We start from the raw sequence: 56,583 nt of genomic DNA, 5'->3' as shown, positions 1-56,583 counted from the left end.
GGTCGACCGCGGAGAACGGCTCGTCCATCAGCAGGACCGGCGGGTCGGCGGCCAGCGCCCGGGCCACACCGACGCGCTGCTGCTGACCACCGGACATGTCCTTGGGCAGGCGGTCGGCGAATGCCGCGGCGTCCAGGCCGACCAGATCCAGCAGGTAATCGGTGCGGTCGGCGATCTTCTTCTTGTCCCAGCCGAGTACGCGCGGGATGGCTCCGATGTTCTTGCGGACCGACCAGTGCGGGAACAGGCCGCCGGACTGGATGACGTAGCCGACGGACTGGCGCAGCTTGTCGGGGTCCTCGTTGGTGACGTCGCGGTCGCCGATGAAGACCTTGCCCTCGGTGGGCTCGATCAGCCGGTTGATCATCTTCAGCGTGGTGGTCTTGCCACAGCCCGACGGTCCGACGAACGCGACGATGTCGCCGGCGTCGATCTCGAGGTCGAGCTTCTTCACCGCCGGCTTGGTGGTCCCGCGGTACTTCTTGACCACGCCCTCGAGACGGATGGGCGCGCCGGTGACCGTCCGGTCACCAGGAGCAGCGGCGGGGGTGGTCGTGGATTCGGTCATGACAGTCCCTTGGAGATCGTGACGCGTCCCAGCAGTGCCAGGAGCGCATCGAAGACGAGGGCGATGAGGACGATGAGGATGGTTCCGGTGAGCGCCATCTCCAACGCGTTCGCGCCGCCCAGACGCGAGAGTCCGTTGAAGATCAGCGATCCCAGGCCGGGCCCGAGGACGTAGGCGACGATCGCGGCGACGCCGACGATCATCTGCGTCGAGACGCGGATGCCCGTCAGGATCACCGGCCACGCGATCGGCAGTTCCACCGAGACCAGGGTCTTCCAGCGCGACAAGCCGATTCCGCGTGCCGACTCGATCACCGACGGTGGCACCGACCGCAGCCCGACGATCGCGTTGCCGATGACCGGTAGCGCGGCGAAGAACGCCAGCATGATGAACGAGGGCACCACGCCCAACCCGAACGGGACGATCAGCAGCGCCAACAGCGCCAGCGACGGGATCGTCAGGGCCACTCGACTCGTCGTCAGCGTCAGCGCCGATCCCAACGGGAGCCGGTACACCAGGACCGCCACGATCAGCGCGACGACCGTTCCCACGAGGACGGTCTGAAACGCCAGCGACGCATGCTGATACGTCAGGAACGAAAGGAACCCGACGCGACCGTCGATGTAGTTCCACAGATTCACAGGTACTTCCCCCTGTCGTCATGACCGCAGGCGGCCAGTCCCCGAGAACCTCGCCCCGGCGACACAGATCAAAACCCTAACCGCAGACCACGTCACCAGTGCGGGTTACGCGAATCCCCGAGACGCTCGAGCCCACCGTCCGCGGACGCCACCCATCCGGTCACGGACCGTCGGCCACCAGCGCCGACGGTGCCGCCCGGGCTGCGTAACACCTGTACAGGACAGTTATCGATCACCGTGATTTCAAGTCCGGTCACGCTCCGGGCGTGCGCCCGGAGCCGCCGACGAACTGCCTCGGCCCCGGCCGCGCACCTTCGGCCCCCGCTGATCGACGCGGGCGTGTCAGCCGGCGTCCGACCTCACTGCCGCGGCTGCCGGCGCCGCGCCGTGCAGATGCGCGCGCTCACCCTCGAGGTCGAAGATCGACACGATCTCGGTCGGCTCGTCGTGGGCCTCGATGGCGTGCGGGACCATCGTCGAGAACTCGGCGGCGTGGCCGGGCGGCACGATGATCGTCCGTTCCCCCAGTCGGAGCCGGATCGCGCCAGACAGCACTGTGAACCACTCGCGCCCGGGATGGACGCCGAGTTCGTGCGGTTCGGAGTTCCGGCCTTCCGGCTCGATCCGCATCTTGGCGACCGTGACCCCCTGCGGCGCACCCTCGCGCGAGAGCATCCACACCGTCCGGCCGGCCGAGGCCTGCGGTTCCGGGCGGATCACCACATCCTCGTCGCCGGCCGGCTCGACGAGCTGGTCGAGAGTGGTGCCCAACGCACGGGCGATGGGCACCAGCTGATCGAGCGCGACGCGTCGGTGACCGGTTTCGATCCGGCTCAGGGTCGACGGACTGAGGAAACATCGCGTCGCCAGGTTGTCGAGGGTCCACCCGCGGGCCAACCGGAGTCCACGGATCCGCTGTCGGACCACGACGTCGAGTTCTTGCGTCATACGCAAGAGCATATGCCATATGCGCATCGCGCGGCTAGGCTCGCCGACATGCAGCAACACAGCGACCACGGTGACGGGCACGGCTACGGGCATGGCCACGGACAGGGGCACGGCCATGACGGACACGCCGCCGAACATGCCGACTGGGGACGGATGCTGGACCTCGACGCCGAAGTTCTCGGCGGCTACCGGGACGTGGTGCTCGACCTGGCCGACCGCTACCTGGCGACACCGCCGCGGACCATCGCCGACCTGGGTGCCGGTACCGGCACCGGCACACTCGCGCTGGCCGCGCGTCACCCCGACGCCGAGATCCTGTCGCTCGACGACTCGGCGCCGATGATCGAACATCTCACGCAGCGCGCAAAGACACTGTCAGTCAAAGGAATTCGCGGCATCGTCTGTAACCTGGACAACGGATGGCCCGACCCCGCGACGCTGGGCACCGACGCGCCGATCGATCTGGCCTGGGCCGCCTCGTCACTCCACCATCTCGCCGACGTGCCGCTGCTCCTGCGCGGCCTCGCCGACGCACTCTCACCGACCGGCGTCGCGGTCGTGTTGGAGATCGACGCCCTACCCCGCTTCTTGCCCGACGACATCGGCATCGGGACACCGGGTCTCGAGGATCGGCTGATCGACGCGCGCGAGCGCAACGGGTGGAATCACCACCCGGACTGGACATCGACGCTGATCGAGGCCGGCCTGACGGCGGTGGACCGCGAGACGGTGACGACGACCGCCTCCGCCGGAGACCGCACCACCGAGTACGCCATCGAGTGGCTCGGCCGCTCCCGTAGCGGCCTCGCCGACGACCTGTCCGACGAGGACCGTGCGACCCTGGACGCCCTCCTCGATCCGGACCATCCGGCCTCGCTGCGTCACCGCGACGATGTCACGGCGAGCGTCGGCCGGACCGTTTGGTTCGCGCGCCGCGAAGAGAACCGACCGTGAGCACCTCTTCCCCGAAACCCTTTCTGCACGAGGAGATTCCATGAGCACCGAACTGACCTGCGATGTCGTTGTCATCGGCGGCGGACCGGGCGGCCTGGCCGCTGCGACCGCGCTCGCCCGTTCCCGACGTTCCGTGATCGTCGTCGACGCCGGGCAACCGCGGAACGCCCCCGCCGCGGGAGCGCACAACGTACTCGGCCACGACGGGGTCCCGCCGCTGGAGATCTTGGCCGCCGGCCGTCGCGAAGCGGAGGGCTACGGGGCGCGGGTGATCCCCGGCCGCGCGGTGTCGGCTCGCCGGACCACCGACGGGACGACTCCGGACCCATCTGCCGGCCTCGGATTCGTCATCGAACTCGCCGACGGCACAATTGTGCGGGCGCGTCGACTGATCCTGGCAACCGGACTCACCGACGTCCTGCCCGACATCCCCGGCGTAGCCGACCTGTGGGGGACCCACGTGCTGCACTGCCCGTACTGCCACGGCTGGGAGGTGCGCGACCAGCGCATCGTCGTCCTTGCGACCGGCCCGCTGAGTGCGCATCAGGCTCTTCTGTTCCGGCAGCTCTCCGACGACGTGACCGTCGTCGAACACACCGAGTCGGTGATCGACCCGGATGCCCGCACGCAGTTGGACGCGCGTGGTGTGACTCTCGTCGACGCACGCGTCGACCGGGTGGACACCGACGGCACCGACCTCCGCGGGGTGATCCTCACCGACGGCCGGACACTCGAGGCCGACGCCGTGGTGATCGGTCCCCGCTTCGTCGCGAATGCCGACCTGTTCGAGCAACTCGGCGGGACCGTGACCGACCATCCGAACGGCACCTACGTCGCAACCGGCCTGATGGGCGCCACCGACCTGCCCGGCGTCTGGGCCGTCGGCAACACCGCCGACTTGTCGGCGATGGTCGGCTCGGCCGCCGGCGCAGGTACCGGCGCCGGCGCTGCCGTCAATGCCGACCTCGTGGCCGAGGAGGCTCGAGCGGCGGCGGCACTCGTGTGACCTGGACACTTTCCGAGCGTTTGCCGCGCCGCCATGCCTTCGGCATTGATTTTACTGTGCAGCCGGGTAACACTAAGCCGCATGAATCTGTCCTACGAGATCGTCGGTGACGGCCCCACGCTCGTGCTGTTGCACGGCGTCGTCCATCGGCGTGAGGCATGGGATCCGGTGCTGGCCGAGCTGAGCCGACATCGGCGAGTCGTGACCGTCGACCTGCCGGGGCACGGTCGGTCGCCGGCCATGCCCGAGGGGGATGATCCGCTGCAGCTCGGGATGGAGATCCTGCGGGAGTTCCTCGACGAGATCAGCGATGGCGGTCCGATACACGTGGCCGGGAACTCGTTGGGAGGCTGGTTCGCATTGGAACTGGCGGCAACCGGGGCGGTCGCGTCGGCGACCGCACTCTCGCCGGCCGGCTTCTTCGTCAACTCGCTGGATCAGCGTCGGGCCGTGACTACGTTCCTCTTCTTACGTCGCGCCGCCCGCCTGATGGGCCGACATCGGGATCAGATACTCGACACGAAGATCGGCCGCACGATCGCGCTCGCCGTCTTCTTCGCCAAGCCATGGCTCATCGACGCCGAGGTCGCCAAGATCGACAGCCGCTCATTGCTGACCAACGAGATCATCGATCGCGGGCTCCAAGCCGACTTCGGCTTCACGACGCCACCGGCGGACGCCCGCGTCACCGTTGCCTGGGGCGGCCGCGATCTCGTGCTGCCGGCGTACGAGGCGCGCATGGTCCACCGCGTCTTCCCGCAGGCGACGGTCCGGGTCTATCCGGGCGTGGGACACGTGCCCATGACCGACGACCCCGAGCTCGTCGCGGCGATCCTGCTCGACGGGTCGAGGTCCGTCGGACATCTCGACAGCGACGCCGCCTAGATCGCCGCCGCGCCAACGCTGTCCGCCGATCGGAGGACACGCGTCGGTGTCGGCGAGATCGGTGCAGACGGTCGGTGATAGGACGGCGCCGTGCACCCGGACCCACATGTCGTGCCGCAGCCCGCACCCCGGCCCGTGCGTCGTGCGCCACTGACCTTCTCGTGGTTCACGCTCGCGGTCGCCCTGGTGGCGACCGTCGTCGGCTACGGCGTCGGAGTGGCATCACTCCTCACCTTCTTCGCAGCGGCGTCCGGTGGGGTTGCCCTCCAACACTCACGATCACCACAAATGAGACTTGTGAAGCCACCGTCTTTTACTGCTGGCCAGTTGTGAACATCGTCCCTACGGTCGAGTGCACACGCAACACGACCTCAGGAGGACAGAGATGACAGACGACCTCACCGGCACGTCGGCCGTGGTGGCCGCGGGAGCGAAGAACCTCGGTGGACTGATCAGTCGTCAGTTGGCCCAGGCAGGGGCCGACGTCGCCGTGCACTACAACAGCGACGCGACCGAGGCCGACGCCGACGCGACGGTCGCGGCCATTGAGGAACTCGGTCGGCGGGCCGTCAAGATCCAGGGCGATCTCACCGAGCCGGCGAACGTGACGGCACTCTTCGACCAGGCCGAGCAGGCGCTGGGCGGGCTGGACATCGCGGTGAACACGGTCGGCAAGGTGTTGCGCAAGCCGATCGTCGAGACCACCGAGGACGACTACGACTCGATGTTCGCGATCAACTCGAAGGCCGCGTACTTCTTCATCAAGGAAGCCGGACTCCACCTGCGGGACAACGGAAAGATCATCACGATCGTGACCGCACTGCTGGGCGCTTTCACCGACGGATACTCCACCTATGCCGGCGGCAAGAGTCCCGTCGAGCACTTCACCCGCGCAGCGGCGAAAGAGTTCGGCGATCGGAAGATCTCGGTCAACAGCATTGCGCCGGGGCCGATGGACACGCCGTTCTTCTACCCGCAGGAAACCCCGGAGCGGGTGGAGTTCCACAAGAGCCAGGCCATCGGCAACCAGCTCACCCAGATCGAAGACATCGCGCCCATCGTGACCTTCTTGGCCACGCAGGGATGGTGGGTCACCGGGCAGACACTGTTCGCCAACGGCGGTTACACCACCCGATGAAGACGCCACCCCGGAAGATTCGACCCGAGAGGACTAGACCATGACGACCAGCCCAGAGCTCCCCGCACCGATCGACCGATTCATCGACGCGGTGAACCGGCATGACACCGCAGCCTTCCTCGACATGTTCACCTCCGAGGGGCGCGTCGACGATTGGGGACGCGTGTTCGCCACCCGAGACGAGATCGCCACCTGGAACGACCGGGAATTCATCGGGTCCGACGGCATTCTGACGCCGCAGTCCGTCACCGTGGGTGATGATGCGACCGTCACCGTGGTCGGCGACTGGCGCAGCACGCACGCGAACGGGCTGTCCGCCTTCACCTTCGAGGTCGACGGAGACCAGATCAGGTCGATGACCATCAGAGAGGGCTGACCTCACGGGGGCCACACGGCGACGCAGTCACGCTGCGCCGTCGTGTCGGTTCGCGCGATCGTGGACAGCGTTCGCCGACCTCGGCTCGGTACGCTCCGGACGATGTCGAGCGGATCGTCGACCGGAGGGTGAACGCGCATGACAGATGACCCGGACGTCAGCGGCCGCATCGAGCGCCCGCTGGATCTGTGGCGGTTGCAGCAGTTCGTCACGACGGCCCGCGCACCCAGCATCACCGCCGCGGCAGGCGAACTCTTCATCTCGCAGCAGGCGCTGTCGGCAGCTCTGCGAGGCCTCGAGCGCGACCTCGGCGTGGACCTCTTCGACCGGGGGCGGCGGGGCACACGACTGACCCCCGCGGGGCGAGAACTGCTCGCGTCGGCACCGGCATTGTTGTCCGCGGTGCGCACCGCGGCGCGCTCCACACGTCAGGCCGCCGTCGAGCCGCGGCCGCCCTTCGTCGTCGGGCACACCCCGGCGATCCCCAGCTCGGAGGTGTTCGACCTGGTCCGTCCACTGCTGGTCGAGGACGCCGACCTCGCGATCACCGTCCGCGCCGTCTTCCCGACGGCCATCGGTTCGGCACTGTTCGACGGTGAGATCGACCTCGCTCTCCGCCGGGGTATCACCACCCCGGCCGATCTCGCGACGTCGATCGTCGCCTATCACCCGCTGCGCGTGGCGGTGGCGGCCACTCACCCGCTCGCCGACCGCTCGTCGGTGTCCACCACCGAACTGGCACCGCACCCGCTGATCGTCTGGGCACCGCAACACCATTCCGCGTACACCGATTACCTCGTCGCGCACTGTCGCCGCTCCGGATTCGAACCGGAGCTGATCACCAATCGGATGCAGGGCACTGCTCCGTTGACAGCGCCGCTCGTCTACCCCGAGGGCTACGCATTCGTCACCGACGACCCGGGGCCGGCTCACCACCGGACCGTGCGCATCCTGGATCTCGACGATCCACCGATGGCACCGGTGCAAGCCGTATGGGCGCCCCACACCGTGCACCCGGTCCGGACCCGACTACTCGAGATCCATCCGCCGCCGAACCCGGGCGCCTCGTCCTCGACGCCGCCCCCGACGCCGACCGCAGGGTGACGCGGCGCTCCGGACAGCTCGACCGGCTCGAGCCGGCCGTGACACCGATCTCATCGCGTTTGCCCGCTGCGCACACGGGGTATCGGTCGAGTCATGTCGGCCGACCCCACAGCAGCAGCGTCATCCACGGCGCTGCCTGTCGCTTCCATCGAGACGTCGGTCATCGAGCACGCCCGAGCCGCCACGGTGATCGCCGTCCTGCTGTGCATCAGCTCCGCCGTCACCTTCATCGCGCTGTTCGCCTGATGTCGGCACGGTCGCGCGAGGGCGCCCGCTAGTCCGGGAAGCCGTCGAGCACAGCGCGTGACTTCGACAGTCCCAGTCGGGTCGCCCCGGCCGCGATGAGCGCGGCCGCATCGTCGGCGGTACGGATGCCGCCGCTCGCCTTGATCCCGACGGTGGGACCGACGGCTTCGCGGATCAGGGCGACGGCTTCGACGCTCGCTCCGCCGGCCGGATGGAAGCCGGTCGAGGTCTTCACGATCCCCGCACCTGCCTGGACCGCGCGGCGACTGACCTCGGTCACCGTGTCGGGCCCGGCCAGGGAGAGCAGCGCCGCCGACTCGATGATGACCTTCAACAGTGCAGCGTCCCCGATCGCCTCGCGGACGGTGAGGATGTCGGCGAAGACCTCGTCGAACCGACCGTCGACCGCCGCGCCGACGTCGATGACCATGTCGATCTCCTGGGCCCCCGAGTCCACGGCGAGCCGCGCCTCGGCCGCCTTCACCAGTGAATGATGCTTTCCCGACGGGAATCCGGCGACCACACAGATGCGCTGCTCACCGGTGTCGATCGGCAGCATCGACGGCGACAGGCACACCGCGAACACGCCGAGCTCGGCGGCTTCGGCGACGGCGGCCCCGGCATCGGCGCGGGTGGCCTCGGGGGCGAGGAGGGTGTGGTCGACGAGGGCCGCGACCTGACTGCGGGTGAGTTGGCTGTGGGTCACGGCAACGAGCTTGGCACACTGGCTGACGTGCCTTCCGCAGACGCCACCCCCGGCTCGCCCGACCACGTCCTCGCGTCGTCGGACGATCGCTTCGTTCTGACCCTCGGTTGCCCCGACCAGACCGGCATCGTCGCCCGGATCTCGACCTTCCTGGCCGAGATCGGCGGCTGGATCACCGAGGCCGCCTACCACTCCGATCCGGAGACCGGTTGGTTCTTCACCCGACAGGCCGTGCGCGCCGACTCGCTCCACATCGGCGTCGACGAATTGCGGACGCGGTTCGCTGCCGAGGTCGTCTCCGAGTTGGGTGGCGAGACCGAATGGCGTGTGACGGCGACCGCCGAACGGAAGTCGGTGGTGTTGCTGGTCAGCAAGGAGGCGCACTGCCTGACCGACCTGCTCGGACGAGCGCAGCGTGGCGAACTCCCCGCTGACGTCGCCGCCGTCATCGGCAACCACCGGGACCTGGGTGACCTGACCGAACGCTTCGGGGTGCCGTTCCACCACGTGCCGTTCACTCCCGACACCAAGGCGGAAGCCTTCGCCGAGGTCGCCCGACTGGTCGGCGAACACTCACCCGACGCCGTCGTGCTGGCCAGGTTCATGCAGATCCTGCCGCCCGACCTCTGCGACGCCTGGGCCGGCCGCGCAATCAACATCCACCACAGCTTCCTGCCCAGCTTCATCGGCGCCCGCCCGTATCACCAGGCGTTCGCGCGTGGGGTGAAGCTGATCGGCGCGACGTGCCACTACGTCACCGCCGACCTCGATGCCGGACCGATCATCGAGCAGGACGTGATCCGCGTCGACCACGGCGACAGCGTCGCCGACATGGTGCGGCAAGGCAGGGACATCGAGACGCTGGTGCTCTCCCGCGGTCTGCGCTGGCACCTCGAGGACCGCATCCTGGTCCACGGCCGGAAGACCGTCGTCTTCAACTGATCTCGGCCGCCACCGGGGCGAGGCCGCACGCCTGCGCCTGTGCTCCACGGCCCGGGCTCTACAGTGCAGGGGCCACAGGGGCCGGGTCGCTGAACGGGTGCGACCGACTCAGAAGTCGAAGCCGCCGAAGTCCATCCCGCCGCCGTCGCCACCGCCGAAGTCGAAGCCGCCGCCGTCTCCGCCACCACCGAAGTCGTCGCCACCTCCGCCGAAGTCGTCCCCGCCGCCACCGTCGGCACCCCCGCCGTCAGCACCACCGAAGTCGGAACCGTCACCGGCACCGCTCTCGAAGGCTTGCGCGTCGTACCCGACACCGGCCATGCCGGAGAACATCGCGGAGAACAGGAACATCGACCCGATGCCCCAGGCGCCGGCGACCAACGCAGGCTTCCACCATGGTTCGGAGTACCACCCGGCCGGCACCGGACGTCCGGCGACGCGACCGCCCGGGTAGTAGTTGGGGGTGCGATCCGACGGGTTGGGCGACGCCTCGATCTGACGTCCCTCGAAATCGACCTTGCGGTCCTCGGTGACCGCACCGGCGCTGTTCTGACCTTCCAGCTCCGCGATGGCGGGTCCGGGATCGAGATCCATGGCGGTGCGTGCCGCGCGGATGTAGTAGAGCCCCTCGATTGCGGTCTGCTTGGCCAGCTTGGCCTGCGCAACCGACTGTGCCTGCTCGATCTGCGAGCCTGCCGCGGTGTAACGCTCACCCGCGTCGGCCAGTGCCTGTTTGGATGCCGGGCCATCGCCGACCAGCATGAAGACCTGGCCACCGAGACGTTCGATGGACTGTCGGGCATCGGCCTTCGCGTCATCGAGGGCTCGCGCCTGAGACGCACCCGAGCGCTGTTGTGAGATCACCACCACTCCGACGACGATCACGACGATGATGGCGATCAGGATCAGTGCGCCCATGCTCTCCTCCTACTGGCGGACTCGGACCGTCCGTCGGTGAGGCGGGAGCCGCGGCCGACAAATCGGACACTTCCGAGCGTACCGGCGTCGGCGGAGTGGTGACGGTGCCCGACGCTCAGCTGCCGTGTGCGACCGGTTCTCGAGACCGTTCTCTAGGCACCCCAGCGTTCTTCCGCCCCGAACTTCTTCTTCCGTCAGTTGCAGTCGGCGGACGAAGAAGTTCGGGGCGGAGGAACGTGGACGAGCGTCGGGTGACAGTCGGCCGCCGACCTGTCAGAGCACCGAGCAGGTGGACCCCGACGAGTTCTGCGAGGTGCCGCTCGACAACTTGTCGAGCGCGATGTCGTCGCCGGCGACCGCGAAATCGATGCCCGAGTCGGTCACCGTCACGTCGTTGATGTCGATCTCGTCGTTGAGCGATCCGAACAGGTTCGTCGACACCTGGTCGACGACGGTCTGCGCGAAGTTCGGCGGGATGCCGAAGATGAAGGCGTTGGCCTTCTCGACCTCGAGCCGCACCTTGCCGTTCTCCGAGATCGGCTTCAGCGTCACCGACACCGGGATCGGCAGGATCGAGACCTGCACGGTGGTGTTCACGGTGATGGTCTGGTCGGCCGGATTACCGGTCACCGACTCGATCTGCGCGCCCTCGACCATCGCGCCCTGGGACGTGCCGCCCGACGACTGGCCCGCGGCGGCCTGCTTGCTCAACTCGACCACCCGTTGGAACGGGACGAACCCGGTTCCGGACAGCGACTTGATGGTCGATGAGTCACCCGAGGTGATGCCGTCGGCGCGCGCATGCAGGCGCATCGCACCGGCTGTGTCGTCGGTGTCGACCTGGACGAACGGGATCTGACCGTCGATGGCCTGCAGCAGGATCGGCTTCTTGCTGATGGACACGCTGGTGGTGGTCCCGGTCAGCTCACCGAAGGCGTCCTGGAGACAGTCCTTCGACTTGTTGCGCAGGTACAGCTCGCTGCCGACCGCGGCGATGACGACGACGAGGACGAGCGCCGCCGCGACGATCGCGATCAGCCGTCCGGTGCGCCGACGTCGGGCGGGTGAACTCGTCACCACTCCGCCGGTGGGTGGCGGCCCGGCCGGGTGGAAGTCGTCGGGACCTGCGGCCGGGGTCTGGCCGGTCGGGGACCACTGCTCGTCGAGGCGCGCCGTCTCGGTACGCGGCATCTGCGACCACGCCCGCGGCGACTCGTCGGTGCCCGGGGCGCCGAAACTGGTGGTGTCGTCGCTCTCGCCCGGAACCGGGGTCTGCTGCGGCACGCCGTGGTCGGGCGCGGGTGGTACCTCGCCACCCGGAACCGACGTCTGTCGCGTCTCCGCCTCCGATGCCCCCGGGCCCGCCGACTCAGGGCTGCCCTGCTCAGGGCTGCCCGGCTGGGGGCTCGGCGACTCCGGGCCGGCCGGCTCGGGGCTGCGGCGCTCGGGGCTGCGGTGCTCGGGATCGGGCTGCTGTGGACCCGAGGCGTCCGGGCCCGGGGTCGATGGGTCTTCGGGGGTGCGATCGGTCATTGTTCCGTCCTGCGGTCGATGGTCAGATCGGCGGCGTGATGTCGCGCTGGTTGGCCAGAACGGCCAGCGTCTCCTGCGCCCGACGTACGGTCCCGAGGTCGATGTCGTGCACGCCGACCTGCGGCGTCCCGTCGTATGCGGCCACGACCGTACCGAAGGGATCTGTGAGTTGGCTGTGTCCGACCCCGGTCGGTGCGGCAGCTGCGGCGACCTCGGGATCCGGTGGCGACGCCTGCCCGACCGCGGCGACATAGGTGGTCGCGTCGAGCGCCCGTGCGGTCGCCAGCACCTGCCACTGATGCACCTTGCCCTCGCCCGCACCCCACGAGGCCGGGACTACGATCAGCTGTGCGCCCGCGTCGGCGAGTGTGGTGAACAAGGACGGGAACCGGATGTCGTAACAGGTCGCGATGCCGACGGCGACATCACCGATGCGCGCCACCACCGGGGCCGTGCCTGCTTCGACCGTCGCCGACTCCGCGAAGCCGAAGGCGTCGTAGAGATGGATCTTGTCGTAGGACGACCGCTTGCCGTCGGCACCGGCCACCAGCACCGTGTTACGTACCCGACCGTCGTCGGCCGGGGTGAACATACCGACCACCACCGCGACCCCGGCCGCGCGCGCGATGTCCGACACGGCGGAGGCCCACGGCCCGTCGACCGGCTGGGCGTGCGGTCCGAGCGGCACACCGAAACGACACATCGTCGCCTCCGGGAAGACGACCAGTTCGGCTCCCCGCCCTGCGGCATCGGCCACCGCCGACTCGACCAGATGCAGGTTCGCCGACGGGTCGTCGCCGGACGAGATCTGTGCCATCGCCAGTCGCATGAGGGCAACCCTAGCCGGTTCGTGATGACCGTCGACCGCATCGCCCGCACGCGTCAGCCGTCGGGACATCCGCACCTCGAATGCCTCTGTACGCCTGTCCCGCCACGCGCATGACGACGACGGCGAGGGGTCGGAACGGATGAGCCCTCCGAGGTCGCGGCGACGGTCGAGTCGGCGGTCGAGCGGGGCGATCAGCCGGGCGCGACCACCGACCAGTCGACGGTCAGCACGTTGTCGGGGCTGCGGCGGCGCGGCACCGACACGTCGATCCCGTGGTCGGCGAGAAGCGACAGGGTGGCCCGCCATCGGTCCCGCGGCCCGAAGGTCGCGTGGCCGGCGGCGATGTCCCAACAGCGGTCGACCAGCGTGAGCAGACCGTGGATGCGCTCCCCCGGCACATTGCGATGGATCAGCGCCTTGGGCAGCCGCTCCGCGAGATCGGAGGGTCGGGCCGTGTGCTCGGGCGCCCAACTGAGGGTGAGGGTGCGCGGACCGTCGGCATCCAGCACCACCCAGCAGCATCGTCGGCCGATCTCGTCGCAGGTGCCTTCGACGATCAGTCCGCCGGGGGCGAGCGCGGCCCGCATACGTGCCCAGGCGTCGGCGACCTCGGACTCGTCGTACTGCCGCAGCACGTTGAAGGCCCGCACGAGATGCGGGGTCAGGCCGGCGAGCTCGAATCCGCCGAGGCCGAATCGGACTCCGTCGCGAGGCGGCACGATACGGGCGGGATCGATCTCGAGACCCACGACCTCCACGTCGGGTGCGACAGCCCGGAGTCGGTGCGCCATCTCGACGGTGGTGTCCGGGCGCGCGCCGTACCCCAGGTCGACCACGAGTGGTCGGGCACCCGAGAGATGCGACCCCGAAGAATGCGCCCCCGAGAGGGCGGCGACGACACCGCGGTCACCGACCATCCATCGGTCGACCCGACGCAGCCGGTTGATGTTGGTCGTGCCGCGGGTGATACGCCCGCGTGGTGACGACTCCCCGGACACCGACGGCCCCGGGCGGTCGCTCAGAGGTTCTCGGTGACCCAGTCCGAGGTGAACTCGGCCTCACCGCGGAACAGGTCGACGAGATTCACCAGCATCAGCTGCTCGAGCTTGCCGTTGACGAAGGGGATGAACACCTTCACCTCGGTGGTGCGGCGGATGGTGCACCCGGTATCGGTGGGGAACAACTCCTGCACGCCGGTGAGGCTGCCCGGTCCGGCCGGGATCGACGCGGTGTACTCACCGGTGGCCTTCTCGGCATCGAACGGCCCGAAGGACTCCTCCCGGGTGATGACCATGTCCTTCATCATCACCGTCTGCGCGATGGCCGGGAGCTGATCACGCGTGAGGGTCTGCTTCAGCACGACGCGCAGCCCTCCGTCGTCGGTGACGAAGGAGTCCACGTCCGACTGCGGGGTCAGATCCCGGAATCCCTTCATCAGGTCGTCCCAATACTGCCGGGTGCTGAGCGCCTGGTAGAGCTGGTCGGCCGGGTGCGTGTAGCGGGCCGAGTAGCTGAGCCGTCGTGCCATGAGCGTCAGGCTACCGTCACCGGTTCGCGGCCTCCCACTCCACCGTGTGGTCACGCTCCGAGTCGAGCAGCGCGACGAGCTGGTCGAGGATCGCCTTCTCGATCTTGCCGCCGACGAACGGGATGCTGACGTCGACCTCGGCGGTGTAGGTGGTGGTCGCCGGATCACCCTCGGTCACGAGGGTCCCCTCCACCTTGGCCGGCGCACCCTCGACCGATGCCGAGATGGTCCCGCTGATCCGACCGTCGGCGAAGGTCAGCACGTTGCGGCGCGGGATGTGCAGGTCGCCCGGCCGCACCTTGGTCACCAGCGGCGGCAGCTTTTCCTCCGGGATTCCCTGGCGCACAGCGACGGTCACCTGATCACCGGCGGACTCGAAGGATTCCACGGAGCCGTGACTGGAGTTGATGGCCTCCAACAGATCCCGCCAGTACTGCTCGCTGGACTGCAGTTCCCACAGCCGCTGCGTGGAGAACGGGAAGGTTACCTGATGCCGGAGGTTGCTCGCCATGGCGAGAACGCTACCGTCTGCCCGCTACCGTTATCGACGTGACCGACACTGGACCACAGGCAAGCGAATCGCTGGCCGACCTCACCACACTGCGCCTCGGCGGACCTGCGACATCGGTGACGCGGATCGTCGACACCCGCGCGTTGGTGGACGAGATCATCCAGCGCGACGCAGAGGGCGAACGCCTCCTGATCGTCGGCGGCGGATCGAATCTCGTGATCTCCGACGACGGCCTCGACGGCACCGCTCTGGTCATCGGCACCGACCGGGTCGAGTTCGGCACCGGACGCGAGTCGGGACGCCCGCACGTGACCGCCGACGCCGGAGTGAACTGGGACGACCTCGTCGCCGAGACCCTGGACGCCGGGTACGGCGGCCTGGAGTGCCTGTCGGGCATCCCGGGTTCGGCCGGCGCGACGCCGGTGCAGAACGTCGGCGCCTACGGTGTCGAGGTCGCCGATCTCCTGCGGTCGGTTCAGGTGCTCGACCGTCGGACCGGCAAATTGCGCTGGGTCTCCCCCGGCGAGCTCGGACTCGGCTACCGGACCAGCTCGCTGAAGCATCGAGACGACCACGTCGTCCTCGCGGTGTCCTTCTGGCTCAACGAGTCCCGCCAGAGCCAACCGATCCGGTACCGCGAGCTGGCCGGCGTGACCGGGGTCGGCGAGAACGAGCGCACCGACGGTAGCGCCGTCCGCGAGCAGGTGCTCGCGCTGCGTCGCGGCAAGGGCATGGTGCTCGATGCCGACGACCACGACACCTGGAGCGCCGGGTCGTTCTTCACCAATCCGATTGTCGGCGAGGACGAGTCGGAGGCGGTACTCGCCCGCATCCGCGAGCGGGTCGGCACCGACATCACGGTGCCCACCTATCCGGGACCCGACGGTGTGAAGCTCTCGGCCGGCTGGCTCATCGAGCGTGCCGGTTACTCGCGCGGCTACCCCGGTCCGGCCTCACCGGTCCGGTTGTCGACGAAACACACGCTGGCACTGACGAACAGGGGGTCGGCGACCACCGACGAACTCCTCGAACTGGCGCGTGACGTCCGCGACGGGGTCGCCGACGCGTTCGGCGTCCGCCTGCATCCGGAGCCGGTGCTGGTGAACTGTTCGCTCTGATCTTGGCCGGTCGGCGGATCCTCCGGGGCCAGGCCCCGGGTGGGTCGGATTCTTGGCACGTGAGCGGGATCAGGTGTGCGCACTCCACAGCGCGACCCGCTGGAGTGCCAGAAATCCGCTGAGCCGAGCTGGAGCCGGGCCAACCGTCGGGACAGGTCGGATTCTTGACACGTCAGCGGGACCAGCTGTGCACACACCACAGCGCGACCCGCTCAGGTGTCAGAAATCCGCTGAGCCGGGCTGGACCTCGGACCCGGACCCAACCACCGAGTCGGTCGGATTCTTGACACGTCAACGGAACCAACTGTGCACACACCACACCACGACCCGCTCAGACGTCAGAAATCCGCCGGTCCGCAGCGCCGCCGGTCCGCAGAGCCGCACCACCAAGAGCCGACCGATCAGGCCGTCGACGCAGCCCGATCGTCCGATCGATCCGCCTGCCGGTGACCGTCAGCGGCGCGACCATCGACAGCACGACCCTCGGCATCGTCGATCACGCCGTCGAGGATGGTGTTGAACTCGGCGCCCGCCTCGATGCTCGACATGTGCCCGACCCCGTCGAGGATGATCAGGTCGCGCAGTGCGTCGTTGCGCCGCAACACCTCTGCCATGCGCTTCGAGTGGACCGGCGGCAGCAGTCGATCGTCGCCGCCGACCACGACGGTGGTCGGCACCGACAGCGCCTCGAGCCCGGCCAGCAGGTCCACCCGGCCGATCGCGGCACCCCAGCCGGCGCGGACACGGGCCGGGCACTTCGCGATCATCTCGTCGACGAACGCCACATGCGATGCCCGGGCGGCCCGACCGAGGGCGATGTAGTGGGCGAAGCGCAGACCGTAAGCGGTGCGCGGGATGGGCAGCGGCGCCGAGGTGAACGCCCGTCCGGTGAGACCCACGAACGGCCGTGTGTACGAGGGCAGCCCGACGGGGATCAGCAGATGGTTGTCCATCACCGCCTGATCTGCGGTCGAGAGCAGCACGACGCCGGCCAACAGTCGGTCGACCTTCTCGGGGAACTGCTGGGACCACGACATGATGGTCATACCACCCATGCTGTGACCGACCAGGGTCGCCCGCTTGCCCTCCGGCACCACCGCCGACAGGACGGCGTCGAGGTCCTGGCCGAGCAGGGCGATGTTCGGCCGTGGACGGCCGGGCTCACTCGCCCCGTGTCCGCGCTGGTCGTAGGCGATGACGCGGCCACGTCCCGCCAGATGGTTGATCTGCGGGTACCAGTACATCGTCGAGCAGGTCCACCCGTGGACCAGGACGACGACCTCGTCGGAATCGTCGATGTCGCCGTAGGACAGCACGTTCAGCCGCGTGCCGTCGGCGCTGCGCACCCAGGTCTGCTCCGGCGTCTGTGCCGGGGTGTCGAGCAGTTCGTCGGGCCCGTCGTCGACGGCGAGTTCGGCGCGCAACGCCGCACGGGCGAGGCTGCCGAGGATGGTGCCCATGCCGACCGCGAGCGCCCCCGCGCCGACAGCCGCGGTGCCGCCGGCGATCTTCAGTGCTCGACTCACGTGTCCCCCCACTTCTCCGCGAACCCGATGTGCGCGGTATCGGTGATCTCCGGCGATCCGGCACCACCGGTGCCGTCGGTGCCGTTCGCGGCGTCGACGACGGCCCCGACGTCGAAGAACGTGGTCGCCTCCCCGATCGCCTTGGAGATCTTCTCGTCGAGTGCCCGCCGGAAGGTGGTCTCGACGATCTCGTGCGCCATCGGGCGCACCGTCTGGATGAGTTCTGCCATCTTCGCCACCTCGGATTCCTCGAGGTCGGGCAACTTCTCGTCGAACCACCGGTCGGTGATGATCGACACGAAATTGTCTGCGACGTCCTCGAGGTCCTCCTGCACGCGCACCCAGATGTCGAGGAGGGCGTCGATGTCGATGCCGCCCTTGACCAGGACCTCGGCGCCCTCCAGGACCTCGGGGTTGTTGATGGCGAAATGCGCCCCGTCCTTCGCGAGCAGCCCCAGCTTCTGGCTGAGGGCGATCGAACGATCGGACGCGTTCAGGGTCTTGCGCAGCTCGGTGATCGTGATCGTCGCAGCGCGTTTGAAGTTGCGGAAGCGGCCGGGGCGCGGACTCCCGCGCAAGACGTGCTCCACCCTCATCCCGTAGTGAGCGGCGTGCAGCAACTCGCTGATGGTCGCGAAGGTGTACCCCCGCTCGAGCATCCGCGAGATCAGGTTCAGCCGGACCAGGTGCTCGTCGGAGTACCAGCCGGTACGGCCGCGGATGGTCGGAGAGGGCAACAATCCGCGGTCTTGATAGACGCGGATGTTGCGCACGCTGACGCCGGACGCCTGTGCCAGGTCGTTGATCCGATACTCAGCCACTCGGACAGTGTATTCCCGATCGCGATCGCTCGATCAGGCCCTTTTGCTGAACCAGCGTTTGCCCTGGATCTCGTCCACCCGTGGGCGGACGTCCACGATGTAGACGATCGCTGCCACCACACCGATCAGGCCGAGCAGGCTGATGGCGCCGAACAACCAGATGAACAGGGTCGCAGCGGCGAGGATCGACACCCAGATGACCTTCGACTGACGGTCGACCGCCGGAAACGCATCCTTGCGCTGCAGCGCGGCGTGGAGGAGTCCCACCGCTGCGGCCACCCCGGCGACGACGGTCAGGATGAGCAGGACGAGGCTCTGGCCGTAGGCCAGGAATGACATGAGATCCACGACACCACTCTAGAGCCTTCGTGCACGCGGGGGCCGCCCGCACGTCGGACAAACCGGTCACACGCCACGACGACCGACGCCGCGCCCCATCGGGACGCGGCGTCGGCGGTTCGTCGGTGATCCGGACGGATCAGGCCTTCGGCGGAGTCTTCTTCGCCGGAGCCTTCTTCGCCGGAACCTTCTTGGCGGGTGCCTTGGCTGCGGTGGCCGGGGTCTTCTTGGCTGGAGCCTTCTTGGCCGGCGCCTTCTTCACCGCGGCCGGAGTGGTCTTCTCCGGGGCAGCCTTCTTGGCCGGAGCCTTCTTGGCGGGCGCTTTCTTCGCCGGTGCCGACGCAGCGACCTCGTCGACACGGTCGGCCACGTCGTCGGCGACATCCCCGACGCGCTCCGCGGCACCGTCGGCGGCCTCCTCGACCCGACCCGCGAGGTCGAGGGCGGCGTCGTCGATGCGATCGGTCGCCTCGCCGATCCGGCCGGCGATGCCCACCGCGGCCTCCTCGACCTTCGACGAGGTCAACCCGGCCAGCTTGGCGGCCCGCTCGCCGACGGCGCGCGTCTGGCCCGAGATCGTGCCCAACGCATCCTCGGTCAGGCCGAGCGCCTCGTTGTAGACCTTCTCCAGCTTCGGCAGGTTCTCCTCGACCAGCGGCTGCGACTTCAGCTTGGCCACCACCTCTTCGCCGCGCTCGGACAGCGACGTCAGCAGTCCGGCGGCAACCGCGAGGTAGGCCTCGGCGACCTTGCGCAGCTCTTCGGGGGTGAACTTGGCGCGCAGCTCTTCGATCTCGGCAGGCAGCTCGACCGGCAGGTTCGACAGTCGCTCACGCGCATCCTCGAGCGCCGCGACGGCCTGATCCCGACTCTCGGTCAATCGCGCCTCGGCGGTGTCACGCGTCTCGGTGAGGCGCGCCTGCGCCTGTTCGCCCGCGGCCTCGCCGCGCTCGCGGATGTCGGCGAGAACGGTGGCGACCTGCGTGATCACCGCGTTCAAGGGGTTGTCGGCCATGTGATGGGCTCCTTACCGGGTGGTGTCTTCAATTGGTTGGGTTGTCGTGTTCCCGATCGTCGGCGTTCTCACGCCGAAACGACTCGTAGATCTCCAGCAGCATCTGTTTCTGCCGCTCACTGATGGAATCGTCGGCGATGAGGGCGTCCCGGACCGGGCTCGCCGGCCGCTCTTCGAGGATCCCGGCGCGTACGTAGAGCACCTCGGCCGACAGCCGTAGGCCCTTCGCGATCTGCGCCAGGACATCCGCCGATGGTTTGCGCAGTCCGCGCTCGATCTGACTGAGGTACGGATTGCTGACGCCCGCACGCTCGGCGAGTTGGCGCAACGACACCTCGGCGGCCACCCGCTGCGTGCGGATGAACGAGCCGATGTCGGAACCGATGTCGGAGGCGGCGTTGGCGACCTCCTGGGCAGCGGTCGCAACGACCTCGACAGGCCCGTTGGGACCGGCTCCGTCCTCGTTCGACGGGTCCTTCTCATCCGACTGCATCGCACTCCCGATCATGGTGTCCCCCCAGTATCACCACGCGTGCTTGCACGTGCAAGCACACAGCAAACCCTGCCGTCAGTGGAAGAGCAGCACTGAGACCGAGTAGATGACCAGCCCGGCCAGCGCACCGACGACCGTCCCGTTGATCCGGATGAACTGCAGATCGCGGCCGACCTGCAGCTCGATCTTGCGGCTGGTCTCGTCGGCATCCCATCCGCGGACGGTCTCGGTGATCACCGAGATGATCTCCTGCGAGTAGTTCACGGCCACGTGCCGCGCCACCCTGGCGACCCAGCCGTTCATCTTCTCCTGCAGCGGGCGATCGTCCCGGATGCGGGTGGCCAGTTGGATGATGGAGTCCGACAACGTGTTCCGCAGGGTGCTGTTGGGGTCGGCGAGCATCTGCTCGATCACCGCCTTGCCCGTCTTCCATGCCGTCGATGCCGCTCCGGTCACCTCGTCGCGACCGATCAGCTCCTGCTTGAGCGCCTCGAACCGAGCGATGGTCTCGGGGTCGTGCTGCAGGTCCTGCGAGAACTGTCCGACAAAGGTCAGCATCGCGCGACGCAGATCGTGGTCGGGGTCGGTCTTGACCTTGTAGGTGAACTCGACCAGCTCGCGATGGATGCGATCGCCGACGAGGTTGTTGACGAAACGCGGCGTCCACTGCGGGCCGTCACGGTCGACCACGCGGTCGATCAGGTCCTGGCTGCCCAACGCCCACTCATGAGCGCGGTCGCTCAGCATCTGGAACACGGGTTCGAGTCGGTCCTCCTCGATGAGCTGCTCGAGGATGCGGCCAGCCGGCTGCGCCCACTCGGGTTCACCCGCCCAGGTGATGGCCGCGGTGATCAGCTGTTCGACATCCTCGTCCCGCAACATCTCGGCGGCCAGCGTCAGCACCCGCGACGCCTCGTCGGAGACCCGTGGGGCGTTCTTCGGGTCCGCGAGCCAGCTCGACACCCGCCTGGGGAGGTCGAGGTTCTGCGCCCGGACCTCGATGACCTCGGGGGTCATGAAGTTCTCTTCGATGAAGTCGCCGAGCTGGTCGCCGATCTGATCCTTCTTCCGACGGATCAGTGCGGTGTGCGGGATCGGCAGGCCCAACGGTTGCCGGAACAGCGCGGTGACCGCGAACCAGTCGGCGAGGGCACCGACCATGCCCGCCTCCGATGCCGCGCGCAGATACGGGACCCAACCGGCGACGTCGGTGCCGTCGCGGTGCTCGAGCCAGCGGGCGAACAGGTAGACCGCCGCAGCGAACAGCAGCAGGCTGGTCGCGACGACCTTCATCTTGCGGAGGTCGCGGCGGCGGCGCGCGTCGCCCGCGGAGTCACCGCCGAAGGCCATCGGGATGGGTGTTGGCCGGGCTTGCACGGACGATGGTTCGTCGGAGACGTCCGGCGCGACAATGGGCGTCATTGATCCAGTCTTACCCACCAACCACTAGGCTAGCCAGGTGATGGCCAACCGCCCGAGTCCTGCGACCGCGGCCCGTGCCGCCGTGCTGGCGGCGGCCAACGTGACCCGGAACATCGAACACGCCTTGCGCAGCACCGTGGCCGAGCCCACCAAGCAAGACGGTCGCAGCGCACGTTGGGAGAAACACAAGCAGCAGCGCCGCACCGAGCTGACCGACGGGACCATCGACGCGGTCCGCACGCTCGGTCCCGAGGTGGGCATGGACGAGATCGCCGCCCACATCGGCGTCTCCAAGACCGTCCTCTACCGCTACTTCGCCGACAAGAACGATCTCGGCATCGCCACGACGGTGCGGTTCTTCGAGACCACCCTCCTGCCCCGGCTGACCGAAGCGATCACCGACGATGTCGACGAGTACGTACTGACGCGCACGGTGATCGGCGTGTACGTCAACGCGGTCGCCGACGAACCGAACCTGTACAAGTTCGCCCTCGCCGGATCGGGCACCTCCGCCGCGGCGACCGCCGACTCGGAGAAGCTCGTCGCACAGTTGCTGGGCACCGCCATCGTGATGCGCATGGTCGAGCGCGACGCCGACACCTCGGGTGCCGAGGTGTGGGCATACGCCCTTGTCGGCGGCATCCAGCGCGCGGTCGACTGGTGGATGAGCAGTCGCAGTGTGCCGGTGGCCGACCTGATCGACTACCTGACGATGATGGTCTGGAGTTCCATCGTCGGCATCGCAACGGTCAACGGCTCCAAGGAGGCGTTCACCGCATCGCCACCACCGCTGCCGTGGGTCGCCACCGACGACACCTCCGGTGACGATGACGACGAGATGATGGAGATCGTCGACGACATCGGCGGGGATCGGTGACCCGGGTCGCGCTCGTCACCGGGGCCAGTCGCGGTGTCGGTCACGGCGTTGCGACGGCGCTGATCGACGCCGGCTGGATCGTCTTCACGACGTCGCGGCGCGGCGACGGACCCGACGGCGCCACAACGCTGGCCTGTGATCACACCGACGACTCCGCCGTGGCAACCGTCTTCGAGCGCATCGTCGCCGACGCCGGTCGGCTCGACCTGCTGGTGAACAACGCGTGGGCGGCCCCCAAGGGATTCGGCGGATTCTCGGATCGCTTCTGGGAGAGGCCTGTCGACGACTGGGACACCTTGATCGGAGTCGGCCTGCGGGCGCATTACGTCGCCTCGGTGCACGCCGCGCAGGTCATGGTCCCGCAAGGTTCCGGGCTGATCGTCAACATCTCGTCCTTCGGTTCCCGCGGACACCTGCACTCGGTGTTGTACGGGATGAGCAAGACCGGGCTGGACAAGATGGCGGCCGACATGGGGACGGAGCTGGCAGGCACCGGCGTCACCGCGATCTCCTTGTGGCTGGGCCTGATCCGCACCGAGTTGCTGCTGTCGCTCGGCGTCGACGAGTTCGCCGGCTTCTCGCTGCAGCGGGCCGAGGATCCCCGATTCGTCGGTCGGGTCATCGATGCCCTCGCATCCGATGCCCAACTGTCGGCGCACAACGGTGACACCCTGGTGACCGCGGAACTCGGTGCGCGCTACGGCATCACCAACGACGACGGCACACCACCGGACTCCCACCGATCCGCATTCGGCGGCGGTCCCCTGTTCCCGCCGGCCGGCTGACGCCACCGGCATCGTCGACGAGGAGGCGTTTCGCATGGGCAAGAACGACGACACCGGTTGGTCCACTGCCCCGTTCGAGGCGCTCCGCGCATCAGGACTGGGGCCGATCGCCGCATTCGACGCCGGGTCCAGGCCTGGCTTCGACGGCGACAAGGACCGCGGCGAAGACCTCCTCACCGAGCGCGGCGAGGTACTCGCCGATCTCCAGGAGTTGCTGTACGCGAACGGACGCTCCGGCGACACCCGGTCGGTGCTCCTCGTCCTCCAGGGCATGGACTCGGCCGGCAAAGGCGGGATCGTCCGACACGTCGGCGGTCTCGTCGATCCGCAGGGCCTGGCGATCAAGGGATTCGGCAAGCCGACCGAGGAGGAGCTCTCGCACGACTATCTCTGGCGTATCCGCAAGGCCTTGCCGACGGGTGGTCGGATCGGGATCTTCGATCGGTCGCACTACGAGGACGTGTTGCCGGTGCGGGTGCACAATCTGGTGCCGGAGTCGGTGTGGGAGAAGCGGTACGACGAGATCAACGCCTTCGAGCAGGAGCTCGTCGACGGCGGGACGACCGTCATCAAGTGTGCACTCGTCGTGTCCAAGGCGGAGCAGAAGAAGCGCCTCACCGAACGGCTCGAGCGTCCCGACGAGTACTGGAAGTACAACCCGGGCGACATCGACGAACGCGGCTACTGGGACGACTACCTCGAGGCCTATCAGGCGATCTTCGATCGGACCGACACCGACACCGCCCCCTGGTTCCTGATCCCTGCCGACTCCAAGTGGTTCTCACGCCTCGCCGTGTGCGAGCTGCTCATCCACACCCTGCAGTCGCTCGACCTCGACTGGCCCCCGGCCGATTTCGACGTCGAGACCGAGAAGAAGCGGGTCGAGGCACTCGACGTCTGACGTTCGGCGGGGCGCATCCGCGAGCAGAACTCCCATCCGCGAGCAGAGCTTCACTCGCGAACGGTAGATCTACTCGCATTCAGCCCTTGATATGCAAGGGACCACTTGCCTATAGTGGGCCATGGCCGACATCTTCCACGCCCTCGACGACGAGACCCGACGCCTCGTCCTCGACGAGTTGACGGTGCGGGACGGACAGACCCTGTTCGAATTGTGCGGCACCCTGGCCACCCGTCACGGCGTCGCCCTGACCCGACAAGCGATCTCGCAGCATCTGGCGATCCTCGAGTCCGCCGGGCTACTGACGACCGAGAAGCGTGGCCGTTACAAATTCCACTACTTCACCCCGTCCCCACTCGCCGAGATCACCCGGCGATGGCCCACGACCGAGAGGACCCGACCATGCGGATCGAACTGACCAGCCTGTTCGTCGACGACCAGAGCAAAGCCCACTCCTTCTACACCGACGTCCTCGGGTTCACGACCCGTCACAACATCCCGATCGGCGACGACTTCTGGTTGACCGTGGCCTCCCCCGACGCTCCGGAGGGACCGGAGTTGTTGCTCGAACCGGCCGGCCATCCCGCGGTGAAGCCGTATCGCGATGCTCTGGCTGCCGATGGAATCCCGTTGGCGCAGTTCACTGTCGACGACATCGCGGGCGAGCACGCCCGACTCACCGGGCTCGGGGTGGTGTTCACCCAGCCACCCACCGACATCGGCCCGGCTCTCATCGCGGTCTTCGACGACACCTGCGGCAATCTCATCCAGCTCATCCAGCCCAAGTCCGAGTCACCGGCCTGACCGCCCCGAGATCCCTCTCAGCGCCACGCTCGTCTGGACAGGAGGCGGATTCCGTTCAGCGCGACCAGGATCGTCGACCCTTCGTGGCCCGCGACACCGAGTGGCAGCGGTAGGTGCCCGACGAGATCCCAGGTCACCAGCACGACGATGGCGGTGCCGGCGATCACCAGGTTGGCGATCACGATGCGCCGCGCCCGTCGCGCGAGACGCAGCACCGCCGGGATCGCCGACAGGTCGTCCCGGACCATCACGACGTCCGAGGTCTCCAAGGTGAGGTCGGCGCCGATACCGCCCATCGCCACTCCCACGTCGGCGGCGGCGAGTGCCGGTGCGTCGTTGACGCCGTCGCCGACTACCGCGATGCGCGCCCCTGCGCGCTCCCGCAGTTGCGTTATGGCGGAGACCTTCTCGTGCGGTAGCAGTCCGGAGCGCACATCGGTGATACCGACCTCGTCGCCCACCTGACGTGCGGCGGCCGCATTGTCGCCGGTGACCAGGACGGGCGCCCGACCGTCGAGTCGAGCGAGCGCGCCGACAGAGGCCGCTGCACCGGGCCGTAGGTGGTCGTGGATCGCGATGAGCAACCGCGGCCGATCATCGACGATCACCGCGACTGCGGTGGCGCCACCGGTCTCCACCTCGGCCACGAGACCTGCGTCGATCGCGACCTCGGAACGGCTCGCGGTGATCACCTCTACCCGCCGGCCATCGACCAGCGCCTGCACTCCTCGGCCGGGAACCGCACGGAAGTGCTCCACACGGAGTCGATCCGATTCCTCCGAGCCGGCAGCGGCACGGACGATGGCCCGCCCGATCGGATGCTCGCTGCCCCGCTCGGCCGCCGCGGCGATCTGCAGCATCGCGTCGACCGATTCGACTTCGCCGATGGGGACGACCCCGGTGACAGATGGCGTGCCGGTGGTCAGCGTTCCGGTCTTGTCGAAGGCGACCTGGTCGACGTCGGCCAGCTTCTCCATCGCCACAGCCGATTTCACCAGTACTCCGTTGCGTCCCGCGGTGCTCATCGCCGACAAGAGCGGCGGCATCGTGGCGAGCACGATCGCGCAGGGTGAGGCGACGATCATGAAGGTCATCGCGCGCAGCAGGGCGGACTGGAAGTCGGCGCCCAGAGCCAACGGGACCGCGAACAACGCGAGCGTCGCGACCACGACCCCGACCGAGTAGCGGCGCTCCACCTTCTCGATGAAGAGCTGGGTCGGGGCAACGGTCGCGGTCGCGTCACGGACCATCGACGCTATCCGGGCGACGACCGTGTCGGTGGCCGCCTCGGTGACCCGGATGCGCAGCAGGCCCGTCCCGTTGACGGTGCCCGCGAACACGAGGTCACCGACTCCGCGGTCGACCGGTAACGGCTCGCCGGTGATGGACGACTGGTCGACGTCACTCGTTCCGTCGACCACCGTCCCGTCTGCCGCGATCCGCCCACCCGGGCGCACGATGATCTCGTCTCCGGGCACCAGATCCGATGCATCGACGGTGTGCTCGTCGCCGGTCGCATCCACCTGCATCGCGGTGTCGGGCGCGAGGTCGAGCAGGTCCCGGACCGAGTCCTCGGTGCGGGAGGTCGCCACCTCTTCCAGGGCGCCCGACGTCGCGAAGATGACGATCAGCAGCGCACCGTCGAAGACCTGACCGATGCCCGCGGCGCCGATGGCCGCGACGATCATCAGGAGGTCCACGTCGAGGGTCTTCTCGCGCAGCGCGCGGAGACCCTCGAGTGCGGGTTCCCAGCCACCGGTGGCGTAACAGGCCAGGTAGAGCGTCCAGGAGAGCCAGGTCGGAGCGCCGGCCACCTGCGCGACGAGACCGCCGAAGAACAGGATCGTCGCGACGACCGCCCATCGCACCGACATCACCGACCACACGGCGCGGCGTCGGGGCGTCCGGCGGGCCCCACGTGGCGTCGTATCGAGAACAACTGACATATGTAGAAAGCTACACATGTAGATGTGTACATGTGTAGACCCCGTGGTTGAATCGGCCCATGGGACACGGCGTCGACGGCAGGACGACACCTTCGGGTGCGCTCGATGCCGCCGCAGCCGCGACCGTCGCCGAAACCCTTCAGGCGTTGGCGTCGCCCAATCGTCTGATGATCCTCACCCGGCTACGCCAGGGCGCCTGCACCGTCACCGAACTCGCCGAAGCGGTCGAGATGGAGCAGCCGGCGGTCTCCCATCAGCTCCGACTCCTGCGGGCACTCGGTCTGGTGGTGGGCGCCCGGAACGGTCGGCACATCTCCTACAGCCTGTACGACAGTCACGTGGCCGCCCTGCTGGACGAAGCCGTCTTCCACATCGAGCATCTACGACTCGGTGCGCGGGATCACGATTCGGCCTGATCGGCCCGATCCTCCGCCCGCGCCGCCTCTTCGGCGTCGGGCCGCTCACCTGCGGTGGAGGTGCCGTTTCGTCGGCCGAATCGCATGACCCCGTTCGCGATCAGTCCGACCGCGAGCCCCCAGAACGCACCCCCGATGCCGGCGAAGGTGACGCCCGACGCCGCGGTCACGAACGTCAGCGCCGCCGCGACCCGCGTGTCCGGGTCGGCCAGGGCGCCGACGATCGCCGCCGCGAAGGTCCCCAGCAACGCCAGTCCCGCAACGGCTTCCATCAGATGCCCGGGCGCCGCCGCGGTGATCGCCACCAGCGCACCGGAGAACACCGCCAGCAGCAGGTAGACGATGCCCGCCGTCACACCCGCGATCCACCGGCGTGAGCGGTCCGGCCCTGCCTCGTCGCCGGCCGCGAGCGCCGCCGACAACGCCGCGAGATTGATCGCGTGCCCACCGAACGGCGCCGCGACCATCGTCCCGATCCCGGTGACGCCCATGGCAGCTCGCCAGGGCGCCACGTAACCGAAGGATCGCAGCACGGCGACGCCCGGGATGTTCTGCGACGCCATGGTGACGATGTAGAGCGGTCCGGCGATACCGATCATCGCGGCGAGGTCGACGCGGGGAACCGTCAGGCTGATCGTCGGCCACCACGGTGTCGCCGACCAATCAGGCGCTCCGTGCACGCCGAGATAGATGCCGATGACGACGAGGGCGGTCAGGAGCGCGAGCGGCATCGCCCATCGCGACAACCATCGGGTTGCGCAGAGCCACACCACGATCACCGGTGCGGTCAACAGCGGCTCCGCCGACATCGACGTCACCGGGGCCAGACACAGGGTCACCAGCACGCCGGCGAGCATCGCCTGCGCGATGGGCGTCGGGATGCGGCCGATGAGGTCGCCGAGCGCCGGGATGAGACCGGTGGCGACGATCAGCACCCCGACCACCAGGAAGGCGCCGACCGCGGCCGACCAGTCCTGTTGTTGCCCTTCCAGTCCCACCAGCAGGGCGGCACCCGGAGTCGACCAGGCGAGTGTCACCGGCGCTCGGGAGCGCACACTGAGCACGATGATCCCGAGCGCGAAGACCACGGTGAGCGCGAACAGCCCGGACGCGGCCTGCCGAGGATCGGCGCCGACCGCGCGCAGACCGGCGATCACCACCACGAACGACGAGGTGAACCCGACGAGGGCGGTGACGACACCGGCCATGATCGGCTGCTGGTCGCGTCCACGTGTTGTCATCGTCACCGACGCAGCATAACGTAGGCGTTCTGTAAACAGAACGCACCCGACGGGCCGGCCACGGCCGACAGGAGCGCATCGTGACAATCGACCGACGCCGCCGCATCGTCGGCGCACGCATCGGCCGCATCCGTGCCGAACGCGGGTGGAGCCTGTCCGAACTGGCGCGCCAGGCGGGCATCGGAAAGGGATCACTGTCCGAGATCGAGGCCGGACAACGCAATCCGACGCTCGACACCCTGTACGCGGTGGCCGGCCCACTCGGTGTGCCACTGACCGCACTGCTCGGCGAGGAGTCCGGCCTCGAGGGCAGCGGCGACCATCTGCGCGCACACCTGCTGCACGTCGAACACCACACCGACGGCTCGACCACGGAGGTGTTCTGGCTGATCGTCCTCCCCGGCGGCATCCGGACGTCACCTGCCCACGGGCAGGACGTCATCGAGCACATCCTGGTGGTCGACGGCGAACTCACCGCCGGTCGCGTCGGCGAGGAGCAGCACGCGGGCCCCGGCGAGTCGATCCGATGGGAGAGCGACGTCTCGCATACCTACGACTCCGGCTCCGCACCGGCATCGGCCGTGCTCACGATCCGCACCCCCGGAACGAGTGCGGCGTCGGAACCGACCGTCCCGGAACGCACTTCACCCCCGTGATGGTCGATCACGGGGGTGAAGGGACTGGAGGTGTCAGGCCTTCTTGGCCGGCGCCTTCTTGGCGGGAGCCTTCTTGGCCGGCGCCTTCTTCGCGGCGGCAACCTTCTTGGCAGGCGACGACTTCGCCGTGCGGGCCTTGCCCTCGACGGTGCCGATCGTGCCGGAGATGTCACCGGCGGTCTCGTCGGCCTGCTCCTTGACGGCCTCGCCCGCCTCTTCGATACGGCTGCCGGTCAGGCTGGCCAGCTTGGCGGCGCGCTCACCGAAGGCGCGGGTCTGCGAGGAGACGACGCCGAGGGTGTCCTCGGTGAGGTCGACCGCGTCGTTGTAAGCCTTCTCGGCGCGGGTCAGGTTCTCCTGGACCAGCGGCTGCTGACGCAGGCGCTCCACCGCCTCCTCACCACGGGTGGTGAGCGAGGTGTAGAACTCGGTGGCCTGCTCGACGTAACCGTCGGCGAGCTTGCGCAGCTCTTCGCTGTTCAGACGACCGCGGAACTCCTCGAGGTTCGCCGGAACCTCTTCGGGCAGCGCGTTCAGGCGCTGGCGGGTCTCGTCGATGCGAGCCTGCGCGTTGCCGGTCGCGGCCTCGGTGCGCTCACGCAGCTGCGCGATGATCTCGTTGAACTGCTGGAGCAGCAGGTCACCGGCGCCGACGGCGGCGTAGACGGAAGTGGGCACGGTACGTTCGGTCACTGCGGAACTCCTTGTGTCGGTTACCGATCGTCGCGGCATGGTGATGGATCGTCGTCGTCGACCCGGACGATCGGGGATGGGGCACCAGGTTCCGACGGAGGCGATCCGTCGACGCGGTGCCGGGTCTGTGTCGAGCCACCACCCAGTATCCACGTCGCGCTAGCAAATGCAAGCATTCTGCTAGCAGAGGTGGGATAGTTCACGCCGGATTAACGCGGAGGGCATGAATGCGCTGGTCTGACGCGACTTTGTCCTGTCAAACGGAGCCGGTTTCGGCTCACCCAGGGTCCAACCCGGCTCCCCCACTGCTAGCACCCTCGCCATGCCGCTTCCATCAGAAGACCGCGCCGCATCGGAAGAGCGCCACTGCTCCGAGCACAGCGACGAGTGGGCCCACGCCCATCCCGGTGCGCGGGCCCCTCAGCAGATCGATCGACTCACTTGGACGAGCCGTTGTCCCCGTACCGGTAGAAACCGTGTCCGGCCTTCTTTCCGACGCGGCCGGCCTCGACCATCCGCAGCAACAGCGACGGCGGGGCGTAGAGCGGCTCCTTGAACTCTTCGAACAGCTTGTCCGCGATGGCCTTCACGGTGTCGAGGCCGATCAGGTCGCTGAGCTTGAGCGGACCCATCGGGTGTGCACATCCCAGGACCATCGCCTTGTCGACGTCCTCGGCGGTCGCGAATCCGCCCTCCACCATCCGGATCGCCGACAGCAGATACGGGACGAGGAGCGCGTTGACGACGAAACCGGAGCGATCGGCGGAGCGCACCACCTGCTTGCCCAGCACATCGTGCGCGAAAGCCTCGGCGCGGGCGATGACCTCGTCGGAGGTCTCCAGCGAGGTGACCAGCTCGACCAGCGCGAGCACCGGCACCGGGTTGAAGAAGTGCATCCCGATGACACGGCGCGGATCGGCTGTCGCCATGCCCAGCTTCATGATCGGGATCGAGGAGGTGTTGGAGGCCAGGACCGCGTCTGGGTCGGTGACCACCTTGTCCAGGCTGGCGAAGATGGCGGTCTTGATCGCCTCGTCCTCGATGATCGCCTCGATCACCAGCTGACGGTCGGCGAAGTCGTCGAGGTCGGAGGTGAAGCGCAGGTGCCAAGCGGCCTGTTCGCGTTCACGTTCGGTCAGCTTGCCGCTGGACACACCCCGGTCCAGCGACTTGAGCACGCGGTCACGTCCGGCGGTTGCCAGCTCACGGGTCGACTCGTACACCAGGACGTCGGCGCCTGCCCGGGCACACACCTCGGCGATGCCCGCGCCCATCTGGCCTGCGCCGATCACGCCGACGCGGGAGATCTTCTCGGATGACATCTTGTCGGGCTCCTCGAATCGTCAAAAAGTCTGTGGGGAAAGGTCTTCGCGAGGACGCGGATCGGGTCCGCGGGTCACCCGGAGCGGTGCCGGCCGAGTGTGGCCGGCAGAGAAAGACGACAGACCCGGGTGGGCGGAGGATTCCCCGCCCACCCGGGTCCGGTGTCAGACAACGGCTTCGCAGCCGTCGAGGCGAGTTCCTAGTGGAACTGGCCCTCTTCGGTGGAGCCGGTCAGCGCGGTGGTCGAGCTGGTCGGGTCCACGGTGGTGGCGATGCTGTCGAAGTAGCCGGCGCCGACCTCACGCTGGTGCTTGACGGCGGTGAAGCCACGCTCCTCGGCGGCCTTGAACTCGCGGTTCTGCAGGTCGACGAACGCGGTCATCTGCTCGCGGGCGTAACCGTAGGCGAGATCGAACATGCCGTAGTTGAGCGAGTGGAAGCCGGCCAGCGTGATGAACTGGAACGTGAAGCCCATGGCGCCCAGCTCGTTCTGGAACTTCGCGATGGTCGCGTCGTCGAGGTGCTTGCTCCAGTTGAAGGACGGGCTGCAGTTGTAGGCCAGCAGCTGGTCCGGGAACTCGGCCTTGACGGACTCGGCGAACTTGCGGGCGAGCTCGAGATCGGGGGTACCGGTCTCCATCCAGATCAGATCGGCGTACGGGGCGTAGGCCTTCGCACGGGCGATCGACGGCTCGATGCCGTTCTTGACGTTGTAGTAGCCCTCGGCGGTGCGCTCACCGGTGACGAACGGCTTGTCGCGATCGTCGACATCGGAGGTGATGAGGGTCGCGGCCTCGGCATCGGTACGAGCGATGACGACGGTCGGGACGCCGGCGACGTCGGCTGCCAGGCGAGCCGAGTTCAGGGTGCGGACGTGCTGCTGGGTCGGGATGAGCACCTTGCCACCGAGGTGGCCGCACTTCTTCTCCGACGCGAGCTGATCCTCCCAGTGGGTACCGGCGGCACCCGCGGCGATCATCGCCTTCTGGAGCTCGTAGACGTTGAGGGCGCCACCGAAGCCGGCCTCACCGTCGGCGACGATCGGCACGAGCCAGTTGTCGACCGAGGTGTCGCCCTCGACGCGCGAGATCTCGTCGGCGCGCAGCAGGGCGTTGTTGATGCGACGCACCACGTTCGGCACCGAGTTGGCCGGGTACAGCGACTGGTCCGGGTAGGTGTGGCCGGACAGGTTGGCGTCACCGGCGACCTGCCACCCCGAGAGGTAGACGGCCTTCAGGCCCGCGCGGACCTGCTGCACGGCCTGGTTACCGGTGAGGGCACCGAGCGCGTTGATGTAGCTGCCGTCACCCTGGGTCACTCCGTCCCAGAGGATCTCCGCGCCGCGACGGGCGAGGGTGTTCTCCTCGACGACCGAGCCCTGCAGCTCGGCGACCTGCTCGGCGGTGTAGTCACGCTTCACGTTCTTCCAGCGCGGGTTGGTGTCCCAATCCTGCTGGATCTCCGCAGCGGTGCGGGGCTTTCCGACGTTGCTCATTGCCTACTTCGCTTTCGTTGTCCTGCGCGACCCCGGGTGGACGGGATCCCGTTGTGCTGACACGGTGCCGGAACGGAGTCGACCCAGCGGGCTGAGGTCGTACTCGTCGGTAGCCGGATCGGGAGTGAGATCCCGCTCGACTTTGCGAATCATCCAGTGATCGTTCGCGGCGCCTGCACCAAGGTTGCCACAACGAAAAGCCGCAGGTCCAACACTTGACAGGTGCAAATATTGGCCAGTTTTGGGCACCGCTTTGCAAAGTTTGCAAAGCTGGGTGTGTGAAAGTCGTTCGATCCCGCGCCAAAAAGTACGCGCGTACTGGGATTTTTCGATGTGTCGGCGCGGAGGCGCCGAGGCGGGCCGCGACGGCCTGGTCACGATCGGCGCGCGAAATCACACGGATGTCTGTGACCACGTTCACAGCAACCGGACACTTGAAGGCGCCGCCCGGCGCCCCGGGTCAGCGCTCGGCGGTCGCGAGCGCGTCGTCCAACGCGGTCGAGAACTGGGCGTCGGTCATCGGGGCTGCCGGTTCCGTGGGCCGGGTGGCGGCTGGGGTCGGAGTCCCCGACACCGTCAGCTGCACGGTGACCGTCGGCGCCGCCGGGCGTGACAGCACCGCGTACCCGGCGAAGGAGATCTGTCGGATCACACCGCCGTCTGGTAGCGTGGTGGTCACATCGGCGCGGGTGCTCACCGAGTCGTCGATCCGCGCGCCGTTGCGTGCCGCGGCGGGTTCGGGCAATCGTGTGTACCGGGTGTCGATGCGGGCGCCGCGGAGGTTCCCGGTCCGCGGCACCACGGTCGTCTGCGCGCAGCGTTCGGTCGTCGCCAATGCATCCGCACCGACGTCTCGGACGACCGTGGTCACCAGCTCGACGAGGGTGGCGTCGGCGGAGCCGGCAGCGACCACGGCGGCGTTCTTCGCATCGAGGCGGGCGTTGAGCGACTCGTCAGCTGTCGGTCGGCAGAAAGCGGGCGTCACATCCGCGTCGGCGGTCGCCTGGATCGGGCCTCGATTCGCCTCCACCAGATCGGCCACCGACAACTGCTGCGCGGTGAATCCGGGCGGCAGGTCGGTGGGCGCCAGGACCAGGTCGGCCGGCGCATCAGGCGGCCCGGGGTCGGGGGTGCCGCAGGCGAGGACCACCGACGCGAGCACGCCGATCACGGCGGCCGCACGAACAGTCGGCGCACCTCTGGTCGGTGCACCTCTGTCGACCCGTCTCACCACCGCGTCACCGTACCCTGATGATCAGCCAGCTCGATCCGCATCGTCGGCATGTCAGCCCCGATCACCGCGATGCCCCAGGAGATCACCATGACCAAGACATACGTGGGCTCCCGCCTCCGACAGTTGCGTTCCGAACGCGGGCTGTCCCAGGTCGCGCTCGCCCAGACGCTCTCGATCTCACCGTCGTATCTCAACCAGATCGAGCACGACTCGCGCCCGCTGACGGTCTCGGTCCTGGCCAAGATCACCGAGGTGTTCGGGGTCGACGCAGGTTTTTTCGACTCCCAGGACAATGTGCGGCTGGTGGCCGAACTCCGCGAGGTGCTGCTCGACGACGATGTCGAGGCCGGACCCACCGACGCGCAGGAGATCAGCACCATGGTCGCGTCGCATCCGGTGATGGCGCAGGCCATGGTGAACCTGCATCGCCGCTACCGCAACGCGACCGACCAGCTCGCCGCAGCCACCGACGAACGCGGCGACCGCAGCATGCGGGGATCCATCACGGCGCCCCACGAAGAGGTCCGTGACTACTTCTACATGCGGCGCAACTACATCCACGAACTCGACGTCGCCGCCGAGGAGATGACCTCTCGAATGCGCATGCACTCGGCCGACGTGCGTCGCGAACTGACCAACCGACTCGAGACCAAGCACGGTGTGAACATCGTGCGCCGCGTCGACCTCGGCGACTACGTGCTGCACCGATTCGACCCGGAGGCACGGCGTCTGGAGATCTCGGCGGCCCTGTCGGCCGGGCAACGCACCTTCAAGCTGGCCTCGGAGCTGGCCTTCCTCGAGTTCGGCGACCTGATGAACCGGCTCGTCGACGAGGGCAACTTCACCAGCGACGAGGCGCGATCGCTCGCCCTGTTGGGCCTCGCGAACTACTTCGCGGCCGCAGCCGTGCTCCCCTACAGCCAGTTCCACGGCGCCGCCGAGGATTTCCGCTACGACATCGAACGTCTGTCGGCGTTCTACGCGGTGTCCTACGAGACCATCTGCCACCGGTTGTCGACGCTGCAACGCCCCAATCTCCGCGGCATCCCGTGGTCGTTCGTCCGCGTCGACCGTGCCGGAAACATGTCGAAGCGACAGTCGGCCACCGGATTCCACTTCTCGTCGAGCGGCGGCACCTGCCCGCTGTGGAATGTGTACGAGACCTTTGCCTCCCCGGGCAAGATCCTCACCCAGATCGCCGAGATGCCCGACGGTCGGAACTACTTCTGGGTCGCCCGCACGGTGGAGCGCCGCGCCACCCGGTTCGGCCAGCCCGGCAAGACCTTCGCCATCGGCCTGGGATGCGAACTCCGGCACGCGGCCCGGGTCATCTACTCCGACGGCCTGGAGATCGGCCCGCAGGCGACGGTCACCCCGATCGGAGCCGGTTGTCGGGTGTGCGAGCGGCAGAACTGCCCGCAACGCGCCTTCCCCGCACTCGGCGGCTCGCTCAACATCGACGAGCACCGATCGACGGTGTCGCCGTACATGACCAACTGATTCTGTCCGGTGGGGCGGGTTGGGGTGTGAGTTTCCGGCTGCGGTTCTCGGATTCTTGACATCTCAGCGGGATGCGGTCGGGAATACGCGCGGTTCGGACCGCTCACGTGACACGAATGCGAAACGGCGCGAGGCCGCGATCTGCCCCCCCCCCCGGATTTCTGACACCTCAGCGAGACGCCGTCGGGAATACACACAGTCCGGCCCCCTCACGTGTCAGAAATCCGAAACCGGCGGCCGCGGGCACGCCCTCGCGCCGTCGTCAGACCTCCGATCGACCCGACCACCCGACCCATCCCGATCGGACTACTGACACCTCAGCGAGACGCCGTCAGGAATACACACAGCCCGGCCTCCTCACGTGTCAATAATCCGAAACCGGCCGACCCGCCGACCGAAATCCGAAACCCTCCACCCCCGACCACCCGACCGGATTTCTGACACCCCAGCGGCACTCACTCGGGAATACACACACCGCGACCCGCTCGGGTGTCACGAATCCGACGCCAGGCCTGCCCCGGACCGAACCACACCGCTCGGGGCCGACCTCGCAGCGGCCCCACCGAATATCGAGGTGCCACCGAATATCGAGGCGCCACCGATCCGGTAACGGATCGACTGTCAGCGGGCGTGTTCCATGTCACATCCGACCTCCGAGACCTACTGTCGGTAGTGCCAGTAAAACGGGGGGATCGGAACCCGATGGGAGTGCTCGGTGAAGCGAACCCCGTGGTGTAGAACGATTCTCGGCCCTGCAATGGTGATCTCCGTCGGTCTGGTCGGACTGCTGGTGAGCAGCGTGGCGCCGGCGGTTGCCGAACCCTTCAACCGTCTTCCGGCTCCCCCCGGGGTGCCGTCGGCGATCAACCGGGCCGTCCCCACCGCCCCGGTACCGACGCTCGGCGTCATCCCACTCCGGGCACGCGCTCCCGGGTATCCGCATCGCATCCAAGAGCTCCGCGAGGCGATGTTGCCCTCTCCCAGTGGCGATCCCATGTTCGACCGCTGGCCGACCGACCTCGCGCGGCGCACCAACGGCTCGATCATCGCGAGCCGCGACATCACCTCGACCACGGGCTTCGCGGTGACCGCACCCATCGCATCGGCCCGGCTCGTCAAGTTCCGCACCACCGACAGCATCGGCGCGCCGTCGTTCGGGACAGCCACTGTCATCGTGCCGAGAACTCCTGCGCGCGTGCGCGGTCCGCGACCGATCCTGGTCCACAATGTCCCCATCGACTCCCTGGGCACCGACTGCACGCCCGGCTACTCGATGGCCCATGGCGTCTCGCCGATCACCAACGTCACCGACCTCTTCCCGCCGACGACCCAACTCGCCCTGGCGCAGGGATACTCGGTCATCATCCCCGACCATCAGGGACCCAGGATGGCCTATGCCGAACCGTGGGTGGCCGGCCATGTGGTACTCGACTCCATCCGTGCGGCGGGACAACTGGATCCGGGCCGCTTCGCCCGACCGCGGATCGCGATGACCGGATACTCGGGCGGCGCGATCGCAACCGCCGCCGCGGCAAAGCTCGTGCCCACCTACGCACCGGAGTTGGAGCCACGCATGGTCGGTGCGGCCATCGGCGGGCTACCCGCCGACTTCGAGATGCTCACCGCGAGCATGAACGCCAACCTCGCGACCGGTTTCTTCCACGCTGCGTTGTTCGGCATCGCGCGGGAGCGCACCCAGATCCTGCCGATGGCAAACCATCTCGCGCAGTGGCTGGCGACCTCGCCGGTCAAGAACCTGTGCACCGTCCCGGCAGCCGTCGGCGGCACCACCTTTGTGCCGACACAGGCACTCTCGTCCGACCCCGATCCGTTCCACTCACCGGTGGCCGAGGAGATCTACCAGATCACCCGGATGTCGGGCATGCGCGCCGGGATGCCGCTGTACGTCTATCACGGCACCTACGAATGGTGGATTCCTGCGGCGGGCGCGCGGGCCTTCTTCGCCGAGCAGTGCAAGCTCGGGGTGCGCGGCGTCTACCGCGAGGTGCCCGGCGAGCACCTCGTCACGGCCGTCGCCGGATTCGGCGGCGCACTCACCTGGCTCGACGCCCGCCTACGTGGTGTGCCGGCACCCAACGGATGTCGGTGATGCCGAAGGCTTCTCAGAGGACGTAGACGACCACGTTCTCCGCGACGCAGGCCGGCTTGGCCTGCCCCTCGATCTCGACGGTGAAACGGACGACGACGCTGAGTCCGGTCGAGGTGTCGTCCGCCGACACCAGGTGTGCCGTCGCCCGGATGCGCGACCCGACCAGCACGGCCTGCGGGAACCGCACCTTGTTGAGGCCGTAGTTGATGCCGAGCTTGACGCCGTCCAGACCGTAGATGCCCCCACCCAGGAACGGCAGGAGGGACAACGTCAGGTACCCGTGTGCGATCGGGCCGCCGAACGGACCATCGGCGGCACGTTCGGGATCCACGTGGATCCACTGATGATCTCCGGTCGCCTCGGCGAACTGGTTCACCCGCTCCTGGGTGATCTCCAGCCAGTCGCCGGACCCCAGGTCCTCGCCGACCGCTGCCTTCAGTTCATCGACTCCTGCGAACGTGCGCTTCTCTGTGCCCATGGTCACAGAGCCTACTGTCGTGGCCCCGGATCACGGTCTACGGTGGCGGCATGACGACACCTCGCGTCGCCCCCGGCGGCCTCCGCGAACTCGGACCGTTCAACTACGCCTACGCCCGTCTCGCCGCCCGCACCATCGGTGTGAGCGACGCCCACATCTTCTCGACGCTGGGCCGGGCCAAAGGCCTGTTCCGCGGCTGGCTGCATTTCAGCGCCCGCCTGATGCCCTTCGGCACGTTGCCGCGCAAGGACAGTGAGATGATCATCATCCGCGTCGCCCACCTGCGCGGATGCGAGTACGAGTTGGACCACCACAAGCGGCTGGGGGCCCGCGCTGGCATCAAGGGCGAACTCCTCGCCCAGACCCTGGAGGGACCTGACGCCGGTTGGGGCGATCGAGAGCGCTCGTTGCTGCGGGCTGTCGACGAGTTGGTCACCGACAAGGACATCACCGAGCCCACCTGGTCGGCCCTGACCCGCCACCTCACCGAACGGGAACTCATCGGATTCGTCCTTCTCGTCGGGCAGTACGACTCACTCGCGACCACCATCGGCACACTGCGCATCCAGCGGGACGAGCGAGTCTGAGCAATGGCGCGGGAATCCCTCGGTCTCGCGATCATGCAGAACCCGCTGTTCTCGGCGGTGTACGAACGCGCCTGGCGTCCCGTGTTCACGCGGCTGTTCAGCCTGGGCGGCAGTTCCACAGCCGACGTCGACAAGGCGCTGACCGCCTACCTCGCCCGGCCTGGCGACCGTCTGGTTCTCGATGTCGCCTGCGGCCCGGGCAATTACACGCGGCGGATCGCTTCCGGGTTGACCGGCGACGGTCGATGCATCGGCATCGATTTCGCGGAGTCGATGCTGGCGCGAGCCGCGCGTACACCGACCGACCGCACGTCCTATCTCCGCGCCGACGCGCACGAGATCCCGTTCGCCGACGACACCTTCGACTCGGTGGTGTGCCTTGCGGCGTTGTACCTGATCCCGGACCCGCTACCGGTACTGGACGAACTGGTGCGGGTCACCAACCCTGGCGGTGAGGTCGTCGTGTTCACCTCGGTGGCCACCGACCTCACGTCCCTTCCGGGGGTCCGCGAGGCGACCTGCCTGTCCGGCTACCGGATCTTCGGACGACACGAGATCGTCGAGCGACTGTCGGCCGCGGGGCTCGAGGACGTCGAGCAGACCATCACCGGGATGGGCCAGTACGTCCTCGGCATCAAGCCGGCCGCGGACGCATAGGCCCCGGGACCGCCACCGCGCCGATCGGCGCGGACCACGAGATCATCGTGTCAGATATTTAGAGTAGTGTTCTCCTTCAAATAGGGAACGCTGACTCGGAGGCCGCTCATGACCGACACGACCTCGCCCGCCGCGGGCGACCTACCCTTTGCGAATCGCCGACCCGAGGACATGCCGGGGCACTGGCTGCTGGCACACCTGGGCAAACGGGTACTGCGGCCGGGCGGCAAGGAACTGACCGAGCGGCTCCTCGCCGACGCCCACATCTCGGGCGCCGACGTGCTGGAGATCGCACCCGGCCTGGGCAAGACCGCGACCGCGATCCTCGAACTCGGCCCGTCGTCGTACGTCGGAGTCGAATCCGACCCCGCGGCGGTCTCCCTGACCGAGGGCGTCGTCGGCGATCGTGGACGGGTGATCACCGGCGATGCCTCGGCCACCGGTCTCGCCGACGATGCAACCGATGTCGCGATCGGCGAGGCGATGCTGACGATGCAGGGCGACCGCGCCAAGAAGGAGATCGTGGCCGAAGCCTTCCGCGTACTCCGGCCCGGCGGGCGGTACGCGATCCACGAACTCGCCCTGCATCCCGACACGCTGAGCGACGAGCAGAAGGCGGAGATCCGCAAGTCCCTCGCCCGCTCGATCAAGGTCAACGCGCGGCCGCTCACCGAAACAGAGTGGCGCGAACTGCTCGAAGAAGGCGGCTTCCGCGTCGAGACCGTGGGATTCGCGAAGATGGCGTTGCTGGAACCGCGACGGGTGATCGCCGACGAGGGAATCCTCGGCACCCTGCGCATCGTCGTCAACGTCCTGCGGAATCCCGCCGCGCGACGCCGCATCCTCGACATGCGGTCGACGTTCACGAAGTACCGCGACGAACTCGCGGCGATCGAGGTGATCGCCGTCAAACCTGACACTGCAACGGGCCCCGATGCCTGAGCACGCCGCGGCCACCGTCCGCACCGAGACCGCCGGCGGGCCGCCATCAGGTTGGACCCGCCTCGACGGCCTCGACGCGGTGGTCGGCGACGCCGGATCCACACGACCCGATGTCGGCGTGCGCGGTCGCACCCCCGGCGCCACCGTCATCAGACTGTCGTTCCGCGCCGGGCAGGTCATGGCCGACCATCACGCCAACCGACCTATCCTGGTGATCGGACAGCGCGGCGAGATCGAGTTCACGGTCGGCGATGCGGTCACCCTCCTGCTACCCGGGACCGCGATCGGCGTCGACCCGCAGGTCGGACATTCGCTGCGGGCCCGAACCGACGCCGTCGCCACCCTTGTCGTCCTGGGAGACGCACCCGCGTCCTGACCGAGAGGAGCCGAGCCGATGGCCGGTCGCGCACGCGAACGGGTACTGGAGGTGCTGGCCGCCTCGACGGAGCCGTTGGACGCCGCGGAGGTCGCGGAGCGCCTCGACATCCACGTCACGACCGCGCGATTCCATCTGAACAACCTGATCACCGACGGAGAGGCCACCTCGACCACCCTCGCGTCCGATTCCGTCGGTCGCCCGCGGGTCGGATACACCGTCGTCCGGCGTAGTTCCATGGCCGACCTGGTCGGGCTGCTCCTCGACCAACTCGGCAGCACACCACAGGCCCGTGAGCATTGCGCGGCCGAGGCCGGCCGACTGTGGGCCGCGGAGGTCGACATCCCGGCCGCGGATGTGGACCTGCCCGATCCGGTGACCGTGGCGTCGGACATCCTCGCGCGCCTGGGTTTTCGCGTCTCCGGGGCGACCAGCATCTTCGGTTCGCATGAACTGCGGATCTGCTCCTGTCCGCTCAAGGACCTCGCCGGCCGCCATCCCGAGATCGCCCGCGGCGTCCAGCGCGGTGTCATCGAGCAGGCACTCGCGGCCAGTTCGCCGACTCTTGCATCGCAGTACGCGGTCGCCGTGGTGCCCGACCCCCAGGACGGCGACTGTGAGGTGACCCTGCGATTGTCGCCACGGTCGGCTCAGCGCCCGGCCACTTCCCCCGCCTCGAGGTAAGGGTTGCCTGAACTAATTTAAATGACTAGATTCCTTTTTATGTGGGCGACCGTCGCCCACAGAGGAGGACGCACGTCATGCATCGCATTCGTCAGATCGTGGTCGCACTGTCGGCCATCGTCATCGCCACCGTCGGACTGGTCGCGACCACCGGCACCGCCGCGGCGAAGACGTTCCCGCCGAACTTCCGGGTCACTGCGGAACACCCGACCCTCGCCGACCTCAACGACATCGTCGAGTTCATCGTGGAGACACCGGCATCGGACCAGGCCAAGGCGGCCAACGTCGAGGGCGGCATGAACGCGGTCATCGTCCCGAAGACCGTCTACAACCTCGGACTGTTCCGCGCACCCCGCGGATGGAATGAGGTCACCGGCCCGCTGGTGCAGCGCGGCGACCGGGTGACCGCCACGCTCAACAGCGGATCCGCCGGCAGGCCCACCATCCGGATGACGATCGAGTTCAAGCGGATCGGCGGCGTCTGGAAGCTGTCGGCCAACTCACTGTGCCAAGGCGTGAAGACCGTCGGGCTGAACATCTACTGCAACGGCTGACGACGGTGACGGATCGGATGGCCGGTGTCGACGAGCGGCGTAGGCGATGATCGAGATCGATTCCGCCGCGGTGCGATTCCGCCGACAACTGGCACTCGACGACGTCTCGCTGACAGTCGCAGACGGCCAGGTCGTCTACCTTCTCGGACGCAACGGGGCGGGCAAGTCGACCCTCTTGCGCACCGTGTGTGGTGTCACCCGGCCCACGTCGGGCACGATCCGGATCGACGGCCGTCGTCTCGCCGACCATCCGAGTCCGGCAACCGCACTCGGGATGCACCTCGACCTCGACCGCGTGCATCCCGGGCACACCGCTCGTCGCCATCTCCGATGGATCTGCGCCGCAGCGGGATTGCCGACGGGTCGAGTCGGCGAGGTGCTGTCCGCGGTAGGACTTTCCGATGTCGCGGACCGTCGGCTCCGCGCCTATTCGCTGGGAATGCGTCAACGGCTCGGGATCGCCACAGCGTTGCTCGGCGATCCGGCGAACCTCGTGTTCGACGAGCCACTGAACGGTCTGGACATCGACGGGATCATCTGGCTCCGGGGTCTGTTGCAGACCCTCGCCGCCGAAGGCCGATCCATACTGATCGCATCGCACATGTTCGCAGAGGTCACCCGGACCGCGGACCGGGTCGCGGTGATCGCGGACGGCCGGTTGGTCGCCGACGGCACGGTCGACGACCTCATCGGCGATGCCACCGACCTCGAAGACGCCTTCGTGCAGCTCGTCTCCGGTGACTGGCCGGTGAACCACACGGATGGCACGGGGCAGCTCGTCGGCGCCGACGAGATGACGGCGTCATGACCGCACTCGTCGACGCCGCCGTCCAGGTCGCCCGGGGAACACGCGCCGAAGCGGTCCGTAGCGGCGGAACGCGGTCGGCGATCCTGTTGGCCGCCATCCCCTGTGCCATCCTGCTGCCCACCGCCATCACCTTCGGTGTCGCGGCGGTGGCCGAGCGCTTCGCGACGATCCCGGGCGAGATCCAGGTGACGGCAGCGACATCGACCAACTCGGTCTACTGGGTGATCACACTGACCACCATCGTCATCGCGGCCACCGCAACCTACTCCCACGCGATCACCCTCCGAGGACGCGACGACGACCTCGATCGGTGGCTGTTCCCGCGGGCGTGCACGCCCATCCTGGCACGCTGGCTGTTCTACGGTGTCGCCGGCGCCGTGTGCAGCGCGCTCCTCGTGGCAGCGACGATGCTCCTGTTGCCGGCTCTGTTCCCCGCCGTCTACGGCGCAGTCGACCTCTGGTCGGGTGTCGGCGCCCGATTCGTCGTCACCGTACCGATCTACACGTTCCTCGTGTGCGGACTCGGGATCGCCGTCGCCGCGATCGTCGGCCATCCGGCCGGGGCGATCGCCGTCCTGCTGTTCTGGGTCTACGTCGTCGAGAACATGATCAGTCTCGTCCCGAATGGATATGCGCTGCAGTCGTACATGCCGTTCCTCAACGGCATCGCGGGCACCGGTCAGGAACTCGCCTTCACCCCGCCCTGGGGCGTCGACGGCGGTCTGGTCTATCTTGCCGTGGTCACCGCGGTCGCGATGAGCATCGGCTGCGGCGTATCGATGCTGCGACGTCGCTAGCCCTCGGGTCCTTCAGTACGCAACGACTCCCGGAGCGTCTCGTTCTCAGAGCGGCGTCAGAAGGCGCGATAGTCCCGCTTGGACATCCGATGTCCCCGACGCTCGGCACGGACGCCGTGCCGCTCCGCCATCCGGATGATCCGATAGCGATGTCCGGCATAGGGTTCCAACAGTTCGAGCATCCCCGCGTCGTCGACCTTCTCGCCGATCAAGGCATACCCGACGATGGACGGGATGTGGTAGTCACCGACGGGCACGGCATCGGCGTCGCCGACCGCCCGCGCACGTGCCTCGGCCTCGGTCCATCGCCCGACCCCGCGGAGCACCGTGAGCTTGTCGGCGTGACGCTCGACGTCCATCTGCGTCGCGCCGCGGATCGTGCGCATCCGTACCGGTTCGATTCCGCTGCGATGCCAGTCCCACACCGGGATGTCGGCCCAATCACGTTGCGCCGGAGGCACCCAGACGTCGGGGACCGGACCGGGGGCGGCCTCACCGAATCGGCGGACCAGGTATCGCCACGCCCGGAAGGCCTCGACACCGACGACCTTCTGCTCCAGGATCGCCGGCACCAGCGCCTCCCACACGCGGTCGGTGCGGCCGATGCGTAGTCCTCTGGCGCGCCGCAGCCAGTCGCCGACCACCGGGTGATGGACGGGACACGACGACGGATCGTCGTCGGCGCCCAGCAGGCCGGGCATCTGCTCGAGCAGCCACTGCGATCCCGGACCCCACGCGCGACCGAGGAAATCGCCGCCCTGCGGAGTGATGATCAGCGTCCCGGGACCGTCGGGAGTGTGCACCGCGCGCAGCAGGGAGCCGTCGGGAAGGTAGCGGAATGCGGGGTCACCTGCCCCGCGCCGATGGAGTCCGACGACTGCGCGCATGTCGACCGGGCCGGGCGGACTCCACGTCCGCGAGTGATCGGCGGTGACCACCCGCGTCACCGAGAACGTCCCCGCCCGAGAGCGTCGACGGCAACTCGTCGACACCCCTGGACGGGGACGTTCCCAGTCGTGCGAGACATGGTGATCAGAGGTTGATCATGTGTCCGATGGCGCCGTGGAAGGTCTCCTGCATGGCCTCCGACAGGGTCGGATGCGTGTGCACGTTGCGGGCCAGCTCGTTGGCGGTCAGGTCCCACTTCTGCGCGAGGGTCAACTCAGGCAGCATCTCGGAGACGTTGTCGCCCACCAGGTGTCCACCGATGAGCTCGTCGTGGGTGGTGTCGGTGATCAGCTTGACGAAGCCGGCCGTCTCGCCGAGACCCTGGGCCTTGCCGTTGGCGCTGAAGGGGAAGGTGGTGACCTTCACGTCATAGCCCTCGTCCTTGGCCTGCTGCTCGGTGAGCCCGAACGACGCGACCTGCGGCTGGCAGAACGTCGCGCGCGGCATGTTGCGGTAGTCGCCGAGGGTCTGCGTCTCGGCGCCGGCGATGGTCTCGGCGGCGACGACACCTTGGGCCTCGGCCACGTGGGCCAGCATGAGCTTGGCGGTCACGTCGCCGATGGCGTAGATGTTGTCGACGTTGGTGCGCATGTGGTCGTCGATCGCGATCGCGCCACGCTCGGTGAGCTCGACGCCTGTCTTCTCGAGGCCGAATCCCTCGACGCGCGGGGCGAATCCGACAGACATCAGGACCTTGTCGGCCTTCAGCTCACCGTCGGCGTCCTTGGCGTCCTTGTACTTGACGACGACCTGCGAGCCCTGGTCGTCGACACTCTGCACCTTGGTGGAGGTGAGGAGTTTGACGCCGAGCTTCTTGTAGGCCTTGGCGATCTCCTTGGAGACGTCGGCATCCTCGTTGGGCAGCACCCGGTCGAGGAACTCGACGATCGTCACGTCGACGCCGTAGTTGGCCAGGACGTAACCGAACTCCATTCCGATCGCCCCGGCCCCGACGATGACGATCGAGGACGGCAGCTCACGGGTGAGGATCTGCGTCTCGTAGGTGACGACGTTGTCGGAGAGTTCGACACCCGGGAGCAGCTTGACCACCGAACCGGTGTTGATGATCAGGTTGTCGAAGGTGATCTCACGATCGCCGACCGCGATGGTCGTGGCGTCCTTGAAGGTGCCATAACCGTCGATCTCGGTGATCTTGTTCTTCTTCATCAGGAAGTGGACGCCCTTGACGATGCCGTCCGACACCTTGCGGCTGCGGTCGAATGCCGCACCGAAGTCGAACGAGGCCTCGCCGGAGATCCCGAAGGTCTTCGCCTGATGGTTGAAGATGTGCGCGAGTTCGGCGTTGCGGAGCAGCGCCTTGGACGGGATGCATCCGACGTTGAGGCACACCCCTCCCCAGTACTTCTCTTCGATGACTGCGGTCTTCTGGCCGAGCTGGGCGGACCGGATCGCGGCCACGTACCCTCCCGGACCTGCGCCAAGGACGACTGTTTCAAAGTGTTCTGCCACGGTCACCAGCGTACTTCGCACCGACGATCTCCCGCAGGGGTCCCGCCTACCGGCCGGTAACCCGGTATGGGTGCGGTGGTCGGGGCGTGGGGTCGGGTCTGGGGCTGACCACAAACTGCCGCGCAGCCGGGAGGCGCGCGCACTATCCACACGACGACCCGCTGGACAGCAGATTGTGGCGGCGGGGGCGGGCCGGGGCAAGAGCGGGGCGGGCCGGGGAAGGAGCGATGCGGGGCAGCACACGAACGACCGAGAATTCAATCACTGATTGAATCGGTGATTGATCTGTGTTGCAATCGAGGGGTGCCCGACCCCGAGAACTCAGCCGAAACCCCAGCCGACACCCCGGCAGTCCCGACCGCGGCCATCCCGGCGACCCCACGGCAGCGCACCCGCGATCGTCTGCTGACCGTCGCCGAACGTCTGCTGCTCACCGAGGACTACGACGACGTGTCGGTCCGGTCGATCTGCGCCGCGGCGCAGGTCAACCCGGCCGCGGTGCACTACCACTTCGGGTCCAAGGACGATCTGGCCATCGCGCTCCTGCAGGAGCGCCTCGGACCGCTGTGGGCTGACGACCTCGACGCCGTCGAGTCGGGAGGTGCCACGGTCGCCCAGATCGTCGACATCGTCGTCGCACCATTTCTCGCGGTTCAGGACGATCCAGTGGGCCGCCTGCACCTTCGACTCCTGTCCCGATTCGTGCTGAACCATCCCGACGCCCCGTGGACCGGCACCTGGTACCGACTCGACCGATGGACGCCACTGCTGACCGCGGTCGTCGACGGCCTCGATGCCGACACCGCGCGCCGACGGTGGGCCCTGGCCTTCACCCTCGTCCTCACCCGCTTTGGGGCGGGGCACCCGCTCTCCGAGCGCGCGGTCGCCGCACTGCGGGACTTCGTCGTCGCCGGGTTGTCGGCACCGGCGGGGTCGGGTGCGCCGTGACTGCCACGAATCTGCCCGACCCGTTCACACCTGCGCGCCTGGGTCCGCTGACCCTGCGCAACCGTCTGATCAAGTGCGCAACCTTCGAGGGCGCCACCCCCGACGCACTCGTCACCGACGATCTGATCGCCTTCCACCGGGAGGTGGCGGCCGGCGGCGTCGGCATGACGACCGTCGCCTACCTCGCGATCTCGGGTGAGGGACGCACTGATCGCCATCAGATCCACCTGCGCGAGGAGGCGATGCCCGGACTCCGCCGACTCACCGACGCGATCCACGCGGAGGGCGCCATGGCGGCTGCACAGTTGGGTCACGCCGGACCGGTGGCGAACTCGGTGTCCAATCGGGCAAAAGCGTTGGGCCCGTCGCGAATCCCCGCGCCGATGGGGATGTCGTTCACCCGCAGGCTCTCGGCCGGCGAGATCGACGACGTGCTCGAGAAGTTCCGGCGTGGCGCCCGCATCGCGGTCGACTCCGGCTTCGACGGCCTCGAGATCCACTTCGGCCACAACTATCTGGTGAGCTGCTTCCTGTCGCCGATGCTCAACCGTCGGCGCGACGCCTACGGCGGCTCGCTGGAGAACCGGGCCCGACTGGCCAGGGAGGTCGCGGCCGTGGTGCGCGACGAGGTCGGCGACTCCGTCGCGGTCTGGGCGAAACTCAACATGTACGACGGAGTCGGCCGGCTGTCCCTCGATATCGACGAGGCCTGCGAGGTGGCCCGACTGCTGGAGGCCGACCGCAACCTCGACGCCATCGAGCCGACCGCAGGCAGCTCTTTACTCAACCCGATGTACCTCTTCCACGGCGAGCCGCCGCGCAAGGAGTTCGCCGATGCCTTCCGCGGTGCGATGCGGTGGGGTCTCAAGGCGATGGGCCCGTTCTTCCTGCACCACTACGACTATCAGGACGCCTACCTGCTGCCGCTCGCACGTCGCCTGCGCGATGCGGTCGACCTGCCACTGATCCTGTTGGGCGGCATCACCGACCGCCCGTCGATCGACACCGCACTCGGCGAGGGTTTCGACTTCGTCGCGATGGGTCGAGCGCTCCTACGCGAGCCGGACCTCCCCCGCCGCCTTCAGCTCGATCCGACGACGACCTCACGGTGCGTGCACTGCAATCTGTGCATGCCGACCATCTACTCGCACACCCGCTGCCCGGTGCGCAACGGCGAGATCCCCGATCCGTTGGCAGCCACCTGAGCGCCCGTCGACAGTAAGACCCACGCCGGGCCGAACCCACCGAACCTACGATGCCCGGAATGACCACGTCGGTCGACGCGGTTGCAGGGGGCATGACGATCGGAGTCTCCCTCTCGACCTTCGCCTCGGATCCTGCCACCTCGAATGTCGTGGATCGCGCGATCGAACTCGCCGACGAAGCAGGCCGCGTCGGTATCGACACGGTGTGGCTGGCCCAGCTCTTCGGCTACGAGGCCATCTCGGTCGCCGCATTGGTGGGCCGGGAGGTCCCGTCGGTCGGTGTCGGGACATCGGTGGTGCCGATCCATCCGCGTCACCCGATTCATCTCGCCGGCGCGGCCAAGACGGCGCAGGCAGCCACCCACGGGCGCTTCCAACTCGGTATCGGACTGGGCGCACCGGCCCTGACCGGCCCCACTTTCGGCGTCGACCTCGCCCCGGCGATCCGCGGGCTGCGCGACCACCTCGGTGCACTCCGGCCGCTGCTCGACGGCGAGCAACAGGCCTATCACTCGCCGAGTGTGACGTCGGCGCCGCCGTTGCCCACATCGGTCGCCGGTGCCGAGCCGCGCATCCCGCTGATCGTGGCCGCCATGGGCGAGCAGGCCCTGCGCGCGACCGGCGAACTCGCCGACGGCACATTGCCGTTCCTCGCCGGCCCGAAGGTGATCCGCGAGCACATCGCGCCGATCCTGCGGTCGGCGGCGGAGGCCGCAGGTCGGCCCGAGCCGCGCATCATCGTGGCGGTACCGGCGGTCGTCACCGACGACGTCGACGCCGCGCGTGTGGCGGCTCGCGAGGCGAGCGCGTTCTACGACGAGATCCCGTCGTATCAGAAGATCATCGCGCGCAACGGTTCCGAGCGGGCATCGGATCTGTTCCTGCTCGGTGACGAGGCCACCGTGCTCGAGGGACTACAGGAGTACCTGGATGCCGGCGCCACCGAGATCACGTTGACCCAGAACGACATCGTCGGCGACGAGGCGCGGGCCCGGACCTGGGCCGCGGTCGGCGCGTGGTCGCGCGAGTCGCTCGACAGGTCTGCGTGAGCACCGCCCAGCGATCGACTCTCACCCGGCGAGATCTGCAGTGCCGGTTCAGGATCGCGTGAACACCCCGTCGCTCGACTCGTCGTCGTAGTACTCGACTGTCATCCGCGGACCGTCGAAGGTGACCTTGGAGATGGAACCGAGCTCGGCGTTCTCGGTTCGGATCGTAAAGGTGAAGGTGTTGCCGTCCCACGGGGTCAGCTCGTAGGTGGTCATGCCGTTCGGCCCGGTGGCCAACACGAGCCTGCCGTTCTGCTCACGCACCACGAACGGGCCATAGACGGGGTTGGCATAGGTGCCGACGAAACTCGGCAACGGCGCCGACGGCGCCGGAGAGGCCGGGCGCTGCTGCCCGACCAGGCTTCCCGACGGCACCTCCATCTGCGCGAACCGTGCGCCGAACAGCTTCTGCCACGGCTGCTTGACCTCACCGAACTGCACGATGTCCAAGAACTCCGCTCCCAGTGCCTCGACAGCGCCGATCGGTGATGCGTTCGAGAGCACGACGATCGCGGTGTTCGCCGACGGCAGCATCATCAGGTTGGTGGCGGCGCCGGAGCCGAAGGCCCCGGAGTGACTGATCTGGGTCCGCCCGGCCGCGGTGACCCCGAGGTTGTATCCGAATCCGTAGGAACTCGTGCGGTCGTCCGGTGACGTGGGCGGGGAGAGCGCGATCTGCGGAGTCCACGAAGCCAGCAACGGCTTCTCGCCGATGTAGTCGCGCCCGGCGAGGGCGCCGTTCGCGAGGAGCAGCTTCATCCAGTGGGTGAGGTCGTCCACCGAGGACGTCACACCTCCCGCCGGCGACTGCGCATCGGGTTCACGCTGCTTGAACGTCCGCACCCACTTGTCGTCGACCTTGACGTGTCCGACGACGCGATTCGAGCGGCCGGCGAAGTCGGCGTACCGAGAACTGGTCCGGGTCATCCCGAGCGGGCCGTACAACAGATCCTGCGAGAGGGTCGCCCAGTCCTTGCCCGCCTTGTTCGCGGCCGAGACCGCACCCGCGGTGAGCCCGAAGTTCGTGTAGTCGTATGTGATCCGATACGGGCTGAGCGGCATGAACCGGAACCGGTCGAAGATCTGCTGGCGGTCGTAGCCCATGTCCTCGAGCTTGTCGCCTGCGTGGTCGGGCAGACCGGATCGGTGGGAGTACATGTCGGCGATGGTCACCGTGCGGGTGACGTAGGGATCAGCCAGTGCGAAGCCCGGCAGGTTCGCCGACACCGGGGTGTCCCAGGCGACCACGTCGTCGGTCACCAGCTTGGCGATCACCGACGAGCCGACCGGCTTGGACAGCGACGCGAGCGGGAACACCGTGTTCGCGTCGACCTTCGCACCCGTCTCGACGTCGGTGACGCCGAAGCCCTTGGCGTAGCGGACCTGGTCGCCCTCGACGACGGCCACCGCCAGACCAGGGATCTTCGTGGAGTCGAGAACCTGCTGAACCAGGCCGTCGAGTTTGCCGACCGCGTTGCCGACGGCATTGTCGGGCAGGGGGACCCCGACGACCTGGGCCGGATTCTGCAGCTCCTCCCCCAACGATCCGGCGGCGGACGAACTCGGGGACGAGCCCGATGTCGAGTCGGTTCCGCACGCGGCGAGCAGGGCGGCGGTCGCGACGAGCGACACCGCCACCATCCATCCCGGAGAGGTCCGACCGCGTCGCGCCACAGCGCCCCGGGTGATCGTGGTGGCCATCGCGTGTCCTCATCGGCCGGGGAGCATCAATTCGCCCATCTGCGGCAAATCGTATGCCGGTGCCGCAGATCCGGTGGACTAACCGCGAAGACCGGCCCACACGCGACCCACCGCGCATCGGGCAAAATGGTCCGGTGACCGACGACAAGTCCACTGACACCATCGCCAGCGACCCGACCGACGACCCGTATCTGTGGCTCGAGGACGTCACCGGCGAGACGGCACTCGACTGGGTGCGGGCGCACAATCAGCCGACCGTCGACGATCTCACCGCGTCGGACCGCTTCGCCGAGCTACAGGAACAGACCCTCGCGATCCTCGACACGGACGACCGCATCCCCTACGTGCGTCGGCGGGGCGAGTACCTCTACAACTTCTGGCGGGACGCCACCAACCCCCGCGGGCTGTGGCGCCGCACCACCCTCGACTCCTACCTCACCGAGACGCCGAACTGGGACGTGCTCATCGACGTCGACACCCTGGCGTCGATCGAGGACGAGAACTGGGTGTGGTCGGGAGCGACCATGCTCTACCCCGACTACGATCGCGCGCTGATCTCGCTGTCGCGTGGCGGCGCGGACGCCACCGTCGTACGGGAGTACGACGTGACCACGCGCGGCTGGGTCACCGACGGCTTCACCCTGCCCGAGAACAAGTCCAGCGTCGGGTGGATCGATCGTGACACCGTCTACGTCGGAACCGATTTCGGTGAGCAGCTCGACGGCCGACCATCTCTCACCAGTTCCGGCTACCCACGTGTCGTCAAGCGCTGGTCACGGCACACCTCCCTCGACGCCGCGACCACTGTGTTCACGGGGGAGGTCACCGACGTCGCCGTCGGCGCCACCCACGATCACACTCCCGGATACGAGCGGGACTTCTTGAGCCGCTCCACCGACTTCTACAACTCGGAGCTCTACGAACTCCGCGACGGCGAGTCGATCCGCGTGAACGTGCCGACCGACGCGCACGCAGGTGTCCACCGCGACTGGTTGTTCGTGATGACCCGCTCGGAGTGGACCGTCGGCGACGAGACCCACCCGACCGGAACCCTGCTGGTCTTCGACTACGCCGCATTCCTCGACGGCCATCGCGATGCGCGAGTGCTCTTCAGCCCCGATGCGCACACCAGCCTGCAGGACTACGCCCTGACGCGGACGCACCTGATCATCGTGACGCTGCACGACGTGCAGACCCAGGTGTCGGTGCGCACGCTCGGCGACTGGGCCGAGGCGACCACCCCCGGACTACCCGCATTGGCGACGATCACGGTGCTCGACACCGATCCGGACGAGAGCGACGAGGTGTTCTGGTCGGCCAGTTCGTTCACGACACCGCCGAGCCTCCTGCACGGCGACGCTGGTGGCGACGTCGACGTGATCAAGCAGTCGCCGGCCTTCTTCGACGCCGACGATGTGACGGCCGAGCAGCGTTTCGCGACATCCGACGACGGCACCCAGGTCCCGTACTTCATCGTCCGGCGGAACGATGTCACGACCGGACCGACCCTGCTCTACGGCTACGGCGGCTTCGAGAACTCGCTCACGCCCGGCTATCTCGCGATCGCCGGACGCAGTTGGGTGGAGCGGGGCGGCATCTACGTCATCGCCAACATCCGTGGCGGTGGCGAGTACGGGCCGTCGTGGCACACCCAGGCGATGAAGGCCGGACGCCACAAGGTCTACGAAGACTTCGCCGCAGTGGCGCGCGCCCTGGTGACTGACGGTCTGACGACCCCACCACAACTCGCCGCCCAGGGCGGCTCCAACGGCGGACTCCTGATGGGAGTCATGCTCACCCGCTACCCGGAACTCTTCGGTGCGCTCGTCTGCCAGGTGCCGCTGATCGACATGAAGCGCTACCATCTGCTGCTCGCCGGGGCGTCGTGGATCGCCGAGTACGGCGATCCCGACAAGGCCGAAGAATGGGAGTACCTCGGCGCGTACTCGCCGTATCAGCACCTGTCGGCCGATGCAACGTACCCGCGGATCCTTGTCACGACGTCGACCAGGGACGACCGGGTACATCCGGCGCATGCCCGCAAACTGGTTGCGCGGCTGGAGGAGTACGGGCACCAGGTGCAGTACTACGAGAACATCGAGGGCGGGCATGGCGGGGCCGCCGACAACAAGCAGGCTGCGTTCAAGTCGGCGCTGGCGTACGAGTTCCTGTGGCAGACCGTGGGCTCGGTCGCGAACTGAACCGACTCGCGTCGGGACACAACGAGCGACGCCGCGGACCCGATGGGATCCGCGGCGTCGTCGGGCTGCAGAGAAGGTGTGCGGCGGGTCGGTGACGACCGGCCTGGCATTCAGAGTAGGAGCCGGATCGGGCGTCCGCCAGCAAGGGCAGCCTTGCCTGAGCAGGGGTGATGGGCGCTGGGGTGTCGGTGGGTGCGTCGTCGTTGACCGCCCTGACCCTCGCAAATCCGCCCGTCACGCGAGTGGCGCGACCGCATTGGCAGCGGCCGCGCGGTGTCGGGTGGATTCCGGCCGCCGACGGGTGGTCTTCGGAGGGTCGAGCAGACGGGGGGCGAACCCCGCTGACCACAACCTGCCGCGGAGCGACCGACCGCGTGCAATATCCACACGACACCTCGCTGGACGGCAGATCGTGGTCACCCCTCGGCCCGCCCCGCCCCCGGACAGGTTCGAAATCTGTACCCCAGCGCCCCGGCGACGACCATATGTCGATGCCCCGCCGCCCACGTACAGATTTCGTACCGGCTCATCGGCGGACGGGCGGACCAGCCGGACGGACACACAGCCCGGGCGAACCAGCCCCCGGCAGACGAAACCGGTCAGCCCGGCAGGTCGGTGACGCGGTCGCGGGCCATGACCCAGTCGGCGACGATCCCGACGGTCTCGTCGTCGAGCGTCCACCGGTTGTGCCCGAGGGGCGTGGCGATGTGTCGATGGTCGACGACGCTCGACGAGAACTTGATGGTCAGGGCCTTCATCACCGGCCATGGGACGTCGGTGTCGGCAGACACGGTGATGCCGCAGACCGGGAGCGCCGCGGTCGTCATCGCGGCCTCGTAGTCGAGGTCGGCGCCGCGCGGATCGAAGCGGCCGGTGCGGTTGAGCACGCTCCAGTCCCGGATGAGGGTCCTCGACTGTCGGCCGTACCCCTCGATGACGGTGCCCGGCCAGTAGCCCAGTCCCGACGAGATCAGCTCCATCGCGGGCGGGCCGAAGGTGGTCCGCAGACGGTGGCGTCCACGGTAGAGCCGGCGGTGCGGGACGCCCGAGGCGATCAGCACCAGACCCACGACGTCGGGGGTCGGCCGGGCAGGGGACGCATCGGCGAGCGCACGTGCTCGCGCAGCGGCCATCGCGACGATGTGTCCGCCCATCGAGTGTCCGGCGAGCACGACCTGCCGCCCCGGGAAGTGACGTGCCGCGACCTCGAGCACGGCAGGCACGTCCTCGGTGACCAATGCCTGCTGCCCGAAGTCGCTCCGTCGCGACGGACGCGGCCGACTGGCGCCCTGTCCGCGGAGTTCGGCCACCACGACGCCGACGCCGCGATCGGCGAGCCGTGCCGCGAATACGTCGTAATATGCTGCGGGAACACCCAATCCGGGCCACAGCGCCACCACCGGCGCAGCTGCGGAATCCGGCTCGGAGTCGGAGTCGGTCCGGAAGACCCGGACGGGGCTCACCGTTCCGTCGGGCAGTTCGACGGCGCCGACCACCGGGCGACGGATCACGCGCGTGCCGAGCGTCCGCCGAAGATGAGCCGCGCCAGGATGCCGACCACGACCACACCTGCGCCGACGGCACCGACCACCAGCGCGGTGTCCTGCAGGTTCCCGACGGCCCCGTCGATGATCACATCGGTCACCGCACGGCCGGACGCGTCGGCCGCGGACGCCTCCTGCTTGGCGCGATCGGCGATGAGGACGCCGACCACCCACGCCGTGGCGCCGCCGAGAACGAGGCCCAGACCCAACCAGGCGAGGACCGTGCCTCGACGTCTGGCGACCAGCAGCGCGAGCAGACCGGCGATGACGGCCACCACCAGCGATCCGTACGCGAGCCGGACGATCTGCTGACCGACCTGGTGATAGCGCCCCGCCTCGAGCCCGGTCCCGCCGTCGGCGAGCGGGATCAGGATGGGCCCGGCCACGCGTCCCGATGCGCCGCTCTGCGAGATCACCCGGTTCACCATCTCGGTGATGTCGAGTTCCATCGTCGAGTTCTCGGTTCCGGGCTTCGGCTCGTCGAACAGGTACGAGTGCTGCTGGCTGACGACGTCGACGAAGTCGGACTCGAACTGCGGCCCGTTGGTGTATCCCTTCGCGATCGGCTCGATGACGAGCGATGCCGCCGGGATACCGACCCGCGACGCCGCCTGCTGGCCGATCTGCTCGGCGAGGTAATCCTTGACCTCTTGGTTCTTCGCGGCGGCCGATGCGGTCGCCACGAAGCCCTCGGAGTCGACCAGCCGCTCCTTCACCCAGAGGGAGGGGACGGCGACCACGATGGCGACGATCGACACCAGGGTCAGGACGGCACTGAGGAGAGTACGCACGGTCTCCGAGGCTACCGGCGCCGGCTGACGGCCGGGCCACCGACGAGCCTCGAGCATCTGCGCACGACGACCCGTCGGGGACTCTCCGGCCGGCGGTTCGGCCGTCCGGCCACTTGGGTCCCGGCGGTCACTCGCCGACCAGGCCTACTCCCCGACCACGTCTGCGGCGCGTCCCACGATCAGCGGGTCGGGGTCGCCGACGAGTTCGTGGTTCTTGCCCTCGTACTCGAACAGACTCAACACGTGCCGCATCGCGTTCACGCGAGCACGCTTCTTGTCGTTGCTCTTCACCACGGTCCACGGCGCGAAGTCGGTGTCGGTCGCCCCGAACATCGACTCCTTCGCCGCGGTGTAGGCGTCCCACTTGTCGAGCGACGCGAGATCCATCGGTGAGAGCTTCCACTGCCGGACCGGGTCGATCTGCCGGATGGCGAAACGCGTCCGCTGTTCGAGCGGGGTGACCGAGAACCAGAACTTCACCAGGTTGATGCCGTCGTCGACGAGCATCTTCTCGAACGCCGGCACCTGCGACATGAACTGGTCGAGCTGGGCCGGCGAACAGAAGCCCATGACCCGCTCGACGCCGGCGCGGTTGTACCAGGACCGGTCGAAGAAGACCATCTCGCCACCGGCGGGCAGATGCTGCACGTACCGCTGGAAATACCACTCGGTGGACTCGCGCTCCGAGGGCTTCTCCAACGCGACCACACGCGCACCGCGAGGGTTGAGGTGCTCGTTGAAGCGCTTGATGGTGCCGCCCTTGCCCGCGGCGTCGCGCCCCTCGAACACCAGCAGATGACGCTGGCCGGTCTGCTTGGACCACTTCTGGAGCTTCAGCAACTCGATCTGCAGCCGACGTTTGGTCACCTCGTACTCGCGGCGGCTCATCCGCTCTTCGTACGGGTAGTCCTGGCGCCAGGTGTCCACCACGTTGCGCTCGGGCAGCGTCAGCAGCACCGGATCGTCGTCATCGTCGTCGTTCACCACGAACTGCGTGGTGTCGTGCAGATTCACCAGACGTTGCAGTGCCTCACGTCCGTTGAGGGCACTGAAATCCGGTCCGATCGTCTTCTCGAGTTCGTCCAGCTCGGTCACCCCCCGACGATATTCAGGATCGGGAAACAGAACGTGGCGGCCGCGTTAACGCGGGCCGCCACGCTCGGCTCAGTTCCGGAGGTCGATGGACCCGGTCCGCAGGCATGCCTTGCCGCTGGTGGTGTCGACCGCAGCCGCGAAACCACCACCGCAGCCGGCACCCTCGGGGCCGGCGTATGCCTGGCCGCCCCAGCCACCGA

The 56,583-nt window shown here is 68.0% G+C and carries 60 protein-coding genes (2 of these 60 only partly in view); 30 read left to right on the top strand and 30 right to left on the bottom strand.

Annotated elements, in window-relative coordinates; translation table 11 throughout:
* The 3 genes from GS4_RS19950 to GS4_RS19940 all read right to left on the bottom strand — a co-directional run.
* Positions 1-568, bottom strand: the 5' end (the start) of a protein-coding gene (locus GS4_RS19950; protein ID WP_007623974.1) for an ABC transporter ATP-binding protein. 716 nt of this gene lie to the left of the window's left edge; only the first 568 of its 1,284 coding nucleotides appear in the window; the start codon lies at positions 566-568; its stop codon lies off the left edge, out of view.
* Complete coding sequence (locus GS4_RS19945) at positions 565-1,209, bottom strand: ABC transporter permease (protein WP_007623972.1); 645 nt, start codon at positions 1,207-1,209, stop codon at positions 565-567. Before GS4_RS19945 ends, GS4_RS19950 begins: the two co-directional genes overlap by 4 nt.
* A gap of 342 nt (positions 1,210-1,551) precedes the next feature.
* Entirely contained in the window at positions 1,552-2,157 is a 606-nt protein-coding gene (locus GS4_RS19940; protein ID WP_007623971.1) for a helix-turn-helix domain-containing protein, read from the bottom strand.
* A gap of 48 nt (positions 2,158-2,205) precedes the next feature.
* Here GS4_RS19940 and GS4_RS19935 point away from each other — a divergent pair, with 48 nt between their 5' ends.
* The 7 genes from GS4_RS19935 to GS4_RS25680 all read left to right on the top strand — a co-directional run bounded on the left by GS4_RS19935 (position 2,206) and on the right by GS4_RS25680 (position 7,866).
* Positions 2,206-3,111 carry a class I SAM-dependent methyltransferase gene (locus tag GS4_RS19935; protein ID WP_007623970.1) on the top strand — a complete coding sequence of 302 codons (906 nt, stop codon included), beginning with the start codon at positions 2,206-2,208 and terminating at the stop codon, positions 3,109-3,111.
* Between the two features lie 40 nt (positions 3,112-3,151).
* Positions 3,152-4,117 carry an NAD(P)/FAD-dependent oxidoreductase gene (locus GS4_RS19930; protein ID WP_007623969.1) on the top strand — a complete coding sequence of 322 codons (966 nt, stop codon included), beginning with the start codon at positions 3,152-3,154 and terminating at the stop codon, positions 4,115-4,117.
* A gap of 81 nt (positions 4,118-4,198) precedes the next feature.
* The gene (locus tag GS4_RS19925) at positions 4,199-5,002 is read left to right on the top strand and encodes an alpha/beta fold hydrolase (RefSeq protein WP_007623968.1); all 804 of its coding nucleotides are present in this window, start codon (positions 4,199-4,201) and stop codon (positions 5,000-5,002) included.
* A gap of 385 nt (positions 5,003-5,387) precedes the next feature.
* Positions 5,388-6,140, top strand: a complete 753-nt coding sequence (locus tag GS4_RS19920; RefSeq protein ID WP_007623965.1) for an SDR family oxidoreductase — start codon at positions 5,388-5,390, stop codon at positions 6,138-6,140.
* Positions 6,141-6,180: 40 nt separating this feature from the next.
* Entirely contained in the window at positions 6,181-6,516 is a 336-nt protein-coding gene (locus GS4_RS19915; protein WP_007623963.1) for a nuclear transport factor 2 family protein, read from the top strand.
* Between the two features lie 138 nt (positions 6,517-6,654).
* Positions 6,655-7,620, top strand: a complete 966-nt coding sequence (locus tag GS4_RS19910; RefSeq protein ID WP_007623962.1) for a LysR family transcriptional regulator — start codon at positions 6,655-6,657, stop codon at positions 7,618-7,620.
* Positions 7,621-7,713: 93 nt separating this feature from the next.
* On the top strand, positions 7,714-7,866 hold the full coding sequence (locus GS4_RS25680) for a hypothetical protein (protein ID WP_157226699.1): 153 nt from the start codon (positions 7,714-7,716) through the stop codon (positions 7,864-7,866).
* A gap of 28 nt (positions 7,867-7,894) precedes the next feature.
* Here the strand turns inward: GS4_RS25680 and deoC are convergent, their stop codons facing one another.
* A complete protein-coding gene (deoC, locus tag GS4_RS19905) occupies positions 7,895-8,572 on the bottom strand; it encodes a deoxyribose-phosphate aldolase (RefSeq protein ID WP_007623960.1) in 678 nt (225 codons plus the stop codon).
* A 27-nt stretch (positions 8,573-8,599) separates the two neighbouring features.
* On the opposite strand from deoC, the gene purU reads away from it, so the two are divergent.
* Positions 8,600-9,514, top strand: a complete 915-nt coding sequence (purU, locus tag GS4_RS19900) for a formyltetrahydrofolate deformylase (protein ID WP_007623958.1) — start codon at positions 8,600-8,602, stop codon at positions 9,512-9,514.
* Positions 9,515-9,622: 108 nt separating this feature from the next.
* Here the strand turns inward: purU and GS4_RS19895 are convergent, their stop codons facing one another.
* From GS4_RS19895 to GS4_RS19870, 6 genes are all read right to left on the bottom strand, one after another.
* A complete protein-coding gene (locus GS4_RS19895) occupies positions 9,623-10,432 on the bottom strand; it encodes a hypothetical protein (protein ID WP_007623956.1) in 810 nt (269 codons plus the stop codon).
* Between the two features lie 273 nt (positions 10,433-10,705).
* Positions 10,706-11,965, bottom strand: coding sequence for an LmeA family phospholipid-binding protein (locus GS4_RS19890; RefSeq protein WP_007623954.1), 1,260 nt, complete (start codon positions 11,963-11,965; stop codon positions 10,706-10,708).
* A 22-nt stretch (positions 11,966-11,987) separates the two neighbouring features.
* On the bottom strand, positions 11,988-12,794 hold the full coding sequence (locus GS4_RS19885) for a carbon-nitrogen hydrolase family protein (RefSeq protein ID WP_040511138.1): 807 nt from the start codon (positions 12,792-12,794) through the stop codon (positions 11,988-11,990).
* A 191-nt stretch (positions 12,795-12,985) separates the two neighbouring features.
* Positions 12,986-13,792 (bottom strand): hypothetical protein, encoded by an 807-nt coding sequence (locus GS4_RS19880; protein ID WP_007623951.1) that lies wholly within the window; start codon positions 13,790-13,792, stop codon positions 12,986-12,988.
* Between the two features lie 20 nt (positions 13,793-13,812).
* On the bottom strand, positions 13,813-14,322 hold the full coding sequence (locus tag GS4_RS19875; RefSeq protein WP_007623950.1) for a DUF2505 domain-containing protein: 510 nt from the start codon (positions 14,320-14,322) through the stop codon (positions 13,813-13,815).
* Between the two features lie 16 nt (positions 14,323-14,338).
* The gene (locus tag GS4_RS19870; protein ID WP_007623949.1) at positions 14,339-14,833 is read right to left on the bottom strand and encodes a DUF2505 domain-containing protein; all 495 of its coding nucleotides are present in this window, start codon (positions 14,831-14,833) and stop codon (positions 14,339-14,341) included.
* Positions 14,834-14,871: 38 nt separating this feature from the next.
* Here GS4_RS19870 and GS4_RS19865 point away from each other — a divergent pair, with 38 nt between their 5' ends.
* On the top strand, positions 14,872-15,951 hold the full coding sequence (locus GS4_RS19865; protein WP_007623948.1) for a UDP-N-acetylmuramate dehydrogenase: 1,080 nt from the start codon (positions 14,872-14,874) through the stop codon (positions 15,949-15,951).
* Between the two features lie 401 nt (positions 15,952-16,352).
* On the opposite strand, the gene GS4_RS19860 is transcribed toward GS4_RS19865, so the two are convergent.
* The 6 genes from GS4_RS19860 to GS4_RS19835 form a co-directional block, all read right to left on the bottom strand.
* On the bottom strand, positions 16,353-17,477 hold the full coding sequence (locus tag GS4_RS19860) for an alpha/beta fold hydrolase (protein ID WP_007623947.1): 1,125 nt from the start codon (positions 17,475-17,477) through the stop codon (positions 16,353-16,355).
* Positions 17,474-18,298, bottom strand: a complete 825-nt coding sequence (locus tag GS4_RS19855; protein ID WP_007623946.1) for a MerR family transcriptional regulator — start codon at positions 18,296-18,298, stop codon at positions 17,474-17,476. The genes GS4_RS19860 and GS4_RS19855 overlap by 4 nt, the downstream gene beginning before the upstream one ends.
* 33 nt (positions 18,299-18,331) lie before the next feature.
* On the bottom strand, positions 18,332-18,637 hold the full coding sequence (locus GS4_RS19850; RefSeq protein ID WP_040511191.1) for a DUF2516 family protein: 306 nt from the start codon (positions 18,635-18,637) through the stop codon (positions 18,332-18,334).
* A gap of 139 nt (positions 18,638-18,776) precedes the next feature.
* The gene (locus GS4_RS19845) at positions 18,777-19,652 is read right to left on the bottom strand and encodes a hypothetical protein (RefSeq protein WP_007623943.1); all 876 of its coding nucleotides are present in this window, start codon (positions 19,650-19,652) and stop codon (positions 18,777-18,779) included.
* Between the two features lie 28 nt (positions 19,653-19,680).
* Entirely contained in the window at positions 19,681-20,145 is a 465-nt protein-coding gene (locus tag GS4_RS19840; RefSeq protein WP_007623937.1) for a helix-turn-helix domain-containing protein, read from the bottom strand.
* 75 nt (positions 20,146-20,220) lie between these two features.
* Entirely contained in the window at positions 20,221-21,495 is a 1,275-nt protein-coding gene (locus GS4_RS19835) for a DUF445 domain-containing protein (RefSeq protein WP_245555786.1), read from the bottom strand.
* A 112-nt stretch (positions 21,496-21,607) separates the two neighbouring features.
* Between GS4_RS19835 and GS4_RS19830 the strand changes: the two genes are divergently transcribed.
* The 5 genes from GS4_RS19830 (at position 21,608) to GS4_RS19810 (ending at position 24,934) form a co-directional block, all read left to right on the top strand.
* On the top strand, positions 21,608-22,444 hold the full coding sequence (locus tag GS4_RS19830) for a TetR/AcrR family transcriptional regulator (protein ID WP_174344033.1): 837 nt from the start codon (positions 21,608-21,610) through the stop codon (positions 22,442-22,444).
* Positions 22,441-23,229, top strand: coding sequence for an SDR family NAD(P)-dependent oxidoreductase (locus GS4_RS19825; protein ID WP_007623931.1), 789 nt, complete (start codon positions 22,441-22,443; stop codon positions 23,227-23,229). Before GS4_RS19830 ends, GS4_RS19825 begins: the two co-directional genes overlap by 4 nt.
* A gap of 34 nt (positions 23,230-23,263) precedes the next feature.
* A complete protein-coding gene (locus tag GS4_RS19820) occupies positions 23,264-24,130 on the top strand; it encodes a polyphosphate kinase 2 family protein (RefSeq protein WP_007623929.1) in 867 nt (288 codons plus the stop codon).
* 121 nt (positions 24,131-24,251) lie between these two features.
* Positions 24,252-24,548 (top strand): ArsR/SmtB family transcription factor, encoded by a 297-nt coding sequence (locus tag GS4_RS19815; protein WP_007623927.1) that lies wholly within the window; start codon positions 24,252-24,254, stop codon positions 24,546-24,548.
* Positions 24,533-24,934 (top strand): VOC family protein, encoded by a 402-nt coding sequence (locus GS4_RS19810; protein ID WP_007623925.1) that lies wholly within the window; start codon positions 24,533-24,535, stop codon positions 24,932-24,934. The genes GS4_RS19815 and GS4_RS19810 overlap by 16 nt, the downstream gene beginning before the upstream one ends.
* Before the next feature lie 17 nt (positions 24,935-24,951).
* On the opposite strand, the gene GS4_RS19805 is transcribed toward GS4_RS19810, so the two are convergent.
* Positions 24,952-26,880: a heavy metal translocating P-type ATPase gene (locus GS4_RS19805; protein ID WP_007623922.1), complete on the bottom strand. Its 1,929-nt coding sequence runs from the start codon at positions 26,878-26,880 to the stop codon at positions 24,952-24,954.
* A 59-nt stretch (positions 26,881-26,939) separates the two neighbouring features.
* On the opposite strand from GS4_RS19805, the gene GS4_RS19800 reads away from it, so the two are divergent.
* A complete protein-coding gene (locus GS4_RS19800; protein WP_007623921.1) occupies positions 26,940-27,296 on the top strand; it encodes an ArsR/SmtB family transcription factor in 357 nt (118 codons plus the stop codon).
* Here the strand turns inward: GS4_RS19800 and GS4_RS19795 are convergent.
* Positions 27,281-28,543, bottom strand: coding sequence for a benzoate/H(+) symporter BenE family transporter (locus GS4_RS19795; protein WP_439644630.1), 1,263 nt, complete (start codon positions 28,541-28,543; stop codon positions 27,281-27,283). The genes GS4_RS19800 and GS4_RS19795 overlap by 16 nt on opposite strands.
* Before the next feature lie 74 nt (positions 28,544-28,617).
* On the opposite strand from GS4_RS19795, the gene GS4_RS19790 reads away from it, so the two are divergent.
* Complete coding sequence (locus GS4_RS19790) at positions 28,618-29,193, top strand: helix-turn-helix domain-containing protein (RefSeq protein ID WP_007623916.1); 576 nt, start codon at positions 28,618-28,620, stop codon at positions 29,191-29,193.
* Between the two features lie 33 nt (positions 29,194-29,226).
* Here GS4_RS19790 and GS4_RS19785 read toward each other — a convergent pair whose 3' ends face one another.
* From GS4_RS19785 to GS4_RS19770, 4 genes are all read right to left on the bottom strand, one after another.
* Positions 29,227-29,925, bottom strand: a complete 699-nt coding sequence (locus GS4_RS19785) for a heparin-binding hemagglutinin (protein ID WP_245555783.1) — start codon at positions 29,923-29,925, stop codon at positions 29,227-29,229.
* Positions 29,926-30,323: 398 nt separating this feature from the next.
* Entirely contained in the window at positions 30,324-31,208 is an 885-nt protein-coding gene (locus GS4_RS19780) for a 3-hydroxybutyryl-CoA dehydrogenase (protein ID WP_007623909.1), read from the bottom strand.
* Between the two features lie 200 nt (positions 31,209-31,408).
* Positions 31,409-32,704: an isocitrate lyase gene (gene aceA, locus GS4_RS19775; protein WP_007623908.1), complete on the bottom strand. Its 1,296-nt coding sequence runs from the start codon at positions 32,702-32,704 to the stop codon at positions 31,409-31,411.
* A gap of 460 nt (positions 32,705-33,164) precedes the next feature.
* Complete coding sequence (locus GS4_RS19770) at positions 33,165-33,938, bottom strand: hypothetical protein (protein ID WP_245555782.1); 774 nt, start codon at positions 33,936-33,938, stop codon at positions 33,165-33,167.
* A gap of 87 nt (positions 33,939-34,025) precedes the next feature.
* Between GS4_RS19770 and ramB the strand changes: the two genes are divergently transcribed.
* Both ramB and GS4_RS19760 read left to right on the top strand, forming a co-directional pair.
* Positions 34,026-35,438 (top strand): acetate metabolism transcriptional regulator RamB, encoded by a 1,413-nt coding sequence (gene ramB / locus GS4_RS19765; protein WP_007623904.1) that lies wholly within the window; start codon positions 34,026-34,028, stop codon positions 35,436-35,438.
* 757 nt (positions 35,439-36,195) lie between these two features.
* Positions 36,196-37,548 carry a lipase family protein gene (locus GS4_RS19760; RefSeq protein ID WP_083862797.1) on the top strand — a complete coding sequence of 451 codons (1,353 nt, stop codon included), beginning with the start codon at positions 36,196-36,198 and terminating at the stop codon, positions 37,546-37,548.
* A 13-nt stretch (positions 37,549-37,561) separates the two neighbouring features.
* On the opposite strand, the gene GS4_RS19755 is transcribed toward GS4_RS19760, so the two are convergent.
* Positions 37,562-38,026: a MaoC family dehydratase gene (locus GS4_RS19755; protein WP_040511135.1), complete on the bottom strand. Its 465-nt coding sequence runs from the start codon at positions 38,024-38,026 to the stop codon at positions 37,562-37,564.
* Positions 38,027-38,076: 50 nt separating this feature from the next.
* On the opposite strand from GS4_RS19755, the gene GS4_RS19750 reads away from it, so the two are divergent.
* The 8 genes from GS4_RS19750 (at position 38,077) to GS4_RS19715 (ending at position 43,431) form a co-directional block, all read left to right on the top strand.
* A complete protein-coding gene (locus GS4_RS19750; RefSeq protein WP_007623900.1) occupies positions 38,077-38,613 on the top strand; it encodes a carboxymuconolactone decarboxylase family protein in 537 nt (178 codons plus the stop codon).
* Between the two features lie 3 nt (positions 38,614-38,616).
* Positions 38,617-39,270: a class I SAM-dependent methyltransferase gene (locus tag GS4_RS19745; protein WP_007623899.1), complete on the top strand. Its 654-nt coding sequence runs from the start codon at positions 38,617-38,619 to the stop codon at positions 39,268-39,270.
* 108 nt (positions 39,271-39,378) lie between these two features.
* Entirely contained in the window at positions 39,379-40,212 is an 834-nt protein-coding gene (locus GS4_RS19740) for a class I SAM-dependent methyltransferase (RefSeq protein ID WP_007623898.1), read from the top strand.
* Positions 40,205-40,588 (top strand): cupin domain-containing protein, encoded by a 384-nt coding sequence (locus GS4_RS19735; RefSeq protein ID WP_007623897.1) that lies wholly within the window; start codon positions 40,205-40,207, stop codon positions 40,586-40,588. The genes GS4_RS19740 and GS4_RS19735 overlap by 8 nt, the downstream gene beginning before the upstream one ends.
* Before the next feature lie 18 nt (positions 40,589-40,606).
* Positions 40,607-41,272, top strand: a complete 666-nt coding sequence (locus GS4_RS19730; protein ID WP_007623894.1) for a helix-turn-helix transcriptional regulator — start codon at positions 40,607-40,609, stop codon at positions 41,270-41,272.
* Between the two features lie 77 nt (positions 41,273-41,349).
* On the top strand, positions 41,350-41,826 hold the full coding sequence (locus tag GS4_RS19725) for an MTB12 C-terminal domain-containing protein (protein WP_007623892.1): 477 nt from the start codon (positions 41,350-41,352) through the stop codon (positions 41,824-41,826).
* A gap of 46 nt (positions 41,827-41,872) precedes the next feature.
* Positions 41,873-42,634: an ABC transporter ATP-binding protein gene (locus tag GS4_RS19720; protein WP_007623891.1), complete on the top strand. Its 762-nt coding sequence runs from the start codon at positions 41,873-41,875 to the stop codon at positions 42,632-42,634.
* The gene (locus tag GS4_RS19715) at positions 42,631-43,431 is read left to right on the top strand and encodes a hypothetical protein (protein ID WP_007623890.1); all 801 of its coding nucleotides are present in this window, start codon (positions 42,631-42,633) and stop codon (positions 43,429-43,431) included. The genes GS4_RS19720 and GS4_RS19715 overlap by 4 nt, the downstream gene beginning before the upstream one ends.
* Before the next feature lie 56 nt (positions 43,432-43,487).
* Here GS4_RS19715 and GS4_RS19710 read toward each other — a convergent pair whose 3' ends face one another.
* The gene (locus GS4_RS19710; protein WP_051989792.1) at positions 43,488-44,318 is read right to left on the bottom strand and encodes a DNA-3-methyladenine glycosylase family protein; all 831 of its coding nucleotides are present in this window, start codon (positions 44,316-44,318) and stop codon (positions 43,488-43,490) included.
* A 145-nt stretch (positions 44,319-44,463) separates the two neighbouring features.
* The gene (lpdA, locus tag GS4_RS19705; RefSeq protein WP_083862800.1) at positions 44,464-45,849 is read right to left on the bottom strand and encodes a dihydrolipoyl dehydrogenase; all 1,386 of its coding nucleotides are present in this window, start codon (positions 45,847-45,849) and stop codon (positions 44,464-44,466) included.
* Between the two features lie 303 nt (positions 45,850-46,152).
* Between lpdA and GS4_RS19700 the strand changes: the two genes are divergently transcribed.
* The 3 genes from GS4_RS19700 to GS4_RS19690 are packed head-to-tail and all read left to right on the top strand — an operon-like array spanning position 46,153 to position 49,051.
* Positions 46,153-46,797: a TetR/AcrR family transcriptional regulator gene (locus GS4_RS19700; protein ID WP_007623880.1), complete on the top strand. Its 645-nt coding sequence runs from the start codon at positions 46,153-46,155 to the stop codon at positions 46,795-46,797.
* On the top strand, positions 46,794-48,002 hold the full coding sequence (locus GS4_RS19695) for an oxidoreductase (protein ID WP_007623876.1): 1,209 nt from the start codon (positions 46,794-46,796) through the stop codon (positions 48,000-48,002). Before GS4_RS19700 ends, GS4_RS19695 begins: the two co-directional genes overlap by 4 nt.
* A gap of 59 nt (positions 48,003-48,061) precedes the next feature.
* Positions 48,062-49,051 (top strand): TIGR03564 family F420-dependent LLM class oxidoreductase, encoded by a 990-nt coding sequence (locus GS4_RS19690; protein ID WP_007623875.1) that lies wholly within the window; start codon positions 48,062-48,064, stop codon positions 49,049-49,051.
* Between the two features lie 48 nt (positions 49,052-49,099).
* On the opposite strand, the gene GS4_RS19685 is transcribed toward GS4_RS19690, so the two are convergent.
* The gene (locus GS4_RS19685; RefSeq protein WP_007623874.1) at positions 49,100-50,752 is read right to left on the bottom strand and encodes a serine hydrolase; all 1,653 of its coding nucleotides are present in this window, start codon (positions 50,750-50,752) and stop codon (positions 49,100-49,102) included.
* A gap of 53 nt (positions 50,753-50,805) precedes the next feature.
* On the opposite strand from GS4_RS19685, the gene GS4_RS19680 reads away from it, so the two are divergent.
* Positions 50,806-52,953, top strand: a complete 2,148-nt coding sequence (locus GS4_RS19680) for a prolyl oligopeptidase family serine peptidase (protein ID WP_007623873.1) — start codon at positions 50,806-50,808, stop codon at positions 52,951-52,953.
* Positions 52,954-53,552: 599 nt separating this feature from the next.
* Here GS4_RS19680 and GS4_RS19675 read toward each other — a convergent pair.
* The 4 genes from GS4_RS19675 to GS4_RS19660 form a co-directional block, all read right to left on the bottom strand.
* A complete protein-coding gene (locus GS4_RS19675) occupies positions 53,553-54,464 on the bottom strand; it encodes an alpha/beta fold hydrolase (protein WP_007623872.1) in 912 nt (303 codons plus the stop codon).
* The gene (locus GS4_RS19670; RefSeq protein ID WP_040511175.1) at positions 54,461-55,288 is read right to left on the bottom strand and encodes a hypothetical protein; all 828 of its coding nucleotides are present in this window, start codon (positions 55,286-55,288) and stop codon (positions 54,461-54,463) included. Before GS4_RS19670 ends, GS4_RS19675 begins: the two co-directional genes overlap by 4 nt.
* A 144-nt stretch (positions 55,289-55,432) precedes the next feature.
* Complete coding sequence (ppk2, locus tag GS4_RS19665; protein ID WP_007623867.1) at positions 55,433-56,383, bottom strand: polyphosphate kinase 2; 951 nt, start codon at positions 56,381-56,383, stop codon at positions 55,433-55,435.
* A gap of 69 nt (positions 56,384-56,452) precedes the next feature.
* Positions 56,453-56,583 carry the final stretch of a DUF6764 family protein gene (locus GS4_RS19660; RefSeq protein WP_007623864.1) on the bottom strand. The gene runs 403 nt beyond the window's last position, so the window shows 131 of its 534 coding nt (coding positions 404-534); its start codon lies off the right edge, out of view; it ends in the stop codon at positions 56,453-56,455.

Origin of the sequence: Gordonia soli NBRC 108243 (assembly GCF_000334455.1) — a bacterium.
GTDB lineage: Bacteria > Actinomycetota > Actinomycetes > Mycobacteriales > Mycobacteriaceae > Gordonia > Gordonia soli.
The sequence above is the reverse complement of the archived record's forward strand: the minus strand, read 5'-3'. Positions and strand labels throughout refer to the sequence as shown.

Excerpts from the sequence above, each read along its gene's own strand:
- GS4_RS19800 (WP_007623921.1), top strand. The coding sequence starts at position 26,940 with ATGGGACACGGCGTCGACGGCAGGACGACACCTTCGGGTGCGCTCGAT.
- GS4_RS19735 (WP_007623897.1), top strand. The coding sequence starts at position 40,205 with ATGCCTGAGCACGCCGCGGCCACCGTCCGCACCGAGACCGCCGGCGGG.
- GS4_RS19725 (WP_007623892.1), top strand. The coding sequence starts at position 41,350 with ATGCATCGCATTCGTCAGATCGTGGTCGCACTGTCGGCCATCGTCATC.
- GS4_RS19850 (WP_040511191.1), bottom strand. The coding sequence starts at position 18,637 with ATGTCATTCCTGGCCTACGGCCAGAGCCTCGTCCTGCTCATCCTGACC.
- GS4_RS19930 (WP_007623969.1), top strand. The coding sequence starts at position 3,152 with ATGAGCACCGAACTGACCTGCGATGTCGTTGTCATCGGCGGCGGACCG.
- GS4_RS19680 (WP_007623873.1), top strand. The coding sequence starts at position 50,806 with ATGCCGGTGCCGCAGATCCGGTGGACTAACCGCGAAGACCGGCCCACA.
- GS4_RS19830 (WP_174344033.1), top strand. The coding sequence starts at position 21,608 with ATGGCCAACCGCCCGAGTCCTGCGACCGCGGCCCGTGCCGCCGTGCTG.
- GS4_RS19845 (WP_007623943.1), bottom strand. The coding sequence starts at position 19,652 with ATGGCCGACAACCCCTTGAACGCGGTGATCACGCAGGTCGCCACCGTT.
- GS4_RS19935 (WP_007623970.1), top strand. The coding sequence starts at position 2,206 with ATGCAGCAACACAGCGACCACGGTGACGGGCACGGCTACGGGCATGGC.
- GS4_RS19890 (WP_007623954.1), bottom strand. The coding sequence starts at position 11,965 with ATGACCGATCGCACCCCCGAAGACCCATCGACCCCGGGCCCGGACGCC.
- GS4_RS19685 (WP_007623874.1), bottom strand. The coding sequence starts at position 50,752 with ATGGCCACCACGATCACCCGGGGCGCTGTGGCGCGACGCGGTCGGACC.
- GS4_RS19885 (WP_040511138.1), bottom strand. The coding sequence starts at position 12,794 with ATGCGACTGGCGATGGCACAGATCTCGTCCGGCGACGACCCGTCGGCG.
- GS4_RS19745 (WP_007623899.1), top strand. The coding sequence starts at position 38,617 with ATGGCGCGGGAATCCCTCGGTCTCGCGATCATGCAGAACCCGCTGTTC.
- GS4_RS19895 (WP_007623956.1), bottom strand. The coding sequence starts at position 10,432 with ATGGGCGCACTGATCCTGATCGCCATCATCGTCGTGATCGTCGTCGGA.
- GS4_RS19740 (WP_007623898.1), top strand. The coding sequence starts at position 39,379 with ATGACCGACACGACCTCGCCCGCCGCGGGCGACCTACCCTTTGCGAAT.
- GS4_RS19810 (WP_007623925.1), top strand. The coding sequence starts at position 24,533 with ATGCGGATCGAACTGACCAGCCTGTTCGTCGACGACCAGAGCAAAGCC.
- GS4_RS19815 (WP_007623927.1), top strand. The coding sequence starts at position 24,252 with ATGGCCGACATCTTCCACGCCCTCGACGACGAGACCCGACGCCTCGTC.
- GS4_RS19785 (WP_245555783.1), bottom strand. The coding sequence starts at position 29,925 with ATGCCGCGACGATCGGTAACCGACACAAGGAGTTCCGCAGTGACCGAA.
- GS4_RS19910 (WP_007623962.1), top strand. The coding sequence starts at position 6,655 with ATGACAGATGACCCGGACGTCAGCGGCCGCATCGAGCGCCCGCTGGAT.
- GS4_RS19750 (WP_007623900.1), top strand. The coding sequence starts at position 38,077 with ATGACGACACCTCGCGTCGCCCCCGGCGGCCTCCGCGAACTCGGACCG.
- GS4_RS19925 (WP_007623968.1), top strand. The coding sequence starts at position 4,199 with ATGAATCTGTCCTACGAGATCGTCGGTGACGGCCCCACGCTCGTGCTG.
- GS4_RS19710 (WP_051989792.1), bottom strand. The coding sequence starts at position 44,318 with ATGCGCGCAGTCGTCGGACTCCATCGGCGCGGGGCAGGTGACCCCGCA.
- GS4_RS19940 (WP_007623971.1), bottom strand. The coding sequence starts at position 2,157 with ATGACGCAAGAACTCGACGTCGTGGTCCGACAGCGGATCCGTGGACTC.
- GS4_RS19915 (WP_007623963.1), top strand. The coding sequence starts at position 6,181 with ATGACGACCAGCCCAGAGCTCCCCGCACCGATCGACCGATTCATCGAC.
- GS4_RS19730 (WP_007623894.1), top strand. The coding sequence starts at position 40,607 with ATGGCCGGTCGCGCACGCGAACGGGTACTGGAGGTGCTGGCCGCCTCG.
- GS4_RS19870 (WP_007623949.1), bottom strand. The coding sequence starts at position 14,833 with ATGGCGAGCAACCTCCGGCATCAGGTAACCTTCCCGTTCTCCACGCAG.
- GS4_RS19760 (WP_083862797.1), top strand. The coding sequence starts at position 36,196 with ATGGTGATCTCCGTCGGTCTGGTCGGACTGCTGGTGAGCAGCGTGGCG.
- GS4_RS19840 (WP_007623937.1), bottom strand. The coding sequence starts at position 20,145 with ATGCAGTCGGATGAGAAGGACCCGTCGAACGAGGACGGAGCCGGTCCC.
- ramB (WP_007623904.1), top strand. The coding sequence starts at position 34,026 with ATGACCAAGACATACGTGGGCTCCCGCCTCCGACAGTTGCGTTCCGAA.
- GS4_RS19920 (WP_007623965.1), top strand. The coding sequence starts at position 5,388 with ATGACAGACGACCTCACCGGCACGTCGGCCGTGGTGGCCGCGGGAGCG.
- GS4_RS19805 (WP_007623922.1), bottom strand. The coding sequence starts at position 26,880 with ATGTCAGTTGTTCTCGATACGACGCCACGTGGGGCCCGCCGGACGCCC.
- GS4_RS19720 (WP_007623891.1), top strand. The coding sequence starts at position 41,873 with ATGATCGAGATCGATTCCGCCGCGGTGCGATTCCGCCGACAACTGGCA.
- GS4_RS19755 (WP_040511135.1), bottom strand. The coding sequence starts at position 38,026 with ATGGGCACAGAGAAGCGCACGTTCGCAGGAGTCGATGAACTGAAGGCA.
- GS4_RS19715 (WP_007623890.1), top strand. The coding sequence starts at position 42,631 with ATGACCGCACTCGTCGACGCCGCCGTCCAGGTCGCCCGGGGAACACGC.
- GS4_RS19835 (WP_245555786.1), bottom strand. The coding sequence starts at position 21,495 with ATGGCCTTCGGCGGTGACTCCGCGGGCGACGCGCGCCGCCGCCGCGAC.
- GS4_RS19780 (WP_007623909.1), bottom strand. The coding sequence starts at position 31,208 with ATGTCATCCGAGAAGATCTCCCGCGTCGGCGTGATCGGCGCAGGCCAG.
- aceA (WP_007623908.1), bottom strand. The coding sequence starts at position 32,704 with ATGAGCAACGTCGGAAAGCCCCGCACCGCTGCGGAGATCCAGCAGGAT.
- GS4_RS19820 (WP_007623929.1), top strand. The coding sequence starts at position 23,264 with ATGGGCAAGAACGACGACACCGGTTGGTCCACTGCCCCGTTCGAGGCG.
- GS4_RS19875 (WP_007623950.1), bottom strand. The coding sequence starts at position 14,322 with ATGGCACGACGGCTCAGCTACTCGGCCCGCTACACGCACCCGGCCGAC.
- GS4_RS19690 (WP_007623875.1), top strand. The coding sequence starts at position 48,062 with ATGACCACGTCGGTCGACGCGGTTGCAGGGGGCATGACGATCGGAGTC.
- GS4_RS25680 (WP_157226699.1), top strand. The coding sequence starts at position 7,714 with ATGTCGGCCGACCCCACAGCAGCAGCGTCATCCACGGCGCTGCCTGTC.